The organism is Acinetobacter sp. WU_MDCI_Abxb74 (genome assembly GCF_025513915.1).
GTDB classification, from domain to species: Bacteria; Pseudomonadota; Gammaproteobacteria; order Pseudomonadales; family Moraxellaceae; genus Acinetobacter; species Acinetobacter calcoaceticus_C.
In genome coordinates this window covers 173,015-230,063 of the sequence record NZ_JAHPRP010000006.1, presented here as the reverse complement: position 1 = coordinate 230,063, position 57,049 = coordinate 173,015, and the positions used below count along the sequence as shown (strand labels likewise).

The 57,049-nt window shown below is 40.7% G+C and carries 44 protein-coding genes and 1 tRNA gene (1 of these 45 only partly in view); 21 read left to right on the top strand and 24 right to left on the bottom strand.

Annotated features, from left to right (window positions below):
* Window positions 1–165 precede the first annotated feature (165 nt).
* The 5 genes from KTH84_RS12390 to KTH84_RS12370 all read left to right on the top strand — a co-directional run bounded on the left by KTH84_RS12390 (window position 166) and on the right by KTH84_RS12370 (window position 5,615).
* Window positions 166–242 (top strand) — tRNA-Met (locus KTH84_RS12390).
* A 215-nt stretch (window positions 243–457) separates the two neighbouring features.
* Window positions 458–982, top strand: coding sequence for a ribosome maturation factor RimP (gene rimP / locus KTH84_RS12385; protein ID WP_092710299.1), 525 nt, complete (start codon window positions 458–460; stop codon window positions 980–982).
* A 37-nt stretch (window positions 983–1,019) separates the two neighbouring features.
* Window positions 1,020–2,504, top strand: coding sequence for a transcription termination factor NusA (gene nusA / locus KTH84_RS12380; RefSeq protein WP_003654584.1), 1,485 nt, complete (start codon window positions 1,020–1,022; stop codon window positions 2,502–2,504).
* 10 nt (window positions 2,505–2,514) lie between these two features.
* The gene (gene infB / locus KTH84_RS12375; RefSeq protein ID WP_042894510.1) at window positions 2,515–5,214 is read left to right on the top strand and encodes a translation initiation factor IF-2; all 2,700 of its coding nucleotides are present in this window, start codon (window positions 2,515–2,517) and stop codon (window positions 5,212–5,214) included.
* Window positions 5,214–5,615, top strand: coding sequence for a ribosome-binding factor A (locus KTH84_RS12370; protein WP_009393224.1), 402 nt, complete (start codon window positions 5,214–5,216; stop codon window positions 5,613–5,615). The genes infB and KTH84_RS12370 overlap by 1 nt, the downstream gene beginning before the upstream one ends.
* Before the next feature lie 61 nt (window positions 5,616–5,676).
* On the opposite strand, the gene KTH84_RS12365 is transcribed toward KTH84_RS12370, so the two are convergent.
* From KTH84_RS12365 to KTH84_RS12305, 13 genes are all read right to left on the bottom strand, one after another.
* Window positions 5,677–6,081 carry a Na+/H+ antiporter subunit G gene (locus KTH84_RS12365; protein WP_133975664.1) on the bottom strand — a complete coding sequence of 135 codons (405 nt, stop codon included), beginning with the start codon at window positions 6,079–6,081 and terminating at the stop codon, window positions 5,677–5,679.
* Window positions 6,082–6,093: 12 nt separating this feature from the next.
* Entirely contained in the window at window positions 6,094–6,369 is a 276-nt protein-coding gene (locus KTH84_RS12360; protein ID WP_133975662.1) for a monovalent cation/H+ antiporter subunit F, read from the bottom strand.
* Complete coding sequence (locus tag KTH84_RS12355; protein ID WP_042894523.1) at window positions 6,366–6,893, bottom strand: Na+/H+ antiporter subunit E; 528 nt, start codon at window positions 6,891–6,893, stop codon at window positions 6,366–6,368. The genes KTH84_RS12360 and KTH84_RS12355 overlap by 4 nt, the downstream gene beginning before the upstream one ends.
* A 2-nt stretch (window positions 6,894–6,895) precedes the next feature.
* Window positions 6,896–8,707 (bottom strand): monovalent cation/H+ antiporter subunit D, encoded by a 1,812-nt coding sequence (locus tag KTH84_RS12350; protein ID WP_262473340.1) that lies wholly within the window; start codon window positions 8,705–8,707, stop codon window positions 6,896–6,898.
* A complete protein-coding gene (locus KTH84_RS12345; RefSeq protein ID WP_003654595.1) occupies window positions 8,707–9,075 on the bottom strand; it encodes a Na+/H+ antiporter subunit C in 369 nt (122 codons plus the stop codon). The genes KTH84_RS12350 and KTH84_RS12345 overlap by 1 nt, the downstream gene beginning before the upstream one ends.
* On the bottom strand, window positions 9,072–11,924 hold the full coding sequence (locus tag KTH84_RS12340) for a monovalent cation/H+ antiporter subunit A (RefSeq protein WP_262473338.1): 2,853 nt from the start codon (window positions 11,922–11,924) through the stop codon (window positions 9,072–9,074). The genes KTH84_RS12345 and KTH84_RS12340 overlap by 4 nt, the downstream gene beginning before the upstream one ends.
* A gap of 314 nt (window positions 11,925–12,238) precedes the next feature.
* On the bottom strand, window positions 12,239–13,630 hold the full coding sequence (locus KTH84_RS12335) for an AAA family ATPase (RefSeq protein WP_262473336.1): 1,392 nt from the start codon (window positions 13,628–13,630) through the stop codon (window positions 12,239–12,241).
* Window positions 13,631–13,653: 23 nt separating this feature from the next.
* Complete coding sequence (locus tag KTH84_RS12330; protein WP_042894533.1) at window positions 13,654–15,156, bottom strand: UvrD-helicase domain-containing protein; 1,503 nt, start codon at window positions 15,154–15,156, stop codon at window positions 13,654–13,656.
* Between the two features lie 9 nt (window positions 15,157–15,165).
* Window positions 15,166–15,939, bottom strand: coding sequence for a bifunctional phosphoribosyl-AMP cyclohydrolase/phosphoribosyl-ATP diphosphatase HisIE (gene hisIE, locus KTH84_RS12325; protein ID WP_262473333.1), 774 nt, complete (start codon window positions 15,937–15,939; stop codon window positions 15,166–15,168).
* Between the two features lie 283 nt (window positions 15,940–16,222).
* Window positions 16,223–17,842, bottom strand: a complete 1,620-nt coding sequence (locus tag KTH84_RS12320; protein WP_262473331.1) for an ABC1 kinase family protein — start codon at window positions 17,840–17,842, stop codon at window positions 16,223–16,225.
* A 12-nt stretch (window positions 17,843–17,854) separates the two neighbouring features.
* Window positions 17,855–18,523, bottom strand: a complete 669-nt coding sequence (locus KTH84_RS12315) for an SCP2 domain-containing protein (protein WP_262473329.1) — start codon at window positions 18,521–18,523, stop codon at window positions 17,855–17,857.
* Between the two features lie 11 nt (window positions 18,524–18,534).
* Window positions 18,535–19,482, bottom strand: a complete 948-nt coding sequence (gene ubiE, locus KTH84_RS12310) for a bifunctional demethylmenaquinone methyltransferase/2-methoxy-6-polyprenyl-1,4-benzoquinol methylase UbiE (protein WP_016139421.1) — start codon at window positions 19,480–19,482, stop codon at window positions 18,535–18,537.
* 147 nt (window positions 19,483–19,629) lie between these two features.
* Complete coding sequence (locus KTH84_RS12305) at window positions 19,630–20,337, bottom strand: FFLEELY motif protein (protein WP_262473327.1); 708 nt, start codon at window positions 20,335–20,337, stop codon at window positions 19,630–19,632.
* A 209-nt stretch (window positions 20,338–20,546) separates the two neighbouring features.
* Between KTH84_RS12305 and KTH84_RS12300 the strand changes: the two genes are divergently transcribed.
* Window positions 20,547–21,965 carry a phosphate--AMP phosphotransferase gene (locus KTH84_RS12300; protein WP_262473325.1) on the top strand — a complete coding sequence of 473 codons (1,419 nt, stop codon included), beginning with the start codon at window positions 20,547–20,549 and terminating at the stop codon, window positions 21,963–21,965.
* Between the two features lie 22 nt (window positions 21,966–21,987).
* Here the strand turns inward: KTH84_RS12300 and KTH84_RS12295 are convergent, their stop codons facing one another.
* Window positions 21,988–22,494 carry a hypothetical protein gene (locus KTH84_RS12295; RefSeq protein WP_042894542.1) on the bottom strand — a complete coding sequence of 169 codons (507 nt, stop codon included), beginning with the start codon at window positions 22,492–22,494 and terminating at the stop codon, window positions 21,988–21,990.
* 169 nt (window positions 22,495–22,663) lie between these two features.
* Between KTH84_RS12295 and KTH84_RS12290 the strand changes: the two genes are divergently transcribed.
* The 3 genes from KTH84_RS12290 to recD all read left to right on the top strand — a co-directional run bounded on the left by KTH84_RS12290 (window position 22,664) and on the right by recD (window position 31,861).
* Window positions 22,664–26,299, top strand: coding sequence for an exodeoxyribonuclease V subunit gamma (locus KTH84_RS12290; RefSeq protein ID WP_262473322.1), 3,636 nt, complete (start codon window positions 22,664–22,666; stop codon window positions 26,297–26,299).
* Window positions 26,300–26,302: 3 nt separating this feature from the next.
* On the top strand, window positions 26,303–30,001 hold the full coding sequence (locus KTH84_RS12285; RefSeq protein ID WP_262473320.1) for a UvrD-helicase domain-containing protein: 3,699 nt from the start codon (window positions 26,303–26,305) through the stop codon (window positions 29,999–30,001).
* Between the two features lie 108 nt (window positions 30,002–30,109).
* Entirely contained in the window at window positions 30,110–31,861 is a 1,752-nt protein-coding gene (recD, locus tag KTH84_RS12280) for an exodeoxyribonuclease V subunit alpha (protein WP_262473318.1), read from the top strand.
* A gap of 693 nt (window positions 31,862–32,554) precedes the next feature.
* On the opposite strand, the gene KTH84_RS12275 is transcribed toward recD, so the two are convergent.
* Window positions 32,555–33,853 (bottom strand): serine hydrolase domain-containing protein, encoded by a 1,299-nt coding sequence (locus tag KTH84_RS12275; RefSeq protein ID WP_262473316.1) that lies wholly within the window; start codon window positions 33,851–33,853, stop codon window positions 32,555–32,557.
* Between the two features lie 210 nt (window positions 33,854–34,063).
* On the opposite strand from KTH84_RS12275, the gene rpsO reads away from it, so the two are divergent.
* The 3 genes from rpsO to KTH84_RS12260 all read left to right on the top strand — a co-directional run bounded on the left by rpsO (window position 34,064) and on the right by KTH84_RS12260 (window position 37,977).
* Window positions 34,064–34,333: a 30S ribosomal protein S15 gene (gene rpsO, locus KTH84_RS12270; RefSeq protein ID WP_042894554.1), complete on the top strand. Its 270-nt coding sequence runs from the start codon at window positions 34,064–34,066 to the stop codon at window positions 34,331–34,333.
* Between the two features lie 260 nt (window positions 34,334–34,593).
* Window positions 34,594–36,681 (top strand): polyribonucleotide nucleotidyltransferase, encoded by a 2,088-nt coding sequence (pnp, locus tag KTH84_RS12265; RefSeq protein ID WP_171253655.1) that lies wholly within the window; start codon window positions 34,594–34,596, stop codon window positions 36,679–36,681.
* Window positions 36,682–36,765: 84 nt separating this feature from the next.
* Entirely contained in the window at window positions 36,766–37,977 is a 1,212-nt protein-coding gene (locus KTH84_RS12260) for a magnesium transporter CorA family protein (protein ID WP_262473314.1), read from the top strand.
* Window positions 37,978–38,250: 273 nt separating this feature from the next.
* On the opposite strand, the gene KTH84_RS12255 is transcribed toward KTH84_RS12260, so the two are convergent.
* From KTH84_RS12255 to KTH84_RS12230, 6 genes are all read right to left on the bottom strand, one after another.
* Window positions 38,251–38,580, bottom strand: a complete 330-nt coding sequence (locus tag KTH84_RS12255) for a chaperone modulator CbpM (protein WP_133975632.1) — start codon at window positions 38,578–38,580, stop codon at window positions 38,251–38,253.
* 11 nt (window positions 38,581–38,591) lie between these two features.
* Window positions 38,592–39,548, bottom strand: coding sequence for a DnaJ C-terminal domain-containing protein (locus tag KTH84_RS12250; protein ID WP_202742697.1), 957 nt, complete (start codon window positions 39,546–39,548; stop codon window positions 38,592–38,594).
* A gap of 169 nt (window positions 39,549–39,717) precedes the next feature.
* Entirely contained in the window at window positions 39,718–40,329 is a 612-nt protein-coding gene (locus KTH84_RS12245) for a LysE family translocator (protein WP_262473311.1), read from the bottom strand.
* A 137-nt stretch (window positions 40,330–40,466) separates the two neighbouring features.
* A complete protein-coding gene (locus KTH84_RS12240) occupies window positions 40,467–41,342 on the bottom strand; it encodes an Hsp33 family molecular chaperone HslO (protein ID WP_042894567.1) in 876 nt (291 codons plus the stop codon).
* 166 nt (window positions 41,343–41,508) lie between these two features.
* Window positions 41,509–43,353: a monovalent cation:proton antiporter-2 (CPA2) family protein gene (locus KTH84_RS12235; RefSeq protein WP_262473309.1), complete on the bottom strand. Its 1,845-nt coding sequence runs from the start codon at window positions 43,351–43,353 to the stop codon at window positions 41,509–41,511.
* Between the two features lie 76 nt (window positions 43,354–43,429).
* Window positions 43,430–45,658, bottom strand: coding sequence for a primosomal protein N' (locus tag KTH84_RS12230; RefSeq protein WP_262473307.1), 2,229 nt, complete (start codon window positions 45,656–45,658; stop codon window positions 43,430–43,432).
* A 148-nt stretch (window positions 45,659–45,806) separates the two neighbouring features.
* Here KTH84_RS12230 and gspF point away from each other — a divergent pair, with 148 nt between their 5' ends.
* The 4 genes from gspF to KTH84_RS12210 all read left to right on the top strand — a co-directional run bounded on the left by gspF (window position 45,807) and on the right by KTH84_RS12210 (window position 48,692).
* The gene (gene gspF / locus KTH84_RS12225) at window positions 45,807–47,012 is read left to right on the top strand and encodes a type II secretion system inner membrane protein GspF (RefSeq protein ID WP_262473305.1); all 1,206 of its coding nucleotides are present in this window, start codon (window positions 45,807–45,809) and stop codon (window positions 47,010–47,012) included.
* A gap of 23 nt (window positions 47,013–47,035) precedes the next feature.
* Window positions 47,036–47,596, top strand: coding sequence for a type II secretion system major pseudopilin GspG (gspG, locus tag KTH84_RS12220; RefSeq protein WP_202742698.1), 561 nt, complete (start codon window positions 47,036–47,038; stop codon window positions 47,594–47,596).
* A 268-nt stretch (window positions 47,597–47,864) separates the two neighbouring features.
* Complete coding sequence (locus KTH84_RS12215) at window positions 47,865–48,209, top strand: hypothetical protein (RefSeq protein ID WP_202742539.1); 345 nt, start codon at window positions 47,865–47,867, stop codon at window positions 48,207–48,209.
* Between the two features lie 144 nt (window positions 48,210–48,353).
* Window positions 48,354–48,692, top strand: coding sequence for a tRNA-binding protein (locus KTH84_RS12210; RefSeq protein ID WP_133975618.1), 339 nt, complete (start codon window positions 48,354–48,356; stop codon window positions 48,690–48,692).
* 1 nt (window position 48,693) lies between these two features.
* On the opposite strand, the gene lnt is transcribed toward KTH84_RS12210, so the two are convergent.
* Window positions 48,694–50,253: an apolipoprotein N-acyltransferase gene (lnt, locus tag KTH84_RS12205; protein WP_262473302.1), complete on the bottom strand. Its 1,560-nt coding sequence runs from the start codon at window positions 50,251–50,253 to the stop codon at window positions 48,694–48,696.
* Window positions 50,250–51,089 (bottom strand): HlyC/CorC family transporter, encoded by an 840-nt coding sequence (locus tag KTH84_RS12200; protein WP_133975614.1) that lies wholly within the window; start codon window positions 51,087–51,089, stop codon window positions 50,250–50,252. The genes lnt and KTH84_RS12200 overlap by 4 nt, the downstream gene beginning before the upstream one ends.
* A 185-nt stretch (window positions 51,090–51,274) precedes the next feature.
* Here KTH84_RS12200 and tusA point away from each other — a divergent pair, with 185 nt between their 5' ends.
* A complete protein-coding gene (gene tusA / locus KTH84_RS12195) occupies window positions 51,275–51,532 on the top strand; it encodes a sulfurtransferase TusA (RefSeq protein WP_133975612.1) in 258 nt (85 codons plus the stop codon).
* Between the two features lie 166 nt (window positions 51,533–51,698).
* Here the strand turns inward: tusA and KTH84_RS12190 are convergent, their stop codons facing one another.
* Window positions 51,699–53,411, bottom strand: coding sequence for an electron transfer flavoprotein-ubiquinone oxidoreductase (locus tag KTH84_RS12190; RefSeq protein ID WP_262473299.1), 1,713 nt, complete (start codon window positions 53,409–53,411; stop codon window positions 51,699–51,701).
* A 186-nt stretch (window positions 53,412–53,597) separates the two neighbouring features.
* On the opposite strand from KTH84_RS12190, the gene KTH84_RS12185 reads away from it, so the two are divergent.
* The 4 genes from KTH84_RS12185 to hemH all read left to right on the top strand — a co-directional run.
* On the top strand, window positions 53,598–54,209 hold the full coding sequence (locus KTH84_RS12185) for a DUF1285 domain-containing protein (RefSeq protein ID WP_133975608.1): 612 nt from the start codon (window positions 53,598–53,600) through the stop codon (window positions 54,207–54,209).
* A 46-nt stretch (window positions 54,210–54,255) separates the two neighbouring features.
* The gene (murI, locus tag KTH84_RS12180; RefSeq protein ID WP_042894598.1) at window positions 54,256–55,122 is read left to right on the top strand and encodes a glutamate racemase; all 867 of its coding nucleotides are present in this window, start codon (window positions 54,256–54,258) and stop codon (window positions 55,120–55,122) included.
* Window positions 55,123–55,240: 118 nt separating this feature from the next.
* Entirely contained in the window at window positions 55,241–56,245 is a 1,005-nt protein-coding gene (locus KTH84_RS12175) for a DUF4062 domain-containing protein (protein WP_042894602.1), read from the top strand.
* Between the two features lie 73 nt (window positions 56,246–56,318).
* A protein-coding gene (gene hemH, locus KTH84_RS12170) for a ferrochelatase (protein ID WP_262473295.1) crosses the window boundary here: on the top strand, window positions 56,319–57,049 show its 5' portion. The gene runs 286 nt beyond the window's last position; the window shows 731 of its 1,017 coding nt (coding positions 1–731); it begins with the start codon at window positions 56,319–56,321; the stop codon falls past the right edge of the window.

Sequence of the window (57,049 nt, the reverse complement as noted above, 5' to 3'; positions counted from 1 at the left end):
GCGGGATGGAGCAGTCTGGTAGCTCGTCGGGCTCATAACCCGAAGGTCGTTGGTTCAAATCCAGCTCCCGCTACCAATTTGATTAAGGTGCAACTTAATCAGGCAAATATCTAGTAAGTTTACATTGACTTTATTTGATATTTGTATATAATTTTTGCACGTTGATGCGGGATGGAGCAGTCTGGTAGCTCGTCGGGCTCATAACCCGAAGGTCGTTGGTTCAAATCCAGCTCCCGCTACCAAGTTTCTTAAAAGAGGCTCACAAACAAGTGGGCCTTTTTGCACAGTGGACTATTGTTTTCTGTGCAAGACAGGGGCGATTAACGCCCTTTTTTATTGGTTATCGTATCGCTATCGTGTAGTTTCGACATCAATTGGTCAAATAGTCATGCTTCACTATAGTAGGTCTGTGTCGGTTAAAACAACCGATTGAATCGCACGAGAATGACGAGAGTAAATGAAATTATCAAATAAATCCCAAGCATTGCATGACTTAATTGTTCCTGCAGTACAAGCATGTGGTGTCGACCTTTGGGGAATCGAGTTTCTCCCACAAGGCAAACGTTCATTATTGCGTATTTATATCGACAAAGCGGTAAGTGAAGATGCTGAGCCTGTACTTGATGAAGATGGCGAAGTAGAACAAGGCCGTGGTATTGGTGTACAAGATTGTGTGCGTGTAACACAACAAGTTGGCGCAATGCTGGATGTTCATGATCCAATTTCAGGTGAGTATTCATTAGAAGTTTCTTCACCGGGTTGGGATCGTCCATTTTTTCAACTAGAACAGTTACAAGGCTACATTGGACAACAAATTGCTTTGCGTTTGATTGCAGCAGTAGAAAACCGTCGTAAATTTCAAGCAAAACTTATCTCAGTAGACCTTGAAAATGAAGAAATTCAGGTTGAAGTTGATGGGCAACACGTGCTTGAGATCGACAGCAACAATATCGATAAGGCAAACTTGATCTATCAAGATTAAATTTATTTAAATTTTATAAGAAATCGGTAGGTGACTTATGGGCCGCGAAATTCTTACCGTTGTTGAAACGGTTAGTAATGAAAAAGGTGTTAGTCGTGAAGCGATCTTCGAGGCTTTAGAACAAGCTCTAGTTGCTGCAACGAAGAAAAGATTTTACGAAGGTACGCATGCTGAAGAAGCTCAGCTTCGTGTAGAAATTGATCGTAAAACTGGTGATTACAGTACGTTCCGTCAATGGACTGTTGTGGCAGATGAAGATCATGAAATGCCAGCTTGCCAAGATGCGATTTCTGACCTTGACCCATCTAAATGGTCAATTGGTGATGTACGTGAACTCGAAGTAGAATCTATTGAGTTTGGTCGTATCGCTGCACAAATTGCAAAACAAGTTATTGTACAAAAAATTCGTGAAGCTGAGCGTGCTTTAGTTGCTGATGCATATGAGTCTAAAGTTGGTGAGTTGATTTACGGTGAAGTGAAAAAACAAACCAAAGATGGCTTTATTATCGATTTAGGCGACAACGCAGAAGCTTATCTTGCGCGCGAAGAAATGATTCCTAAAGAAATTCTTCGCCCTAAACAACGTATGAACGCTATTTTATACAATGTGAACCGTGAAGGTCGTGGCGCTCAGTTGTTGTTATCACGCGCTAAGCCTGAAATGTTAATTGCTTTAATGAAAAAAGAAATTCCTGAGATTTCTGAAGAAATTATTGAAATTAAAGCAGCGGCACGTCAACCGGGCGTTCGTGCTAAAATTGCAGTGAAAACAAATGACCATCGTATTGACCCTGTCGGTGCATGTATTGGTATGCGTGGTACGCGTATTCAAGCAGTACAACAAGAGTTAAACGGTGAACGTATTGATGTAGTGGTCTGGTCTGATGATCCAGCTCAGTACATTGCAAGTGCATTAGAACCAGCTGATGTTTCAGGCATCGTGCTTGATGAAGATGCAAGAAGTGCCGATATTATTTTTGCAACCAGCGATCAATTGGCTCGTGCGATTGGCTCACAAGGCCAGAACGTTCGCTTGGCTTCTGATTTAACTGGCTACAAACTCGACATGATGCTTGAAGAAGAGTATCGTGCTCGTCAGCAAAATGAAGCTCAGCAATATCTTGACATGTTTGTATCACGTCTCGATATTGAAGAAGATTTAGCAATGGCATTGGTGGAAATGGGCTTTACCTCTTTAGAAGAGATTGCTTATGTTCCAGCTGAAACTTTTGACGAAATTGAGCTTGATGCTGAATTGGTTGAGTTATTGCAAAGTCGTGCAAAAGAAGCAGCACTTACTGATGCTTTGAAACAGCAAGAAAATATTCAAGAACCGAGCGCAGACCTTCTAACTATGGAAGGCATGACTTCTGAGATCGCTTACTCGCTTGCCGCGCGCGGTATTATTACTGTCGACGATTTGGCAGATCAGGCTACTGATGATATCTCTGATATTGAAGGTCTTGATCATGAAAAAGCAGGTCAATTGATCATGAAAGCTCGCGAATCATGGTTTAACTAGGAGATGAAATATGACGGACAAGTCGATTAAAGAGTTAGCTCTCAGTGTAGAACGTCCTGTTGAGAAGCTCCTAGAACAGGCTCGTGAAGCAGGTTTGCCTCAACGTACAGCAGACGATATTATTACCACTGAACAACAGGATACTTTAGTCAATCATTTGAAAAAAGTGCATGGTCAGGAAAGTGGTAACACAGGAAAAATTGCGTTGAAACGTAAAACAACCAGTACCGCTAAAGTTGCAAGTACTTCAGGTAAAGCAAAAACAATTAACGTAGAAGTACGTAAAAAACAGGTTTTTGCTAAACCAAACCCTGAACAAATTGCAGCTGAAGCTAAAGCACGTGCAGAAGCTGAAGCTAAAACACGTGTAGAACAGCAAACGCGTGACACTGCACAGCAAAACGCGCGTCTTCAAACAGAGCAAAAAGCAAAAGCAACTTTAGATGCTATGCGTGCTGCTCATAAACAAGATAGCGCTGCGCAAACAGCTCCTAAAGCTGCTGTAGTCGTGAAAAGACGTGGTGGTGGTACAGTAAAACCTGCACCAAAACCAGCAGAAACATTAGAGCAAAAGAAAGCGCGTGAAGCACAAACAGCTCAGTTAAAAGCAACTGAAGAAGCTGCGCGTCGTAAAGCGGCTGAAGAAGCTCAGCAACGTACACTTGAACAAATGCGCAAAATGGCGTCTAAGTATTCAAATGACGAAGCTGCTACGACAATTCGTGTGATTGATGATTCTCCACTTGCTTCAGGTCTAGTTGGCCAAGCTTATGAAGATTCATTTAAGCAAGAAGACCGTGAAATTAAACGCGGTGGCGCAACCACTAACCCTCGTTCGGGTAAAAAAGGTGGCCGTCGTGGTCAAGAAGAGCAAAGCTTTGTTAACCATAACAAACGTGGTTTAAAATCAAGTCAGGCAAATAAGCATGGATTTGAAAAGCCAGTTAAAAAGCAAGTTTATGATGTAGAAATCGGTTCAAGCATTGTTGTTGCCGATCTTGCTCAAAAAATGGCGATTAAAGTACGTGAAGTTATCAAATCACTTATGAAAATGGGTGAGTTGGTTAATCAAGAACAAGCTATTGATCAAGATATAGCAGCACTTGTTGTTGAAGAAATGGGCCATAACCCTGTTTTAGTTTCTGATACACAAGCGGAAGATAATTTGCTTGAAGCGGCTGAAGAAGCACGTGGTGAGCAAACAACTCGTCCGCCAGTTGTTACTATTATGGGTCACGTTGACCATGGTAAAACATCATTGCTTGACCGTATCCGTCGTTCGAAAGTGGCGGCAGGTGAAGCAGGTGGTATTACCCAGCATATTGGTGCATATCACGTTGAAACAGACAAAGGAATCATTACATTCCTTGATACACCGGGACACGCTGCGTTTACTTCAATGCGTGCACGTGGTGCTAAAGCAACGGATATCGTTGTATTGGTTGTTGCGGCAGATGACGGTGTAATGCCACAAACTGCAGAAGCAATTGACCATGCGCGTGCAGCAGGTACTCCAATTATTGTTGCAATCAACAAAATGGATAAAGAGTCTGCTGATGTAGACCGTGTGTTAAACGAATTAACAACGAAACAAATCGTTCCAGAAGAATGGGGTGGTGATGTTCCGATTGCTAAGGTTTCTGCGCACAGTGGACAAGGTATTGATGAACTCCTTGATTTAATTCTTATTCAATCAGAATTGATGGAATTAAAAGCATCTGCTGAAGGTGCTGCACAAGGTGTTGTTATTGAAGCGCGTGTTGATAAAGGCCGTGGTGCAGTAACTTCTATTCTTGTTCAAAACGGTACATTAAACATTGGTGACCTTGTTCTTGCAGGTTCATCATATGGTCGTGTCCGTGCAATGTCTGATGAAAATGGTAAGCCTATTAAATCAGCAGGACCATCTATTCCAGTAGAAATTCTGGGTCTTCCAGATGCTCCAATGGCAGGTGATGAAGTTCTTGTTGTAAATGACGAGAAGAAAGCACGTGAAGTTGCTGATGCTCGTGCTGACCGTGAACGTCAAAAACGTATTGATCGTCAAAGCGCAATGCGTCTTGAAAATATCATGTCGTCAATGGGCAAAAAAGATGTTCCTACAGTGAACGTTGTTTTAAGAACTGACGTACGTGGTACTTTGGAAGCATTGAATGCAGCTTTACATGAATTATCTACTGATGAAGTAAAAGTTCGTGTAATTAGTTCAGGTGTTGGCGCGATTACTGAGTCTGATGTGATTCTTGCTGAATCTTCAGAAGCTGTATTGTTAGGCTTTAACGTTCGTGCTGATACGACTGCTCGTCAGAGAAGTGACCAAGACGGTATCGATATTCGTTACTACAGCATCATCTATGAATTGATTGATGATGTGAAAGATGCCATGAGTGGTAAACTTGCTCCTGAGCATCGTGAAACTATCTTGGGTGTTGCTGAAGTGCGTGAAGTATTCCACTCAAGTAAGTTTGGTGCAGCAGCAGGCTGTATGGTACTTGAAGGTGTATTGCATCGTAATAAACCGATTCGCGTATTACGTGATGACGTGGTTGTGTTCCAAGGTGAGCTTGAATCTCTTCGTCGCTATAAAGAAGTGGTTGAAGAAGTTCGTGCCGGTATGGAATGTGGTCTTGCGGTGAAAGGTTATAAAGACATCAAAGTGAAAGATAAAATTGAAGTCTATGATGTTCAATTGATTAAACGGAGTCTTTAATGGCGGGTAGCCAACGCTTAAAGCGCATGGCGGATTCAGTGCAACGCGAGTTGTCTGAGCTGATCCGTCAAGAGCTTAAAGATCCTCGCTTAGGTGGTCTAGTGACCATCTCTGCGGTGAAAGTCAGTGCAGACATGGGTTATGCTGAAGTTTATGTCACTGTAATGGGACGTGAGCTTGGTGATGAGCAAAGTGAAGCAGCAAATAAAGAAACTTTAGAGGTATTAAATAAAGCTTCTGGTTTCTTGCGTCATGAATTGAGTCGTCGTATCAAGACACGTATTACGCCAAGATTGCGTTTCCATTATGACAAAACGAATGCCTATGGTAACTATATGTTTGGTCTGATCGAGAAAGCGGTAAATGATTTACCGAAACGCGAATCAGATGACGAACAGTAATATAAATTAAAAATAAAAAAGCCACCTTCGGGTGGCTTTTTTATTGGTTGGCTTTTTTCCTTTATTCTTTAGGAGGATCCATAGGAGGTTTGTTTTGCGAGAAACGCTGTCCTATTTTATAACGATCCCAAGGCAAAGGGCGTTCAATTGCTTCAGGAACTTCCCCACTCAGTGAGCGCAAGCGTAAATGTAGCGCGGCTTGAGCAATTAAATTTGCTGAAACCGGTGCAGTAATAAAAGCTAAAAGTGTGATCAGTAACTCGGCAAAACCAAAGCGGCCTTGAAAAGCGAAAAAGATCATGGAAGCAATCAAGAAACTGCCTAATCCTAACGTACTCGATTTTGTCGGGGCATGTAAGCGCATGAATAAGTCAGGTAAGCGGACCATACCAATTGAGCCGACTAACATAAAGAAAGTGCCAAAGACCAGAAAGACCGAAACCATAATTTCCATTACGAACTGCATTTTGATCTCTCCTTAATCGATAACATGACCAGTTGTGAAGTAACGTGCTAAGGCTGCTGTAGATACGAAACCTAGCATAGCAACCAGTAGGGCTCCTTCAAATAAAGAGGTCGTCATCCAATAAATGCCTAAAACAACAATGAGGCAAATTGCATTTAAGAAGAGAGTGTCGAGTGCTAAAAGTCGGTCTACAATTGATGGTCCTATGACCAATCTGAAAAGGCAAAGTAGCATAGAGATTGTAATGGCAATCGAGCTAATACCTAGAGCATAGGGTAGGATGGTCATACACTTGCCTCCGTTTCTCTTTTTACATCAAAAATTTCCATGAGTGGAATTTCATAACGTTGTTTGATGTCTTGAATGTCAGATTCGGTATCATCCGTACTCAAGGCGTGAACCAGAATATCTCCACGTTCTTGATCAATACCCGCAGAAACTGTACCAGGCGTTGTCGTAATGATCATTGCCAGTAACGTATTGACCTGTTCGTGTTCCGTTTCTAGCGGCACACGATACCATTTAGGGTGTAAATTTTTGGTAGGTCCTAAAACGAGCTTTGCGACTTTAAAGTTGGAAATGACAATATCCCAAAGAACTACAAAGCATAATTTAACAGTTGGTTTCCAGTGAATATGCGGCGTTCGGGTAATAAACGGTTTGACTAAACGAGGAATAATTAAACCCAACAGCACCGCCGTCAAAAGATCACTAGCATCCAGACTATGTGACAGCATCAGCCAAAATAAGATGATAAGAATTGAAACAAATGGATGTGGAAACCAGCGTTCAAGCAAATGAGATAACTGCATTGTTATGGCTCCATAGGTTTCAATTGACTTTCATCAACAATGGTAGGCGTTTGTAGTTTGTCCTGTTGTTGAATTTGCCGATGTTTATATTCAGAAATATGTTCACCGTTGAAGGTATCTTTCGAAATAATATCTGGAACGAGGTAAGCATTATGATCTTCAACTTCACCCCCATATTTAGTTTCTGGTAGGTAACCGGGATCAAATGGTTGCACGCTGATAACTTCACCATTTTTATCTACTTTAAGGATCGTGCGTTGGTAAAGTGCATGGTCTTGAATTTGCTGCGCAGTACTGAATGTGTAATTCTGAATCGGTGCAGCAAATATGACATAAGCCATTAAGCCAGCAAGTAACACATAAATCACTTGATCATTACGTAGTGGTGCTCGCTCTGGTAAGGCCCGATAAACTATATACGCTGGATGGATTGGATCTTCTTCTGGAGGCGTTGCTCGCCAGAACAAGATAAAACCAACACGTGTTAGAGCAATAATACTTAATAGGCTTACAACAAGTACCACCCCAATAATCCAAGCTTGATAACTGGTTTCAACTGTTGCTTGTAAAATGAATACTTTTCCAAGAAAGCCACTAAAAGGGGGTAAGCCAGCCATCATCATCGCAATGGTGAAATAGGTAAATGCAGCAGCTTTTTCTTGTTTGATTCTTGGTGCAACTTTTAAATGATCTTTAAAATCTCCACGCTGTGAAGTTATCCATCCACAAAATAGATAAAAAGCTGCTCCAATCAGTGTACTGTGCACTAAATAATATAAAGCACCAGACCATGCCTGTGTATTCGACATAGCAATTGCTATGAGCAAGGTACCAATTGAAGAAAGTACCATAAACCCGACAAAGCGTCGTAAACGATCTGCTCCAATTGCAGCAATCACACCATACAGTGAAGTAATCAAACCAATAGGAAGTAACCAACTTTTTAAGATTTCTTGGCTAAGTACATCATCAAATACGGTTCCATTCACACGCAAAATCGAATATATACCGACCTTGGTCATAATAGTGAAAATTGCAGCTACTGGCGTACTAGCAACCGCATAAGTTTTTGGTAGCCAAAAACCTACAGGAAGCATAGCTGCTTTAATGCCAAACACGACAAATAAAAGTAAGGCACCGGCTACAGCTAATTTGTGTTGATCTGCTTCGAGTGTCGGAATAAGGCGTGAAACATCTGCCATATTGAGGCTACCCACACTGCCATAAATCATACCAAGGCCGATTAAGAATAGGGCAGAGGCTAGAAGATTGATAATGACATAGTGAACGCCAAGTTGAAAACGTGGTTTGCCTTGCCCATGTAAAAGCAAAACATACGAAGCCATTAATAAGATTTCAAAAAAGACGAAAAGGTTAAATAAATCGCCTGTTAAAAATGCTCCGCAGATACCCATTAACAAGAAATGCACCATGGCATGAAAATAGCGTCCACGGGTATCCCAATTTTCGCTTGCATACCATAAAACTGGGACGACTAATGCATAGGTCAGTACCAACATAAAAGCAGAAAGACGATCTAATACGAGCACAATACCAAACGGTGCTGACCATTCACTCAGTTGGTAAATGGTAATTTGGCCCGTGCTTGCAAAGCTCAAATATACAATTGCGGTAATTAATCCAGCAATTGCGGAAACAAGACTAATGCCACGACGCCATGGTTGTCGCCAGTCGTCTTTTAAAGCACCTGCTCCTGGGTTGCCTAGCAGTAATAATATAAAAGCAGTAAATGCCGGGATGAGAATACTAAAAATAGGCGCATGTTCTTGCCAGAAAGATAAAAAATCAAACATTACGGCTCATCCTCGCGTGGGTCGTATGTTGGAGAGATGTCTTCTTTAGCATCAACATGATCACTACCTGACTCATAACGGCTACGCAACGCCAGTTGTACAATAAAGGCGGTGGTTGCAAAACCGATCACAATGGCTGTTAACACCAGCGCTTGAGGAAGTGGATCGGTTATTTTTGTTGTTTCGGTTAAAATTGCGGGAGAGCTGATTTGTAATCGGCCCATAGCAAATAAAAATAGATTTACAGCATAGCCAATTACAGCTAATCCAAGCACGACAGGGAAAGTACGAGCACGTAAAATCAGATAAATACCTGTGGCAACAAGTAAACCAATAGCAGAAGCCAATAAGAATTCTAAACTGATCATGATGATTCCTCCCGATGTGGTACTACAGGACCAGCCATGCTTGAATGACGAGAGTCTCCCAATACCGAGATGAGCAACATCGTTGCACCAACCACGGTGATATAAACGCCTAAGTCAAAACTTGCAGCCGAAGCCAAATGTAATTTTCCTAGAATTGGTAATTCAACATATACGTGCGCGCTGGTGAGGAATGGGCGTAACCAGAACCATGCAGCTACACCAGTAAGCCCAGCAATTGTTAAACCTGAACCAATCCAGACTTCGTAAAGACGGCCTGATTTTGCTTTGAGTAATTGTTCAGTTTGGTCTTGACCTAGCGCAATATATTGGATGATTAACGCCATTGAGGTGATTAGACCTGCAATGAAGCCACCGCCGGGATAGTTATGTCCTCGCATAAAGATATAAACACTCACGACAAGTGCTAATGGCAATACCCAAGAGGCTGTAATACGGAACATGAGCGGAGATGGATTAAAACGGTAGGTGAGGCCTTGGGTCGTGGTAGTACCATGTACACGCATGCCATCCATGAGACAAAGTGAACCAATAGCAGCAATGCCTAGCACCGTAATTTCACCAAACGTATCGAAACCACGGAAGTCAACTAAAATGACATTTACAATATTTGAGCCGCCACCAAGTGGTAATGACTGTTGGGCAAAGAACCATGAAATCGAATTATGATCACGGGTTAAAATCAGCCACGTGATCCAGCCTATTCCTAAACCTCCAACAATAGCTAAAGCGGCATCTCTTAAACGTCTGGAACGAAGAGATTCATACGGCGTTAGCTGTGGAAGTAAAGATAAACTCATTAATAAAAGAACAGTGGTTACAACATCCACGGTAATTTGAGTCAATGCCAAATCTGGAGCTGACATGGTGACAAATACCATCGTTACAACCAGACCAATTGCACCACTAATAAGGACTGCTTTAATACGTTCATGGTGGAACCAAAGCATCATCCAGCAACCTGAGAATAAGGTTAACCAAAGAACTATAGCAATCCATGGGGCATGAGTGAGTTCACGTGTGCCTGTGGTGAGCCCTTGATTAAGTAGCGGCATGGTTACCATGATGATGCTAAAAGCAATGATCAAAAATAAGTAACTTTGCAATGAGCCATTTTCAGTTTTTTGTTTGATTTTTCGGCTTGTGAGCAACAGATGTTTTAAAAATAGGTCAAATAAAATACGGCCTTGTAATCTGCCTAAACGTGGGTCAAGGTCAATTTTACGAATTGTGCCATCTTTTGCTAAAGCAAAATAGAAGAGTGTGCCGCCCACTAAAGCAATAATACTCATCACAAGAGGAGCATTGAATCCATGCCAGATTGCAAGATGAGTTCCTACAAATTCTGGTTGCATTAAGCTTGCTCTCGTTACGCTATTTACTAGAGGCTCTACCAATAAAGAAGGTAAAACGCCGACTAGGATACATAGCACAGCAAGAAGAATAGCTGGCGCACGCATGCCAATCGGGGGTTCATGTGCATTTTTATTTGGAACGTGTTTACCAATTGGACCATCAAAAAACACGCCGTGCACTAAGCGGATTGAATAGCTCACTGCAAAAATACCAGCCAGAGTTGCAATAATACTGGCAAAAATAACTGCTGAACCTGAAAGGTTTGCCAATAGCTCGGTAAAGAACATTTCTTTAGAAATAAAGCCATTGGTGAGTGGTACACCTGCCATTGATGCAGCAGTGATCATGGTTAAAGTGGCAGTAAAAGGAAGTAGCTGCCAAATACCACTGAGTTTTCGAAGATCACGTGTGCCCGTTTCATGATCAATAATCCCTGCAAGCATAAAGAGCGCTGCTTTAAATGTTGCATGGTTAATAATATGAAAAATAGCAGCAGCCACTGCTAAAGGTGATCCTATCCCAAGTAAGCAAACAATCAGACCTAAATGACTAATTGTTGAATAAGCCAGTAAGCCTTTTAAATCTTCTTTGAAAATAGCAAAACAGGCGGCCATACAGAGAGTGAATAAGCCGACAAACGTCACAATATTGTGATAGAGCGCAGCGCCTATAAAAATAGGAAGTAAGCGGGCTAGCAGGAAAATTCCTGCCTTTACCATGGTTGCAGAGTGTAGATAGGCTGAAACAGGGGTGGGCGCAGCCATTGCATTTGGTAACCAGAAATGAAATGGGAACTGAGCACTTTTAGTGAAAGCGCCAAGTAAAATCAGCAGTAACATTGGAGTGAAAAGAGTATGAGCCTGAATGGCATCTTTCATTCCCATGATGTCATTAATTTCATAGGTCCCAGTGATTTGCCCTAATAGAACAAATCCCCCCAATAATGCCAAACCACCCATTCCTGTAATGGTGAGCGCCATTCGAGAGCCGCGCTGGGCAGCTTCATAATGACTCCAGTAACCCACTAACAAGAAAGATGAAATACTAGTGAGTTCCCAAAATACTAATAAAATAATTAAATTATTGGATAGAGAAATACCCAGCATTGCTGCCATAAACAGCATGAGTAAAGCATATAGTTTGCTTAAAGAATTTTTAGGACCGAGGTAATAATAGGCGTATATATAAATGAGTGTACCGATACCGGTAATAAGCAAAGAAAATAATAAGCCAAGCGCATCAAGCCTGAAGCTTAGATTAATTCCTAATTGAGGTAACCAATCCCAGCTTTGTTGAATGCTTGCACCACCAAGCACAGTTTTTGCTTGAGTCAGCAATAAACCGAAACTGGTTAAACTGACTCCGATTGCCCCTAAAGCCGTTACTCCACGCGAAAACCGTTGAAGCAATGAAACAAGGGTGGTGCCTAATATTAACGGTAATAAGATAATTATCGGTAGCACACTCGTATCCATATGTGATTTAGGCCGAGACCTAAAAGTGAAATTTTAATTTCAGAATAGATAGGAATTCAAAGAGATTTCCAAGGCTTGTATTCTGAAAGCCCAACCAAATTAGAAAAATAAAGCGAGAAACAAGTTGTATTGCGCAACTTGAAGAATAAAAACGCAAAATGAAATTTATTGTACACTAAAAAAGCAGTAAAAATCTGATGTTATTACATGTAGTAACAACATCTAATGATTTTAAAGCTTAAAAATCCTGCTTAAACTATATATTGTGCGAGGCTGAATTTCACTCTAAAAATAGAATAAATAGGTCGTAAAATTTAAGCTGAAGGTGTTTCTTCAGGCATGTCTCCAGCATGAATCATGCGTAATAATTCATTTTTTTGTTGTTCATTTAAACTCTGAATTTGCTGAAATAAAATATCAATTTGTGCTGGAGATGGCGTTGGGTCAACCAAGCTGAGTGCTTGCGTCTCTGTATGAGATACCAACGGTTCACTTCTTTGCAGCAAGGTATAGATGTCTTCAAGCTGTTGCTGAGTGGTATTTAGGTCAAGGTGGGTAACTTTACCATTTTCTAATTTTAAACATTGATAGGCTGAGGCATGTTCAAGTAACTCTTCACGACTTCCAGTTGCAATAATTTGTAAGCGTGGAAATGCCTGATGGAGCCGATTCAAGATTTCTGAACAATGAGTAGAGTCAAGCTGTGCATCAATTTGGTCAATCAACAAGATTCCTTCACCTTCGAGGCAAGGATTTAAACTTAATGGATTGAGTATACAGAGTCTGCGAGCGACATCACCTACCAAGGCGATCCATGTTTTTATGGTGCTCGAAAGCTGATGAAACGGTAAGGTCTGACCATCATAGTCAACCATGAGTTGAAGTCGGGGTTGATATTGTAAATATAAATCTTTGAACTCTGGCAAAACAAATTTTAATGCATTTTTGAGTGCGTACAGATTAGGTGATTGAAGTTGTGCGGGTTGTCCAGATAACTCTTTTTGAAGTTGATTTAAGAGTTCTGTCTGATCTTGTGGATCTGATTGCTTAGACCTAATCCGTTGTACCACATATGCAGCTTGGGCATTTTCGATATCGCTAATTTCTCGTAGCCATTCAAAAAAGCGAGTAAAGGTTGTAAATGGAAGCGGACTAATATCATAGGCAGAAATAGCTTGGGTAATACCCGGTAAATTTTTATTGAGTAAGTTAATATCATTTACAAATCGCTCGGCTGGGTAGTAAGCGACTAAAGGCAGACCTTGTAATGGATCTTTTTTTGTTATCTGTTGATACAGAGCCATAGCCTGATCAAGTTGTTGAGTTTCGACTTGACTAATGCCTAGGCCACTTGCATTTAAGGTTTTAAAAAGTTTCCAGCTACACAAAGAGGAATCGGTCTGCTGAGCAGAGGTGGCTTCTGGCAAATGGCCAATTTCTGGTGGAATTTGAAGGGTAATTTCGATTTTTGCTTGTAGGCGTGATTGAGTAATATCTTGATCAGACATGACTATGCCGGGGCTACGTAAATCTTTAAGACGTGCAGGGAGCCAAGTTAAAGCATGGTAAGTATGTTTAAGTAACATACTTTTTCCGGTTGCCTGCTCACCTAAAATTAAGGTAATAGGCTGTTTTTCATATTGAAACTGTATTTTAAGATCATGAAATAGAGCAATATGTTTAAATTGGATAGATTCAAGTTTCATAGGCTCACCTAAGTATGAGCGCTTCAACCAACCGATTGACGAAGACTTAAAGGCGCCCTTAGTTTTAATTGTTGTATCAGATCATAAAGATGATGGATATTTAGACTTACTTTAGCACGAGTACACGCAACGTAAAGTAATCTTAATTCTTCATCGGTAATCTTGTGTTCTAAACCATTAATTTTAAATTGATAGTCATCTTCAATATGAACGCGGTTCCATTCCAGCCCTTTAGCTTTATGGGCGGTAGAAATGACATAGTCAGCTTGCTCAATTGGAGTAATCTTTGCAAGTGCTTTTTTTAATGGGTCAGTCCCGTGATCATCAACCAATTTAACTAAAGGTTTAATGTCACTACCTTCATTGGTCTCACAATATTCATGGACATCATGCCATGAATTGAACCACGCTAATTCAGGAACATCAGTAACCCGTTTTCCTTGTTTTAACAAGCTTGCAGCATCTACAAAACGGTTTAGCTTTTGATGATCCGCTTGTAAACTCACTTTATCGCCGTGAACTAAACCTGCCAGTAAAAGTTCCATTGCACGAGCATTGGTGCGGCATAAAATTGCGTCACGCATCTTGGTGTGAGGTTTATTGACTACACTTGATTTCTGGTTCGGATTGCCAAGTAGGGGAACCGTCTCGTTTAAGCCACCCAGTAGTGAATTGGCAACATCGGCAATCGACTCACCAAAACGAAAAGAAGTGGTTAGGCGAGATTCAGGTAATGGTAATTGCTGCATGGCATTAATTGCGCCACGCCATGCATAAATCTGCTGATGAGCATCACCGACGTAAATCACCTGCGTATTTTTTTGGCGAAGCAAAATACCCAACATTAAAGGATCAGCATCTTGGGCTTCATCAAATAATACGTAGTCAGTAGGAATATTCGGTTCAGATAATGCCCAAAGTTTAAGATAAATATCGTGCCCAATTCCAGCTTGATGGTTCGGGTCAATCGACTCTAACCAACGTCGTTCAACAGCAGGGTATAGGTGCTTTTGTAATTCAGTAATATCGTCTGCATGTAGCCAGTTGGGTGCTTGAATATGGCGTGGTGCAGGATATTGAGAGCTCGTTGAACAGAAGTAGCTGACAGCATTGGCCACAAGACTTGCTAAGCGGCTTGGCATTAAGACATATTTCTCGTAACGCCCACCCATCATCCGTCGTAAAGTAATCGGCTCTAGTCGATACTCTTTAGCAATAAAGCTTGGGCTTAAGCGCGGCAGACGTAATTTATCAGTTACGCCGCGAGGGACACTACGAAAGGCAAGTGAGTGAAAAGTACGGCAGTCCACATTGCGATGAAATTTGTTTTGTGCTTCACCAGCAATTGCCTTGTTAAATGCTAAGTACATACCACGCCGCTCAGGCATGGCATCGCTAATCATTTGCAAAGTGGTGGTTTTACCTGTGCCAGCATAGGCAATCACTTTAAATGATTGCCCAAGACGTGCGTTGTCTATGGCAATCGCTTGCTCATAGGTAGCTTTAGGTTTTTCAATATTCGACACTGAGTGATTTTATACCTTGTTGCGGTTAGCTTTTTCAACTAAACCAGATAAGCCCTGACGACGAGCTAATTCATCAATAATAAGTTGTGGGTTAATATCGAAATAACCCAACATGACAATAGTATGGAACCACAAATCGGCTGTTTCATAAACAAGATCGTTTAAGTTAGCTTCTGAGTCCTGTACTGCAAAATCTTTAGCGGCAATAATAGCTTCTACGCTTTCTTCGCCCACTTTTTCTAAAATTTTATTGATGCCTTTTTTATAGAGGCTGGCAACATAAGAGGTATCTGCTTCAGCTTGCTTACGCTCTTGCATCAATTGCCCTAAGTGAGCAAGTACATCAACTTGCTCGGTAGTTTGTGCATGATCATGTGCTTCTATTTTTGCTTTTTCGCCATAAATTGCAGTAGGGTCTTTTAACTGTGTATCGACAATTTCCCAGCCCTGTGGGGTGAGTTTACGGTAGAAACAAGACTCACGACCCGTATGGCATGCAATACCACCGTGTTGTTCAATTTGTAGCACAATGACATCGGCATCGCAGTCTAGACGAATTTCATAAACTGTTTGGAAATGGCCTGATTCTTCACCCTTATGCCAGAGTTTTTGGCGAGAGCGAGAGAAGTAAACTGCCTGATTTTTTTCTGCTGTTAACGCGAGTGCTTCACGGTTCATCCACGCCACCATCAAAACACGTCCAGTTTGATGATGTTGAGCAATGGCAGGGATAAGACCTTGTTCGTTAAATTTTACTTCATCGAGCCATTGCGTGTTATTCATGAGGAATCACCAAAGAAATATGAACTATAAATTGATTTAAGTCAGATGCTAAAAAATAGCTTGTATAGTGTACGGCATGAACGTCACTTTGCGGAAAAATTCTTTGCGCTTTTTGTCTTTGTCAGCTTAATGAGCAGCTTATCTTTATTACTTGTCAGTACGTTATTTAAATATTTCGTGATGCTTAAAACCAGAGGATTAAGATGGCTAATGTCCAAAGGTTATTCTTTTATTTTAAAACATTTATATGCTAAATCTAAGAATAACCCTTGCTAAAGTTAACTTATTTCATGACCCGCCAAAGTACCAATAAACTACTCAGCACAATAAGAATAATCGAAACAAACCACGGACTAATAATCGCGATAGTTAATAAAATTACGATAATGCTTCCAAACATCCAACTGCGGCGTTGTTGATGTTCCATTTGCAAACGAAGTTGCTGAATTTCGCGTAACTGACGGTCTTGCCAAGCAGATTGATTTTTTAAACCATTTAAACTATCAATAATTAAGCTTGGGAAATCTTGAGCACCTAAAAGTAGGTCAGGGAGTTGCTGTCCTAACTCTTTTATATTTTTGACTGGGTTCATGTTGGCCTTGACCCATTCAGTCAAAATAGGTTTTGCCAATTTCCAGATATCGAGTTGAGGGTATAGGTCTGTTCCAAGCCCTTCGACATGCACTAAAGTTTTTAGCAACAGCATGAGTTGCGGTGGAATCTCTAAATGGAAGCGACGGGCAATATCCATCACTTGAATCAAGATGCCAGCAAAATCAAGTTGGTCCATTGGTTTAGATACCATTGGTCCAACGGTGCGACGCATTTCACGTGAGAGTGCATCTTGGTCTGTGCCCGGTGGAATCCAGCCAGCTTGGTGCACAATTTGAATGAGCTGCATAAAGTTGCTGTTCATTACAGCAAGCAACATGCGGGCAATCGTCATCTGGTCATGCTTAGACAACTCACCCATAATCGCACAGTCCAGTGCAATAAAGCGTGGATTGCTTGGGTTAATTGTTTCTACAAAGACATTACCGGGATGCATGTCGGCATGGAAAAAGTTATCGCGAAATACTTGCGTGAAGAAAATGGTTAATCCTTTTTCTGCAAGTTGCGCGCGGTCCATGCCTAGACGGTCAAAGGTCGCCGTATCTGAAATAGGAACACCTGTAATACGCTCTGCCACCATGACATCTTTGGTGTCCATGTAGACTTCAGGCACATACATCATGGTTGAGCCAGTAAAATAGTGGCGCATACGACGGGTATTGTCTGCTTCAATACTCAAGTCCAGCTCATTTAAAATAATCTGGCGGTAGTCTTGAATAATTTCAGTGAGATGTAAGGCACGAGCCGCCTCAAGACGACTTTCTAACGTATTGCCTAACCATGCCAAAATTTCAAAATCTTGCAAAATTTGATTGCGAATGTCTGGACGAGTCACTTTAATAACGACTTCACGACCATCATGTAAAGCAGCAGTATGAACTTGTGCAATTGACGCAGCAGCTAGTGGCTGGTCATCAAAGCGCGCAAACAAGGTATTTACGTCAGCTTTTAACGATTCTTGAATACGTTGTTTGGCAACCTCTACATCGAAAGGCTTTACCTGATCTTGCAGTAAGACCAATTGCGAGAGTACTTCGGGTGGAATTAAATCACGTCGAGTTGAAAGCAATTGTCCAAGCTTAATTGCAAGCGGTCCCATATCTTCCAAAGCTTCTTTTAGCTTTAAAGGGTTTTTCCGTTCACGACTAGACCAGGCAGCCGGATGCATTTTAATAATACTTAATGCATGTTGAGCTTTAACTGGTAATTCATCCGCAGGGAACAACGTATCGAGTCTATAGTGCGCTGCAATACGCCAAAGTTCGAGTAAACGCGAAACGTGCGGAATCATATAAAGTCTTACCTAGTCTTGAGAGGGTTGTAGTTGTGCGTTGTGTTGCTGCAATCTTGCTTCTAGACGGTCAATGTCTTGATTAAGCTTACGAGTGGCTTGGCTTAAATCGTCCATTTCCCAACGAGGGGCAAATAGACCGCTATCTTCTTTTAATGCATCTTCAGCAAAAAACAGATGGCTTTGAAGAGAGCGTTTTAAATGTTTGGGTGCAAGCTGAATCTTGCCAATTTCGTGGGCAAGTTGAGGACCAACCCATCTTGATAAATGCGCAGCTAAATCTGGTTCAGCTTGTTGCATGATTTTTTGAATATCCTGTAGCAAGTGATAATCACCTTGCAATGGGATATTGCCAATCTGATCTGGATCGCTGACCAATAGTTTGATCAGCTCAATGACATCTTTAACATGCAAAGTTGCTGTAGCTTCAGAAGTTTTGAATTGCGCATCAAAAGGGCGTTGTTCAAAAATAGAAGGTTTTTCACTGTGCCCTGTTGCGGTAGGTTCAAGACGTACTTTTTCTTGATCAAAGAATACATCGACAGAAAGTTGCGGACTGTCGATTACGACACGCAACATTTTGCCCTGTAACTGATTAAGCTGAATGCGTGTAACCGCATCCAGATCGATCAGATGATGAATGATACGTTCGACTGCACCGAGTGCCAGAATCGACCACATATCGTTATCCCTTACAATTTGAAGCCACGGTGAACGGCAACGATACCCGCAGTAAGGTTGTGATAGTCACAGTTCTGGAAGCCAGCATTTTCCATCATACCTTTTAAGGTGCGTTGGTCAGGATGCATACGGATAGATTCAGCCAAATATTTATAACTTTCTGAGTCATTGGCAACTAATTTACCCATAATCGGTAACGCAGTGAATGAATAGAGGTCATAAAGTTTTGAGAATGGCTCAAATACCGGCTTAGAAAATTCAAGAATAAGCAAACGACCACCTGGCTTTAACACACGGAACATAGAAGCAAGTGCTGCATCTTTATCAGTCACGTTACGTAAGCCAAAACTAATGGTGAGTAGATCAAAGCTGTTATCTGCAAAAGGTTCTAAAGTTTCTGCATTGGCAAGTACGAAGTCGACATTGGTACAGCCTGCATCAATTAGACGGTCACGGCCAACATTGAGCATTGACTCATTGATATCTGAAAGAACGACATGGCCTTGAGGACCAACTTCACGGCTAAATACTTTCGCCAAATCGCCTGTACCACCAGCAATGTCTAATACATGTTGGCCACGGCGTACACCCGACATATTAATTGCAAAGCGTTTCCAGAGGCGGTGAATACCAAATGACATCAAGTCATTCATCAAGTCATATTTGCTTGCAACAGAGTGGAATACTTCTGCAACTTTTTGAGCTTTATCTTCAGTTTTAACTGTCGAAAAACCAAAATGTGTAGTTTCACCTACGTTGCCAGTATTGCTAGCACCACGCGGTAAATTATATTTCGGCACAGACCCATTAACAGGTGTATCTGTTAAGGTTTGCTGTAAAGTTTGTTGTTGCCCTTGAGGGGTACCTTGCGGTAATGGTGAGCTTAGGAATGGGCTAACTTTGTCTGAACTTTGTGCCTGCTCAGTTGGAGATGTTGGCTTTTGGTTTTCGTTAGACATATTGTCTCTCCTAGACTCAAACTCAAGTGAAACGGAATAAGTTCTGCATAATGACAGATTTTATCTATTTTTACAGGCGTCATCATGCAAATATAATGAATAAAATCTCAACTTCGTAAGGTTGATTTTTTCTCTGTGCCGACCTTATCACACTCTAAACGGATTCGGATGCCCTGAATGTACATTTTCAATAATCTGGCGTTCTTTTTCAGTAAAAGTCTTGATAAAGGTCTCGGCTGATTTTAACGGTTTCATTGCGCTAAAACCATCTTGAATAAAATCATACATCAATTCAAAGTGATATTTTTGGGCAATCCCTTTACACATTTTAAAAGCTGTAAACATCATAAACGAGCGCATGTATTTATCGAGTGCTGCACCTAAATCATCAAGAAGAGCAAGTTGTTGATAACGAGCTTCGGCCTGATCAAGTTTGGTTAGGGTTAAGCGCATAATTTCATCGGTTAATACTGTATTAGCTGGATAATCCTCAAGAAGCTGTATCGCCACTTGTTCATCAAGCTGAGTGGCAAGCACAGCTAAACTTACCGATTTAGTTCCAGTTTTAATCGCATTCTCAGGCAATACTTTTTCGGCTTTATGTGCATATTTCAATAGACGTTCAATTTGCGCTGCCAGGGCATCAAACTCTGGACCACCATATAAACGATTTAAAAAATACTGTGCCATCAGTTTGTGTTCAGGCAAGTTGAAAAATTCATGATGTGTATCTTTCATCCGATCTTTTAGCCATGTTTGTACATCTTGCAAACGTTGGGCAAGCACCGGATTATCGTGATAATTAAATGTTTTATATTGTTGTAAAAGTTTATCAAAAGCAGCGAGTTTAGACATGTAAGACTCTAATATTGGGCTATTTACAAAAAATCATAAGAGGCATTGTAACCTTGTACTATGGCGAGAAGATGTAAAAAAAATGATTCATGCGTCAATTTTTAGATGGAATTTGGTCGCAATGACATAATTTGTATAGCAATTCATCATTTAAGCGCATAGGTTAAATGATATCGAAATTAAACAATAAATGATTAGAGCCGTGGACCATGAGTGAACAACAACCAAAATTTGAAATTCGAGATGAAGAGCAGCTTTCAGTCGATTTGATTGAAGCACAATATGCTTTAAAAGAAAGTCGGGGAAAGCCCAATGCTAAAAGCACGCTTATTTTAATGAGTGGTATTGAGCTAGCAGGGAAAGGGGAAGCGGTTAAGCAGCTTCGCGAGTGGCTAGATCCAAGATATTTACGAGTAAAAGCAGATGCGCCACGTGTGCTGACAGATACGGAAGCATTTTGGCAATCTTATTCAGAGTTTATTCCTACCGAAGGTCAAATTGTGGTGATGTTTGGCAATTGGTATAGCGATTTGCTCGTTACAGCCACTCATGTGTCTGAACCCTTAGATGAGGCACGATTTGATGCTTACGTTGAAAGTATGCGGGCATTTGAGCAAGATTTGAAAAATAATTATGTCGATGTGGTTAAAGTCTGGTTTGATCTTTCATGGAAATCACTGCAAAAACGTTTGGACAAGATCGATCCATCAGAGCAGCACTGGCATAAGCTCCACGGCCTAGACTGGCGTAATAAAAAACAATATGACACGTTGCAAAAGTTACGCCGCCGTTTTACCGACGATTGGTACATTATTGATGGCGAAGATGAAACACAACGCGACCAGTTTTTTGCTCAGTACCTTTTGCAACACATGCGTCAACTTCCTGACCATGAAACTGAAGTTAAAGGAAAATGGCAACAAGCCCAAATTCCAGAGAGTTTATTAAAGCCTTCTCAGGAGCAGTATGACAAAGCTGAATATAAAAAAGAGCTCAATAAACTAAGTAAAAAAATTGCTGATGCCATGCGTTTTGATAAACGAAATGTCGTGATTGCTTTTGAAGGCATGGATGCTGCAGGTAAAGGTGGTGCAATTAAACGAATTGTTAAAAACCTAGACCCGCGTGAATATGATATTCATTGTATCGGTGCACCTGAACGTTTTGAAGCCCGACATCCTTATTTATGGCGCTTTTGGAATCGCATTAATGAGGCCGAAAAAATCACGATCTTTGATCGGACATGGTATGGGCGCGTACTCGTTGAACGTGTTGAAAGTTTTGCTTCGCCTTTAGAGTGGCAGCGTGCCTATGACGAAATTAATCGTTTTGAAAAAGATTTATTTGATAGTCAAACGCTTGTGGTAAAAATTTGGCTGGCAATTAGCAAAGATGAACAAGAGCAGCGTTTTAAGGCCAGAGAAGAGACACCGCATAAACGTTTTAAAATTACCGCAGAGGATTGGCGTAATCGTGATAAATGGGATGATTATTTAAAAGCGGCTGCCGATATGTTTGAACGGACCAGTACTGACTACGCACCTTGGTATGTTGTGGCAACTGATGATAAATATACTGCACGTCTAGAAGTATTGAAGGCGGTTTTAAAACAGCTGAGAGCAGATTAAGCTCTCAGCTATAAGGTATTTACTAATTTACAATAGTGGTGCGGCTTTTTTGCTGAATACGTTTTGCAAGATTGTAACTGTCATTCAGATGAGTTTCTGCTATTTTTTTCATCATGAAATAGCCTAAACTTGCTGCTACAATTTGTCCGCCTAGCGGTATAAATTTAGTGACCTGTTTCGTTACGATTTTGCCCAAAAAGCCATTAAATGTTTTTTTAACAGTCGTGCGCGCCACTACAAAGCCTGAAAATTCAAAACCGCGTTTACGTAATTCATCCCAATGAATTGTTTTAGTTTTTGGGTCGTAAACACTCACGTGCTCAGGTGCTAAGCCAAAACGGGAATTGATATCTGGAATCAGGTGCGACAAAATTCCCAAATCTATCACCACGTCTAAAAAAGGAATCGGTACAATTGCCGCTCCTGCTGAGACGTAAGCTCTTTTTTTGATGAGGTCATGACACTCATCGCGAATTTGTTCCAGATTTAGGCTAGGATCAATATAGTCAGGAATGTTATCAATTTTCATAATGTTTACCTGTATGAGTTTCTTGATGGCGTTATTCAAACCAAGTGTAAGTGACACTTAAAGTTAAATTATGCTGTGTTTAAACCAACGTGACATAGTCAGATTCAGTTGTATAGTAATGAATGTTTATGATTTTGTGCATAAATTATGCAAGCAGGATATGAAATAAATGGGGATTCATGTTATTCAAAGTCAACGTATTAATGTGTTGTTGCAAGGGGTATTAGCGTCTACCTCCCAAGCTTCAACGCATCCATTACAGGTTTTGAAAACCCAGCATTTTATTGTTCCAAGTCCTGCGGTCGAGCAGTGGCTGATACAAAAACTTGCAGAACAGCAGGGCATGAGTGCCAATTACCAGTTTCACCAACGGGTACGCGGCTTCCAGTGGTATGCCTATCAGCAAGTCTTAACTGCGCATAAAGAGCAGGTTCGTAAAGCGAACATCCCACGTTTGATCTTTAAATGGCGGGTTCATCAGGCTTTGTATGAATTTATACAGCCTGACACAATTGGCATAGATACTTCACATCCTCTCCATTCTATTGTTCAGCGCATTTATGACAGCGCAGACAGGCTTGAGCAAGGCATAGATAAACAACTAAAAAAACAGAAAATGCTGTATTGGGTCGCTGAGCAGGTTGCCGATTTATTTAGCAACTATATGATTTATCGTGGACAGTGTCAGCGTGGTTGCGAGAATAGTTGTACATGTCCGGAAAACTGGTTGTCTGCTTGGGGGCAGGGGCGAACACTCGATATTGAAAAATATATTGTGCAAAAAGATGAAGAGGTTACTGCTTTTGCATTGCATCAAACTCAAGAGTTAGAACGTTGGCAGCGTTGGTTGTGGCAGCAGCATTTTCATGATGACTTTTTGCAGATGCAGCAAATTGATGAGTTATTTTGGCAAGAGTTAGAGCATCCGGACCGCGGTAAGCGCGCTATTTCAAGCTTACCTACTCAAGTGGTGATCTTTACCTTATTGGATTTACCACCAAGCCAGTTACAGTTCTTGCGCCGTTTAGGTCAATATATTGATGTGCTGATTTTGCACTATAACCCTTCACAAGAATATTGGGCTGATAGTGTCGATCCCTTATGGAAACAGCGCTATGACTTAGGGGTGAAAGAGCGGTTTATTGCAAAAAATCCAAAGGCAACTGATGCTGAAATTAGCGATTTCTTTAATAAATTTACACTCAACTTTAATGCTGAAGCACGTGAGTCTAGACATCCGCTTTTAACAAGATTGGGTAAGCAAGCCCGTGACCACTTCTCGCTATTATCAAATTTATCTACGGGTGAAGAGGGTAAGTGGATTGATGCTTTTGTGGATGATTTTCCTGAAAGTTTACTCGGTAAAGTTCAGTCAGATATTTTGCATTTAGTAGAACCTCAAGCTAAGCAATATGAGCTTGCTCCAGACGATGACTCTATTCAGATCCATGTTTGTCATTCGACTTTACGTCAGCTTGAAGTATTAAAAGAGCAATTAATCTGTTGGCTAGCCAAAGCACATGAGCAGCCGCGTCGTCCAAATGATATTTTGGTTTTGGTTCCTAATTTGGTTGACATAGAACCTTTAATTCGAAGTGTATTTCCCGCTACTGCCACTGAGCAGGGTGTGCATTTACCCGTGAAAATCGCAGGTGTTGCATCACTCGATGCACTTAATGCTTGGCGTGCCGTGATTGGACGTATTCAACTGATGCAGGGGCGTTTTAGCTTTGATGATTTTGCTGACTGGTTAAGCTTGCATGCGACCCAACAACGTTACGAACTTGAATATGCTCAGGTTGAGCGAATTTTAAATTTACTTGCCGATGCAGGGTTTAAACGCGGACTTGATGCAGAGCATCTCAAGCGCAGTTTGTGTGAAGGTGATGACGATTATCGATATAGCTTTAAATTTGCTTTAGAGCGTTTGGCGCTTGGTATTGCTGTGCCTGTACATGCCACATTTAATCAGGTATTGAGTTATGCCAAAGTTCAACCGGGTGATTTTGAGCTGATTGGTACACTCATTCAGATTTATCAAGATTTGAATGAGCGCCGTGATTGGTTAACCCTGCATGAACAGGGGCAAGTCTATACAGTTGAATATTGGCTTCAAGTGCTGGGTAAAGATATTGTTGAATTTGAGCAGGTGGGTATTGCTGCTTTAAAAGCTGTTCGGGAAGTTGTAAAAAAACAAGAGCGGATGTTGACGCTCGCAAGTTATTACGCCGAGACAGAAACAGGAACTTTGCGCAAAATTACGTTGCCACTGCCTTATATTATTGAAGAAATTCAGCGCACCTTAGAAAGCCAAAGTGCACAAGCGGAACCGACTGGGCAGATTACCTTTGCCCAAATTGGACATATTCGGCCGTTACCTTATCGTTTAATGGTGATGTTAAATCTTGATGCAGGGCAATTCCCAAACCGTGATACACACGTTCCATTTGATTTAATGGATGCATTACGCCAACAGTTAGGCGACCGCTCTCGTCTTGAAGATGATCAGGGTGCTTTTTTAGATGCTTTATTATTAGCCCAAGACAATTTATGGCTGTTTTATAACGGATTTGATGTGAATGACGGTGAGGTCCGAGAACCTTCCAGTATTCTTCAAGAGTTCCGTGAACACCTTGCCTTGATTGTGAAAGCTGAAGGTGATCTACCTGAAAATGTAGTCATTGAAGGGATTGAAATTCCATCCCAGTTAAAACAACTGTATCACCTCCATCATTTACAACCCTTCGATCCGAAAGGTTTTACTGTAGAAAAAAGTGTTGTTCGTTACCAAGATCACTGGTTTAAGGTGGCTTCACAAATTCAGCAAGTCTCAGGAAATCGTCAACCTTGGGCGAATACGACTTATCCGCTGCAAGCGCCTGACATGTTGGTTTTAGAGAGCCAGCAATGGATACAGGACGTGACGTTCCCCGCACGGTTATATTTGAAAACTTTAGGGGTAGAAAACTTAGGAAGTGTCGGACTGCTCGACCAAAATGAACCTTTATTGTTAGATGGTTTAGGACGTTATGCGATTCGACATTTTTTACAGCAATCAGATCAACAAGCACAACCTGAAGCTTTGCTTGATCAATTGCCAGTAAGCAAAGTTAAATACAGCGCATGGCAGCAAGGTGTTTTTGAACAAGAATGTTTACTTGAACGCCTTCATCATTATGCACCAGCAGTAAGTGAAACAACCCAGCGAGTTTGGCGCATTGCCAAACAGCTTCATATGAATATTACTGTTCCAAAGTCTGAAACTCAGGATTGGGTCAGTATGGAGCCGTCGAGTGCTCGGGCAAAAAGACGTGCGAAAGTCTGGTTGGAACATCTACTTTGGTTGGCCTATCTTAATGAGGGAAGTGCTGGCGCTGAAAAACGCCGTATTGTAGTTTTTAGCGATCAAACCGTTATTTGTAGTGGCGTAAGCTCTGAGCAAGCTCGGCAATATTTACAACCATGGTTTAAAATCTGGCGTTATGCTCAACAACAGCCATTAGTCTTACCAGCAGCCTTATTATTAAAACCACTAGAAAAAGCCAAAGCATATCAGTGGGAAACAGCAAATCAGGCAGAAAAAGCAAAACTGGATGAGAAGAGTTATGCTGAGCTGTTAAAATACTGGAATGAAACAGGGTCATTTACCACCATGGATATGACTCAAAATGAAGCTTGCAAGTTGCATCAAGACTGGAGCTTTATTTTACAAGAACAAGATGCACAAGCTTTGCTTCAACATGCTTGTGATGAGTTTGCATATGATCTGTACCATCCAGTTTTTCAATTTCAACATTCGGAGTAAGACATGAACTCAAGAGTACAGGTGTCTTATCAACCTATTATTGATATTGATTTTAGTGGATTGCACTTAATTGAAGCTTCGGCGGGTACGGGGAAAACTTATACTTTATCGAGCTTGATGGTTCGTATTTTTCTTGAAAAGTACTTGCCTCGACAAGTTATTGCGACCACGTTTACGCGTGCTGCCGCTGCCGAGTTAAAAAGTCGTATTCGCGCCCGTTTGGTCGAAACCTATCGTTATTTAGAGGCCAAGCGTAGTTTTACAGAACACGAATTAATTAAGCAGGCTGAGCAAGAGCCTGATTTGTTACTGCAACACATTTTAAAAAGCTTTGCGACGCGTATTGCTTATGCATGTGAACGTTTAAAACTGGTTATAGATCAGTTAGACGAGCTATTTGTTGGAACACTCGATAGCTTTAGTCAAAAGTTATTGCGTGAGTTTGCCTTTGAAAGTGGCAAAATTGAACGCGCTCAAATTACCGATGATGCCAAAACCTATAGCCGACAACTCATTCATGATGTTCTACGTGAATGGATACAGTCTCAGCCTCAAACTGTAATTGATGCGTTGTATCTGGCAGGTGAACTCAAGAGTGTTGATAGTTTTGTCAAGCTCGTCGAAGACTCACTTAATTTTAGTTCGGCTCATTTTAAACTTCCTGAAAAACCAACCATTCAATTTGAACAACTTGCGCAGCTCAAACAGTTGGCGACAGAAATTGACTTAAGCCTTTTAGAGCACTATTACCAGCTCGATGGTGAACACTATAAGCATGTGAGCGGTACAGTATTTCGAAACGGCGCTTTTAATAAACTATTTAGTGAATGTTTACCGCAGCTACTACAAGTTCTAATGCAAAGCGATAGTATTTTGGTTTTTGATGGATCGCTATCAGCACAGCGTGAGCTTATTTTTAAGTTTTTAGGTCAAATTGCAGACCAAAAAGTTTTTAAAAAATGTCCGGCCGAAATTTCAGATGGTTTCTATCAGCATCCCTGTATTCAGCAGATCCAGCAGCTGTTTGGTACGTTGAAAAACTATGCCGAGCAGTTCGACCAGCTTCATATTTATTTAAAAGCCTATTTATGTGTCGAAGTTAAAAAACGACTACCACAGGTTTTACAAAATAAAGGCGAAACGACCTTTTCTCAGCAAATTCGAACACTGTCTGACGCTTTAAAGGGTGAACAAGGGCAGCGTTTTGCTGTATTTGTTCAGGCGCGTTATCCCTTAATTTTGGTCGATGAATTTCAGGATACCAACCAAGATCAAGACGATATGTTGGCCAGCATTTGGCGCCATCCAGAGCGCTACAAAAAAGGCTGCATGATTATGGTGGGTGACCGTAAGCAAGCGATTTACGGTTTCCGCGGTGGGGATATGCTCACTTTCTTAAATGCCTATCAAGATATTCAAGCCAAACATGGTCGAGAATATAAATTGATTCATAACCATCGTTCTGTTGCAGATTTGGTTGAAGTGGTCGATGCCTTATTTCAACGACAAATTGACTTTGGCGAAGAAGTTCAATATGACTCAATTCGAGCAGGAACGCGGCCTCATCCTGCGCTGATTGAGCACAACAATCATAATCAGCATCCTTTGCGCTGGCTGATGCTCAAAGACAAAGAAACAGAGGCTCAGCAAGTTGCGTGGAAGATTCGCGATTTACTCAACCAGTCACATACTGGAGAACTATATTTTCAAAAAGATGCTCAGACTCAAGCCTTAAACGAAGATGATATTGCGGTATTGTCTCGTAATCATGATGGGCTGGATAAAGTTCAATTTGAGCTAGAGCGTTTAGGAATTCGGGTTAACCGACCATCGAAAAGAAGTGTTTTTGATTGCACAATTGCCCAAGACGTCGGTGCTTTGTTGACAGCCATACTTCATCCTTACGATGAGGCAAAAGTGAAGCGAGCTTTAATTAGCCGCCTGTTTGCCATGGATTTAAAACAGCTGTTGCAACTTGAGCAGACAGCAGAAGGTTTAAGCCAGTTCATGACTGGTTTTGATGGCATTAGAGAGTTGTGGTCCGCTCAGGGTTTTTTAGTGGCATGGCAACAATGCCTCATCCAGTTTGATATCTGGCAAAATTTGGTGGCTGCTCAAAGTAAAGATAATGAACGGGTTGTGGTGAACTTGCGTCATTTAACTGAAATTTTGAGTCAACACAGTGAGAAATACTCAGGGGCACAAAACCTCTATCATTGGTATCTCAAACAGTTGCGTTCTCCTCTTGACCGTGACTGGGAGCTAGAACGTAAATTGTCGAGTGAAGCTGGCGTTCAGCTCATGACAATTCACCAGTCAAAAGGGCTGGAATTTAAAATCGTTTTTTTGTTGGGTGCAGACAAGCCGTTTCGAGAAAATAATAAAACACTGAATTTTTCGACCCAAGATGTAACCCAGCCAGATTCAACTCAAACATTGACTCAACGTGTAGTTGCCATTGCTGACAAAATATATTTGAATGAAATTGAACTTAAGCAACACGAAGAGCGGGCACTCGCTGAACAGAATCGTCTTTGGTATGTCGCTTTAACGCGAGCAAGCCACCGCGTGTATGCACTTTTACAAGACGTCGATGGTAAATCGGTTTCAGGCTTAGCTTTCTGGAAAAATAGAACTGAGCCTTTTCAGCACCATTGCTGTACAGATGAAATGGTTTTGGAGCAGATTCCGCAGGCAATTCATTTAGCCAAACAAACCAGTATTATTGAACTACAAGCACAACGTTTTCCTGAGCAACGTTTTTATTCACGTGGTAAAACCAGTTTTAGCTACTTGGCACAGCATTTAAAACATAAGATTGGCACAGATTTATTGGCGAGTCAGAGCACTGACGTTGTATTGGCAGAAGATGAGTTGGACTTGGTCAACACTGTTGAAACAATCAGTGCTCAGCCGATTGACTGGATAAAGAATAATTTTCCGCGAGGAACGCTTGCTGGTAATTTCCTGCATGAAATTTTTGAGCATATCGATTTTCAATGTTCAGATGACTGGGTCATAGAAATACGTCGTCGTTTTAAAAATGACTATAGTAGTCTCTGGCTAGATTTATTCAGTAAATATAAAGAGAGCTTTCCAGAGGAAGAAGACACCGAGAATCTGCTTTATCAGTCAGTTGCACAGTGGTTGCAAGATGTTCTGCGAACGCCACTCTATCAGGGCTTCCGATTGAATCAACTTCAACCAGAACAGCATTTGTCTGAGTTTCCTTTTTATTTGGCATTGTCAGATCGAGTTTTAGCCATGACTCGTGTTCAACAGCTCTTTGCTGAGTATGGTTTGAATATGCCCGAATTACTTGAAGCTCGCTCAGCGCGTTACCTCAATGGTTCTATCGATTTGGTTTATTTTGATGGGCAGCGTTACCACATTGCCGATTATAAAAGTAATTATTTAGGTGATGATCTTGCCGATTATCGTAGCGATAGCATTGCTCAAAGTATGTCTTTGGCAAGTTACTGGCTACAGGCAGGTTTATATCTCGTTGCATTACATCGCTATTTGCAAGTCAAAATGCAGGATTACCAAATTGAGCAGCATTTAGGTGGGGCAACTTATCTTTATTTACGCGGCATGAATGGTGAAGCGGAGCAGGGGTATTATTACTGGCAACCTAGCATTGAGTTTATTCTACGTCTTGATGCCATTTTAGGGTATTTTGCTGAGGATAAAATCGCATGAAAAATGCTGATAAAGTATGTAATTTTAATATTAACAAATATTTGGCATGTGGATAAACCTGTCTACAACCATGTGGACAAGCGTGTGGAAAACTAGGTGGATAAGTGTGTGGACAATTTAAATAGCCCCGAACAAGCCGATTTAAGCTGGTTAACAACGTGGAGTAACTTCTTAAATCAGGCTCCATTTACTGAGCAATCACAAGTGCCAGAAGCCACTTCTTACTTGCAGCAGCTTATTGAAGCGAGCTTACAAGGCGATAGCTGTATCGATGTCAGTCCAGAGCAAATTGTAGCACTTGGTCAACTTGCTATATCAGCCGATCAAGCGACTTCAAAAGTTGCACCATGCGTCTACGATGAGCAGGGGTTGGCATTATACCGATATTGGCACTTAGAGCAACGCCTTGCAGAACAAATTTGTCGATTAAAGCAACAATTAATTCAACCAGTATCTTGCGAAGACTATATAAGCCTACTTACAGACCCGCATCAGCAGGCAGCTTTACAAATGGTTGCCCGGCAGAGCCTGTGTATTATTACGGGTGGGCCAGGTACAGGTAAGACTTATACACTGGCACGTATTATTGCTGTGCTTGGGCAGGCGATCCCACATATACGTGTTGCGATGGCTGCTCCAACAGGTAAAGCGGCACAGCGCATGCAAGAAGCGCTACAAAACTCATTTAACGACCCTAAATTGCTTGAGTCCGGATTAATGAGTGAAGAGCTCAGAAATCAGGGAACGCAAACGATTCATCGTTTATTGGGAATGGGGCATGGGCAGATTCCTCGCTTTCATCAAAAGCAACCGCTTCCTTACGATGTGATTGTGGTGGATGAAGCTTCCATGCTGGATTTAAATCTGGCAACACTTCTATTTGAGGCTGTGCCAGAGTCTTGTCGAATTATTTTATTAGGCGATGCAAATCAGCTTGCTTCCGTCGATGTAGGTGCTGTACTGGCTGATTTGCAACAAATACAGGCACTAACCGACAACAGAGTACAATTACAAACCAGTCGCCGTTTTGCTGAAGGGGCGTTGATTGGGCAAGTTGCTAAATTTATTCAGGCACAAACCTATCAACAAAATCATGAAGTGGTTTTGCAGCAGTTTGAAATTGATATTGTTCAGGTTTCTGAGTTAAAGCCTATTGTTTTACAAAATGAAATGCCAGATGTGGTTCAGCTTGAGTATTTACCTGAAGGGAATCATGCAGAAGTCGAAATTTATTATCAGAAGCTCATGCTAGGTTTCCAAGGATATGTAAAGAGCCTAAAAAATTATTTAAAAGAAGAACGCTCGATTGAACAGGTTCAAAACGTAGTAAAAGCATTTGATGACTACCGCATTTTAACCGCGGTCCGTCATGGTCCATTTGGATTACAGCAGTTAAACCAATATGCGCAGCGCTGGTTACAGCAGCAACTTTCAATAGTGACTGTGGGAGGGTGGTATGTGGGCCGTCCGGTGATGATGACTTATAACGACTATCAGCTTGGTATTTCAAATGGAGATATTGGTCTGTGTTTTGAGCATAGAACCCAGCCACAGCAATTTGAAGTATATTTTCCAAGTTTAAATAAATGGGTAGCGGCAAACCGACTACCTAAAAGTATCCAAAGTGCATTCGCTTTAACGATTCATAAGTCGCAAGGGTCTGAATTTACACATACTGCTGTCGTTCTGGATCAGGCTGCAAAGAATTTATTAAGCCAAGAGCTTATTTACACTGCGATTACACGCGCTAAAAAAGTAGTCAGTCTTTTAGTTCATCCAGAAGCTTTACGACAGGCATTTACAGTACGTACTACACGAAAAAGTGGTTTAGTTCAGAAAGTTAATCGGTTAGTTCGTTAAGTCAAACTTAATATTTTTACCCTTGTAAGAAAAAGCTTACATAGATTCGAGATATTTGCTGCTAGAGTACACCCCACGTTTTTGAGATTATAAACGCACAACGAGCTTGGCAAGGAATGTCGGGCAAAATCGCACAATAATAATAACTTAAGTCGAGAGACTGCGAACTTACAATGAAGTAGGTGTATAAAGAGGAAACTTACAGCCGCTAAGCCTTGTAGTTTTGGGAGAGACTACAGGGCTTTTTTATATTCTCGATTTTATTTACTTCTAAAAAAGTATCGGAAAAGTTTAGGTTCAAGCGCCTATTTAGTGTGATTTCTTTATAAAATTTATATCAATATATTTATCTGTAATATGATTTTTAAACAGCCATTTTTCCTGTGAATTGTTAAGTTATATGTTATACAGAACTGTACGTTAAAGGTTAAAAATGGTTATTTGCCAAATATTAGACAGACCTGTACGTTTTCGCTTACATGATGATAAGAAAAATACTACTTTTCTTCATAATTGGATGTGTCACAATACATCACATAAGGAAATAGAAACAAAAACAACGGAAGTGAGTTAAAACAACAAGAAGGATGTGACTAGCATCTCACCAACGATAATAAAAACAGAAATAACACGATAAACAAAAACTACAGCGCAAAAAACCCAAGCAGAAATGCTTGGGTTTTTTATTTGTTTTTACACTAAGTTAGTTTCATGTGAGTCACTCCCAAACAAAGATCGGCGCTGATCTCTAGGGATGCGTGGACATTGAGTTGAAATTTGATAAAGCATGTTGGCTAAAGCCGGGAGGTGTGTTCCCACTACAGATTTGCCTGTTGTTAACAACGACACACTAATATCTCTTTCAGGGTCAGCCCAACATAAAATATTGGAAAACCCTAAATGTCCAAAAGCTTGTCCCGTCATTGGACCAAATAAACCTACAGGGTTACTACCTAACATTGGACCTAAGGCATAGCGCATTGGAATTAATAAAGTACGATCAATGTTAACGCCTGTGGTCGGCAGTGTTGCCCTGAAAATCGTTTTCTCACTGAAGATTTGCTGACCACCATAGCTTCCTCCACTTAAAAGCATTTCAAAGAAGCGTCCAGCTTGTTCTGCGCTGGTATAGATATTTCCGGCAGGGCAAATTGTGTCCATGAAACGGTTGTCGTTAGTGACATCAACTGCAAGTTGCAACCCCCCACCTAATACATGGTTCAGATAGTGATCGGTGCCAAGGCGAGGGTGTAGACCCGTTGCACAGTTTAAAGCAACCTCTGAGCGGTATTCTGGTTTTAAACCATAATTGAAATAAGGCATTCCCATCGGTTTTTCGATAGTTTGATGCACAAATTCACGTAAATCTTGCCCAGTCACCCGTTCAATCACTTCTCCTAAAATATAACCCGCCGTAACAGCATGATAGGCAAGATGATTACCAGCAGGAGACACCGGTTTGGCAGCATATAAACGTTTTAAAATTTCATCTTTATCAAATAATAGTTCGGGCGTGACATCGCCATCAATATAGGGAATACCGCCACGGTGTGCTAATAAATGAAAGATGGTTGCACGGCGCTTACCGTTAACACCATATTCAGGAATATAGTAGCTTACAGGATCAAGCAAATTGATTTCGCCTTTTTCATCTAATAGATGAATTAGCATAGCGGTGATCATTTTTGATGCTGAAAACAGGCAAACAGGCGTATCTGGAGTTGCAATCAGGGCATTCTCTTGTAGTCCTGCCGGAGAGTTCCCTTGGGCATATCCAATGCTTCTGTTTAGCAAAATTTTACCTTGCCTGCGTAAGCAGAAGGTAATGAGTGGATAATTTCCAGTTTTATATAGTGCTTCTACACTGTTCCAGATTTTTTGAATCTGGCGTTCAGTCATTCCACCCTGTTCAGCAGCAACTTCATCTTGACGACGAATAACTTGCTCAATATTGTCCGGTACTGGACAAGTGTTGGTTGAAAAAATTTTCACACGTCCCTCGCGCTTCTTTCTTTTTATTCAAGGCTAGTGTGCAGGGTTAATATGCCCATGTCAGTGTCTAAAATGACAAGTTACTGAAAACTATTTTGCAATCCACCTATAGATACCTTAAAATAGACAACTTGCTGTAGTGATGCACGGCAGTCAGTTGCCTCAACTGATTCATATCGTTTACTTTTTTAAGCATCTCGGAGAAATCGAATGGCTTTAACTAATGCAGACCGCGCAGAGATCATTGCTAAATTTGCTCGCGCTGAAAATGACACTGGTTCACCAGAAGTACAAGTAGCTTTATTAAGTGCTCAAATCAATGATTTACAAGGCCACTTTAAAGCTCACAAACACGACCATCATAGCCGTCGTGGTTTGATTCGTATGGTTAACCAACGTCGTAAATTGCTTGACTATTTAAATGGTAAAGACCACGGTCGTTACGTTGCATTGATCGGTGCTTTAGGTTTACGTCGTTAATTCGATTTTTACTTTGTTTTCGCTATTTCGCATGTCGCAATGCTTTATCGCTGAAAAGAGAGTTTCACTTAATTTTAGGTTAAGTGATGTTTAGAGAAGGGGCGCTTGTGCGCTCCTTCTTTGCGTTTAATATTATTTAAAATTTTTGCCCTAGTGTGATGGCTTCTAAGCTTTGTCATTTATCTACCAATAGTTGTAGTCTGAATGCCAAACCTTAGGGGTCTCACTAGAATAAAATTAGGAAAATACAATACATGTCAATGTTTAATATCGTTCGTAAAGAATTCCAATATGGTCAACACACTGTTGTTTTAGAAACAGGTCGTGTTGCACGTCAAGCAAATACAGTTTTAGTTACAATGGGTGGCGTAACTGTTTTAGTTGCAGTTGTTGCTCAACCTAAAGCAAAAGCGGGTCAGGACTTCTTCCCGTTAACAGTTAACTATCAAGAAAAACAATATGCTGCGGGTCGTATCCCAGGTGGTTATGGTAAACGTGAAGGTCGTCAGTCTGAAGCTGAAACTTTAATTTCACGTCTTATTGACCGTCCAATTCGTCCATTGTTCCCAGAAGGTTTCTATAACGAAATTCAAGTAACAGCAACTGTTGTTTCTTCTGACAAAACTATGGATGCTGACATTGCTGCAATGATCGGTGCTTCAGCTGCAATGTCAATTGCAAGTGTTCCATTCCGTGGTCCAATCGCAGGCGCACGTGTTGGTTTAATCAACGGCGAATACATTCTTAACCCAACCCACGAACAATTGAAAGAAAGTGACCTTGACCTTGTTGTTGCGGGTACTGAATCTGCGGTACTAATGGTTGAATCTGAAGCGAAAGAACTTTCAGAAGACCAAATGTTAGGTGCTGTACTTTTCGGTCATGACGAAATGCAAATTGCTGTTCAAGCAATTAAAGAATTTGCTGCTGCTGCTGGTGCAGTTGAATCAACTTGGGTTGCTCCAAGCAAAAATGAAGCTCTTCTTGAGCAATTAAAAGCAGCTTTCGAAGCTAAAATTTCTGAAGCATATACGATTGCGGTTAAACAAGATCGTTATGCAGCACTTGATGCACTTTATGCAGAAGCTGTAGCTCAGTTCGTTCCTGAAAATGACGAAACTGGTATTGCTGACGAAGTAAACGAATTATTTGAAGACCTTAAATACCGTACAGTACGTGACAACATCTTGTCAGGTAAACCACGTATTGATGGTCGTGATACTAAAACTGTTCGTGGTATCGACGTTCAAGTTGGTGTATTAGACCGTGCTCACGGTTCTGCATTATTTACACGTGGTGAAACTCAAGCGTTAGTAACAACGACTTTGGGTAATACTCGTGATGCATTGATGGTTGATACATTGTCAGGTACGAAAACCGACAATTTCATGTTGCACTACAACTTCCCTGCATACTCTGTAGGTGAAACTGGTCGTGAATCTGGTCCTAAACGTCGTGAAATTGGTCATGGCCGTTTAGCACGTCGTGGTGTTCAAGCAGTTCTTCCTGCTGCTGACCGCTTCCCGTATGTTATTCGGATTGTATCTGACATTACTGAATCTAACGGTTCATCTTCAATGGCTTCTGTATGTGGTGCGTCATTATCACTTATGGATGCAGGTGTTCCACTTAAAGCACCAGTTGCTGGTATCGCAATGGGCTTAGTGAAAGAAGGTGAGCGTTTTGCAGTACTTTCTGACATCTTAGGTGATGAAGATCACTTAGGTGATATGGACTTTAAAGTAGCAGGTTCTGCAAACGGTATTACTGCACTTCAAATGGACATCAAGATCGAAGGTATTACTGAAGAAATTATGGAAGCTGCATTAAACCAAGCATTTGCTGGTCGTATGCACATCCTTAATGAAATGAATAAAGTCATTTCACGTGCTCGTCCTGAAATCAGTGCTCATGCACCGACATTTGAAGTCATTAACATCAATCCAGACAAGATCCGTGATGTTATTGGTAAAGGTGGTGCAACGATTCGTGCCATTACAGAAGAGACCAAGGCTGCGATTGATATCGAAGACAATGGTACAGTTCGTGTATTTGGTGAAACTAAAGCTGCTGCTCGTGCTGCGATTGCAAAAATTCAAGCACTTACTGCTGAAGTTGAACCAGGCAAAATCTATGATGGTAAAGTAATCCGTATTGTAGAATTCGGTGCGTTTGTAAACATCATGCCGGGTACTGATGGTCTTCTTCACATTTCGCAAATTTCAAATGAACGTATTGCGAATGTAACTGATGTTCTTACAGAAGGTCAGGAAGTGAAAGTACAAGTTGCTGATGTTGATAATCGTGGTCGTATTAAATTGACTATGAAAGATATTGAACAAGCATAATTGTTCTAGTGACATGAAAAAGTCCGCTTGATGCGGACTTTTTTTATGGCATGATGCAAGTAATACAAAACAGATCGTTGTGGTATGCAGGTTTATTACTTTTATCGCCATCAAAGCGACGGCTATGTCTTTTTAAGCCGTGAACAGCATAGTGAACATGTTCTGGAGTTTTTCTGGATTGATAGTGTCAGAACGGATGTGGTTAACCATAACGAAGAATGGCAACAAGAGATTCAAAAGCTTTCAGGCGTGGTTATTAATGAGTTCCATATGCGGGATATTGCCAATATTGAACATCCTTGTGCATTTGACACGCTTGAAGAGTATGACCTATTAATTTTTAAGAAACTGGTCACACCTGATGATGAAATTAAACAAGCAGAATCACAAGATAGTGTTTTTGGTTTAGCGACGACACCCATTAGTTTTATTTTGACACCTGATGTACTGATTAGTGTGCGCGAGCAGGGGAATAAGTCGATTGAAAACTATATTCAACGTCTAGAAAATATTTTATGTAGAACTTTAGAAGAACAGAATAAAACCCGTAAATTACCGAATTCACCCGTCGATTTATCGTTACGTCTTTTAAATAGTATGGTCGATGGCTATCTCGATATCCGCTCGCCATTGACGAGAAGAGTCGAGCATTGGCAACAACAATTGTTACAGGGTAATCGCCGTTTTAAACAGTGGCACCAGCTATTCCATGAAAATATGGCCTTTCAACAGGTCGAAAATTTATGCGAAGAACAAATCGAAACCTTGCAAGAATTTCGGGATGAAATTGTAGAAAATTACCATCATGTTGTTGGCGGGCACATTCGTAATTCTCAAGATATTTTACTGGTTCGTTTAAATGATTTAATGAGTCATGTTGAACGTATTCAGAAACATACGTTGCGTTTACGTAGTGCGATTCAGTCCGCAATTGATTTACATTTTTCTGCTATTGCGAATCAAACCAATGAAAACATGCGAATTCTTGCAATTATTACTGCTGTTTTCGCACCTCTCACCCTATTAACCGGTATTTATGGAATGAATTTTGAGTTTATTCCCGGGCTTAAATCACCAATCGGTTTCTGGATTATGCTAGGGGTTATGCTGATTAGCACTATTTTGTTGTTGTACTATTTTTATCGACAGCATTTGGTTGGGCGAGGCGAAAAAAGTGTTATTGATTTATTGGCGCAACAACATCGCCAAGATCGTATGAATCTATTCTGGTTTTTAGAATATGAGCCGATTAAGCAGACTGTTAAGGAGTTGGAGAAGATTACTCGGTTGAAATAGTTCTACAATTTTTATTCAAACTTGTTTCGAATTTGCTTCAGCTAAGGATCATCCACAACCTGAGCGAGAAAAAGCAAACATCGTTTGCTTCGAGTGCAAGACAAACGAAGTGCGTAGCTTACGTTCAAATATAACTTTGACCTTAGTACGCACTTCAATATCACTGGTTTTGGCCTTGCGTAGCTTCGCTACTCATGCCAAAACAAAAGTAACATAATTAGCTGACGGAATAGATATTGAATACTGATAGGACTCCGTCGTGACTATCTAATCTTAATGAAAATGCCTTAATTGTTTTCTTAATTGCTGTACTTCATCAATCAAATCTAACATCACGGCAACTGCTGCCAAACTCGCGTCAAAGTCACGTTGTAGCCGATAGGCTTTACGCGCACGAGCGACATCTTCACCCATAAACTGGTGTTTTTCAGGTGTGTTATTGACCGATAAAATATCATATTCAATTAGCTGAATGATCCAGTCAGGGCTTTGACCACAAGCTTGAGCAAATTGTTGTAGATCAAATGTAGATTGTTCGTCAACGACCTCAGCATTAAAGGTATGGCCGTCATATACAATTTCTCGATAATGAATGGTTGTCATAATCTTGCTCCCTAATGAGTTGAACGAGGTTCAAATGAAGCAAAGGCTTCTGCCAGTTGCTGATAGGCTTGTTTTTCTTTTTCAGAATGTGCAGGTGGAAATACAATATTTAAAATTAAGTATAAATGGCCAGGTGTTTTATTGGGTATTCCTTTGTCTTTTAAACGTAGCTGTTGTCCTTGTTTTGCATTTTTAGGTAAATTTACATGTAGTGGACCAGCGGGGGTTTTCAGTTCCACACCTTGACCTAAGGCTGCTTCCCATGGCGCTACATCTATAGTTAGGTATACATCACTTCCTTCGACATGTACACGGTCTGTATCCTTATATTGAATCTCAATATAGAGATCACCATTTGCACCGCCATTGATACCACTTTGTCCTTGTCCACTTAAACGTATTTGCTGACCTTCCTTCATGCCTTTTGGAATTTTGACTTGAAGGGTTTTACGTTGAACTTCAGGTTCACCGTAAGCATTAATGGTCGGAATTTGTAATGTAATTTGCTGGGTTGTTCCCTGATAGGCAATATCTAGATCAACTTCTATGCTGGCATACTGGTCTTCACCGCGATAACTACGCTGTTGTCTTTGGTGTTGCTGTTGTCCACCACCAAATCCTGCACCAAAACGACCAAATAAGTCCTCAAAACCGCTAAAGTCTGCTTGCTCACCACCTGTAAACCCTTGACGATAAAACTGTGCTCCATCAAAGCCACCTTGAGCAGCACCTTGACCAAAGTGATTGAAGCCTTGTGGATGGTCAAGCATCTGGTCATATTCAGCTTTTTTTTCAGCATGACTGAGTGTGTCGTAGGCGACATTAAGAGCCTGCATTTTTTCTTCAGCATCTTTTTCTTTGCTAATGTCAGGGTGATACTTACGAGCCAACTTTCGATAGGCTTTTTTAATTTCATCAGCAGAGGCGTCTCGTGTAACACCTAATTCTTCATAATAATTTTTAGTCATGATATTGGTGACGATCACAATGATATTTCTTTCATTATGAAATGATTCAGAAAGAATTCAATGACTCAGATTGTATAAGACTTGTTCGGTTTTAAATGAACAAAAATATTAAAATTGAAAAGAATATCAAATCAATATTTCTATATTTCATAGAATATTTTTATGTGGTCTAGATGAAAGTTTGGTATAAGCCATAAATTGCAATTAATAAAAGTAATAGGCCACAAAGCCCTAATATTTTTGGATATAAATGGCTATTAGAAAGTCTGCGGAAAAATACATAAACCAAAGATAAAGTTAAGAAGTCCAAAACGATCCATGTCAGCGTGAGTATCGTTAAGCTGAAATCTAGCTGTGGGGTAATAGAAACAAACTGCGGAAAGAAAGCCGAGAAAAAAATAATATCTTTAGGATTGGAGATTCCGACTAAAAATCCCTTTTTGAAGCCACCATTTTGTGCCGAAACTGTTTGTATAGCTTCAGGATGAGGTGCCTGAATCACTTCTTTAAGAATAGTGAAGCCTAAATATCCAATATAGAGACAGCCTAAAATACGAATAATATTGAGATAACTATCGTTAACACTCAGTACTCCTTTTAAAACCAGTACCGAAATGAAAATTAAAATAAGGGAAGCTAAATTTGTACCAAAAATGGTTTCAAGCGCTTTTTTATAACCCCCTTTAAGTCCAGCACTTGCAACTAAAATCATCACAGGGCCAGGGGTGGCAATCATAATAACTACACTAAAAATAAAGAGAAAATAATCAAAATAATTCATGGCGTTTTAAGCATCTTATTTATTAGGCTATAAAGTAGCTTTATATTATCTTATTTAAAATAAGATATTGAAAATTATCATCAAAAGTACAGACAAATAAAAAGGCGGTATATCCGCCTTTTTATAAAGCTTAAAGATTAACTCAAGTGTTCACCGAATAGCGCTAAAGCTTCTTCAGCGGTAAAGGTGTATTGAGTATTACAGAACTGGCAATCCATACGAATAGGGTTCTGGTCTTCTAATGTTTCATGAACAGCGTCTACACCAATTTGAATCAGCGCATTTGCACAGCGCTCTTTTGAACATGTACAGCCAAATTTGAGTGCTTCAATTTCTGGTAAACGAACTTCTTCTTCGTTATATAAACGATACAAGATTTCATTTGCATCTAAATTGGTGAGCTCTTCAGCTTTTAATGTTTCAGTTAACATGGTTAAGCGTGGCCATAAATCTTCATCGACCAAGTTTTGCTCTTCTTCATTATGACGTGGTAAAAGCTGAATCAGTAAACCACCAGAGCGTTTTGTCGTACTCGCTAACACAATGCGAGTTGGAATTTGTGCAGACAAATCGTAATACTGCATGAGGCAACCTGCTAAGGTTACTTGATCAAGTGGCACGATCCCTTGATAACGCTCGCCAAATTCCGGTTCAATATTAATAAATAAAAGAGGATTAACTAAAGCGCCGAGAACTGTGCTGCTGTCTGTGGCTTCAATGAAGCGTGGATCTGTTTCGTAATCAGCAAGAGCACGAACTTCTCCTAAATGGTTACATTCAGCCATTGCCCACTTAAAGGTACCGCTAGCCTGGATTTGCAAGCTGATACGACCTTTGATTTTTAGTGTACTTGCAAGTAATGCAGTCGCACTCAACATCTCACCTAGCAGAATTTTAACCGCAGGCATATAGTCACGTTGAGCTAAGATAGTTTGTAGTGCCTCTTCTAGATGAACTACTTCCCCACGGACTGGAAAGTTCTCAATATAAAAGCGTTGGCGTAAATCAGACATAATATTCTCCAGGGCCCTAAGCAGATTATAACAATTTCTTTTTAATCAAGCTTAGGGAATGCAGCGAAGCCGCAAGCCGAACAGGGGCAGCTTATTGATGCCCATTGTCCAATTATTTAGGCAATGTGAATAAGTCCTTAATATAGTCATTTTTTGAAATCTCAAGTTATTCTAGATGATCTCTTGTAATATCAATACGATTTGGCTGTAAATGACGCTTTAAATTCACATCGTGTTTTGACGTGGCCTGTTGTTGAGCATCACTTTCAAACAAGTGTTCAAGTTCGGCTAAAGCGTTACGATGCGTCTCAAATATCTTTTGTTCATCAGTATAAATACTTTGCTGTTGTATGAGCAATTTCTCATCATAGTCACGAAAGATTTCGATATTATTATAGGCTTGTTCATCAGAAATCCCGAGTTCGCGTAAGGCACGATAAGCCATTCCTAATGACGATAAATACGTCTCACGCCAAATATATTCAACACCTAAATCTCTTAAAAGATGTACATGATGGCGGTCACGAGCACGAGCCAATATCCTTAAGTTTGGATAATTTAATCTAAGATGGCGAGCGACATTCATTGAATCTTCAACATCATCAATCGCTAAAATAAATACTTTGGCTTTTTCAATACCAGCAGAGCGAAGTAATTCCGGTTGAGCCACGTCACCATAATAGAGTGATCCGCCGTAACGTCTTACAAAGTCGACTTGATGAAGATTGTTATCAATTGCAGTAAACCCAAGATGTTGTAGACGGGCAATACGTGCAATAATTTGTCCAAATCGGCCAAAACCAGCAATAATAATCGGGTTGTCCTGCTGAGGAATTTCATCGTACTCAGGTGGACGTTCTTTATTAAAAAGTGGAATGACCTTAGTCGCCATAAGCCAGTAAATCACTGGTGTGAGTACCATCGATAAAGTCACAATAAGAGTTACAGGCTCTAATATAGCTTGAGTTAAAATCTTTTCGCTTTTAGCTAAGCTTAAAATGACGAAAGCAAATTCACCGCCTTGAGCTAAGCATGTGCCTAAAAGCAAGCTGTTGTTCCAGCTATATTTTTTATAGCGGGCAATAGCGGTCAATATAAGCGTTTTGATGAGCAATAAGCCGACTGCTCCACCAATAATAAGCAAAGGCATATCAATGAGTAAAGACAGTTGAGTGGTCATGCCTACAGTCATAAAGAATAAGCCAAGTAGTAGGCCTTTAAACGGTGCAATACTGGCTTCAACTTCGTGACGAAATTCTGAATCTGCTAATAATACGCCTGTGAGGAAAGCGCCTAATGTGGTGCTAATACCTAACGTATCCATAAGCAAGACAACAGCAAGAATAATAAATAATCCTACCGCCGTAATGAGTTCAGTTGCTCCACTTTTGGCAACAAAACGGAAAAATGGACGCATCACATAACGACTAAACAGAAATAGGCCAGTGAATGTTGCGATAATAGCCGCAAAATAAGCGACGCCGTGATGGGTTGACTCTGTGCCTGCGAGTAATGGAATAATTGCAAGTAACGGAATAGCCGCAATATCTTGAAATAATAAAATTGAAAAAGACTGCTGACCATAGGTCGTGTTGAGTTGCTGTTTTTCAGTCAGAAGCTGTAATACAAAAGCTGTAGAAGACAGTGCAAGCGCAAAACCAATCACAAAACTCACAGCAATTTGCTGTTGAAATAGTAATAGTACGATCAGCATAAGAACGCCACCGCTAATAAGAACTTGCAGACTTCCCGTTACAAAAATAGAGTCACGCATTTCCCACAAACGCTGTGGTCTTAATTCTAAGCCGATCAGGAACATCAATAAAATGACACCGAATTCGGCAAGTTCCATAATTGCTTCAGGGTCATGGGCAATATTTAAAACACTAGGGCCCAGAAGTATCCCTGTAAATAAATAACCTAAAACTGTTGCAATCCCTAGGCGTTTGCCAAGAGGGACTAAAATCAGAGAAGCTCCAAGAAAGATAGTTGCTTGCAGTAGGAATGACATCCATTGCCTCGAATGTATTAGTCTCTTTTAAGTGTAAAGCCAAAAAGGCTTCTTCACACTATGATATTCAAATCATCTAATTAAATTCTTGCGGATCGACATCAATTGATAGTCTGAGTTGATGCTGCCTTGGTGCATGGACCAATTGAGACCACCACTGTCTTAAGTAAAAATGTAGACGAGCGCGGTCGGCAGATAAAATCACCATGTGTGCACGATAGCGTCCCGCTTTACGTTCCATAGGGGCTGGAATAGGTCCCCAAATATCAACAATCTCACCTGCAACTTGGCGAAGTTGCTCAGCAGCTTCATTTAAAAAATGCAAGGTATAGTCTCGATCTTTCGACTCTGCACGTATGAGTACGGCATAACGATAAGGCGGCAGTAAAGCAACTTTACGTTCAGCCAATGTTTGTTTGGCAACCGCGCGATAATCTTTTTCGATAAGCGTAGTAAGTAACGGATGATCTGGTCTTAGAGTTTGCAAATAAACATGGCCTTTATGTTCACCACGACCAGCACGGCCTGCTACTTGAACAATCAATTGTGCAGTACGTTCTGGGGCACGTATATCGACACTGAGTAAACCCGCATCAATATCTAAAATGGCAACTAAGGTCACATGGGGAAAATGATGTCCTTTTGCCAACATTTGCGTGCCGAGCAAAATTGTTGGCTTGTTTTGATGAATACGATCATAGATTTTTTGCCAGCTCCCGACTCGGCTGGTACTGTCACGATCAACCCGAATTACGTCATGCTCTGGAAATAATTCTTGTAAGTGTTCTTCGACCTTGGCTGTTCCTGCACCTAAAGTTTTTAAACTTTTATGCTGACATTCAGGGCAATGATCTGGCAGGCGATGAATGGTTCCGCAGTGATGACAATGTAAATAAGAATAAGGTTGGGTGTGCAGAGTAAAATGTGCATCACAATGTGGACAATTTGCTTGCCATCCACAGCTTTCGCAGACCAGCACAGGTGCATAGCCACGACGGTTTAAAAAGATTAAAACCTGTTCTTTTTTAGCTAATGTATTTTTAATTTGTTCAATTAGCGGCTGACTAATACCATGCTGTTTTTTGACAATTTTAAGGTCAATTAAATGCATTTTAGGCAAAAGTGCATGGCCTGCACGCTTGTTAAGTTGCAGTGAAGTTAATTTGCCCGTTTCGACTAAATAATAACTATCAATACTCGGTGTGGCCGAACCTAAAATAACAGGACAGCTTTGTAAGTGACCGCGATAAAGCGCGACATCACGCGCATGGTAACGGAAGCCTTCTTGTTGTTTATAAGACAGGTCATGTTCTTCATCTAAAATGATTAAGCCCAAACGTGGCAGCGGGGTATAGATGGCTGAGCGTGTCCCTAAAATAATAGATGCTTTGCCAGTCTGTGCCTGTTGCCATGCTTGCAAGCGTTTAGAGTCATTTAAGCCTGAATGTAACAGTGCAATATCACAATTAAAACGAGACTTAAAACGAGAAATGGTTTGGGGAGTTAAACCAATTTCTGGGACTAACACCAGTACTTGTTTGCCTTGCTTTAGCACCTCGTGCATGATGTGCAAATAAACTTCTGTTTTACCACTACCCGTTAAACCATCTAGCAAAAATGCTTGGTATTGGTGCTGTGCTTTAATAACCTGTTGGGTTGCTTGCTTTTGGTCTTCATTTAGCGTGAGCGGCATTTGTGCCAATTGCACGGGTGTTGGACTAAAATCATGAGGTTCAAGCGTACACTCAACCAACCCTTTCTTTTCTAGCGCTTTAAGTGTTGCAGTTTCTACACCACTTAAATTGAGAATGTTCTCTGTTGTTCCAGCAGGATGTAACTTTAAAATCTGATAAGCATCTTGTTGCTTCACCGAACGTTTAAGCAGTGCCTCAACATTGTCGCATGGAGTAATTTTCCAGAGATGGAACAAAACGTCCATCGGTTTGCCCTGACGCAGTATAGCCGGAAGGGCGGTTTGCATGACCTCGCCAACTGGAAATTGGTAATATTGTGCGGACCATGTCAATAAACTTAAAACTTGTTCATCTAAAATAGGTTCTTCATCTAAAAGTTCAGAAATGGCTTTAAGCTGAAATTTGCCTGTAAATGGCTCATGTGGATTCACTTTTTCAGTGATGATACCAATTAGGTTTTGTCGGCCAAATGAAATAGCGACGCGTGAGCCTACTTGAGCCCGTTCATATTGTGCTTCGGTGAGTGTATAGTCAAAAGTGTCGTACAGATGCACAGGTACGGCAATACGCACACGATAAACAACTGAATCAGGCTTTGGCGTTATGGTCATAGAGGCTCATTTCGTCAATTTTAAAAAACGGCATAGCGTCGTGAAGAGGACTTGGGTATTCTACACAGGCTATAGAATGAATATGAATGATTGCGTAGCATAGATGCAACAGCAGCGACTATTATTTTTGGAAAATTAGAACATTACCATGCCTGCATATCAATTTACTGCCATTGATGCTTCAGGGAAGCAGCAAAAAGGAGTGCTTGAGGGAGACTCAGCACGCCAGATTCGCCAACAATTACGCGATAAAGCATGGACCCCAATTAGCGTTGACCCTGTTGAACAAAAAGATAAACACCAGAATCAGGGATTATTTCAAAAAAAGTTTAGTGCCTATGACTTGGCACTCATGACCAGACAACTTTCTGTTTTGGTTGCAGCCGGAATTCCTCTAGAAGAAGCCTTGCGTGCGGTAAGTCGGCAAAGTGAAAAAGCGCATGTACAAAATCTCTTATCATCTGTTCGTTCAAGAGTCATGGAAGGACACTCATTAGCTCAAGGTATGCAGCAATCTGGACGTTTTCCGGACCTCTATATTGCAACAGTTGCTGCAGGTGAGCGTTCGGGGCATTTAGATCTGATTTTAGATCAGCTTTCGGACTACACCGAAAACCGTTTTGCTATGCAGAAGAAAGTTCAGGGAGCTATGATTTACCCGATCATTTTAATGCTGATGTCATTTGCTATTGTGATGGGCTTAATGACTTTTGTTGTGCCAGAAATTGTCAAAACTTTTGATCAAAATAAAGATGCACTACCGTGGATTACGGTCGCTTTAATGAAAGCCAGCGATTTTATTCGCCATGCATGGGTGTTTATTATCATTTTTGCAGTTGTGGGAATTGGGGCATTTATTCGGTTTTTGAAAACCACGGCTGGGCATTATGCTTTTGATCGATTAACACTCAAATTGCCATTATTCGGTAAACTGTCACGTGGTATTAATTCTGCACGATTTGCCAGTACCTTATCTATTTTGACCCGTTCAGGTGTGCCGCTGGTCGATGCATTAAAAATTGGCGCAGCAGTCACTAGTAACTGGGTCATACGCGATTCAATTGCCCAAGCTGCCGAGCGTGTTACAGAAGGTGGTAACTTGGGTACGCAGCTGGAGCGCAGTGGTTATTTCCCACCAATGATGGTACAAATGATTCGAAGTGGTGAGGCATCAGGTGAGCTTGACCGCATGTTGGAACGAGCATCGACCATGCAAGATCGTGAAGTTACGACCTTTATTTCAACCTTATTGGCATTACTTGAACCGCTTATGCTGGTTTTAATGGCAAGCATTGTACTGGTTATTGTAATCGCGGTTATGCTGCCAATCGTAAATATGAACAATATGATTTAATAACTTTGATATTAGAGATAATGATGAAAGTAAAAAATATTCAAAGCGAAACAGCGATGGAACAACTTAGTCAATCTGCGGTTTCAAATCAGTTTGAGCCGTGTTCTGATAAACATACCTCAAGCATAGCTTTCGGACTTGCGGCACGTTCGAGCCGTGTTCGAATGAAACGTGTCTCAGGCTTTACCCTCATTGAAGTGATGGTTGTGATTGTGATTTTAGGTGTTTTAGCAGCGCTAATCGTACCAAACGTCATGGGTCGTAGTGAAAAAGCTAAAATCGATACCACCCAAATTACATTAAAAGGTGTAGCTGGTGCTTTAGATCAGTACAAGCTCGATAACGGTCATTTCCCATCTATGCAAGAAGGCGGGTTAGACGCTTTGGTTAATCAGCCTGCTACAGCAAAAAACTGGATGCCGGGTGGATACGTGAAAGGTGGTTATCCTAAAGATAGTTGGAAAAATGATGTTCAATATGTCATTCCAGGTGCAGATGGCCGAGCTTTTGATTTGTACTCGTTTGGTGCAGATGGCAAAGAGGGCGGTGAAGGTAATGATGCAGATATTTATTACCAACCTTAATTAAAATGTAATGGAGATTATCAATCCGTTTAAAAATATAAACTGATAAATACGAATTGATAATCTTTCTTAATCACAAAAATATAGTAAGTTTATGAAAAATATAAAATAAAGTTAATAATTATATTTGAGACTTATAATAAGAATTATTCCCATATTTAATAGTTACAAGAAAGTTAAAATGTAGAGAAAAATAAGCTATATATTTAAATAAAAGATTTGCATAATAATTAAAAAGCACTTTATTACATTAAAACGGAGAGATTAAATGAAAGCATTTCTCATAGTAGATGAACTGACTCAGTTTCATTGGGCAATGCTTAAATCTGTCCTGTTGATCCTGAGCTTACTACCAATTGCGCATGTCTCATTAAATTTATGGCTCAATACAGAAGGGAGCAGCCAAATCATGATTGGTTTCTTCGCCCTCAGTATTGTGAGTGCATGGTTAATGGTCAGTTTTTTTACTGCTCTAAAAGCGAGCGTCTGGCAAACTAAACAAATATCTTCTAAATATGAGCAATTGCTTTTTAAAGTCTATCGCTATGTACCGATGGTCTTTTTATCAAGTTTGGTCGCTTATTTATCTTTGCAATTATCGATCACTTTTTAATTATAATTTGAACCAAATTTTTAAATAAAACGTAGACTGAATATCTACGTTTTATTATTTTAATTTAAGCAGGCTGTTGTACGAGCATTATTTGTACATATTATATGCTTCAAATCAAATATTTAAGGATACGAGAAAAAGTAAATGGAACAAATTGAGTGGAGTGATTTTACAAAGGTAGAGCTTCGAGTGGGTAAAATTATTGAAGCTGAAGTTTTTGAAAAGGCACGTAAACCTGCCTATATTTTGCATGTCGATTTTGGTGAAGAGTTAGGGATACGTAAATCGAGTGCACAGATTACTAAGCTTTATCAGCCACAAGATTTGATTGGTAAGTTAGTCGTTGCTGTGGTGAATTTCCCTAAAAAACAAATTGGACCTATTCAGTCAGAATGCTTAGTGACAGGGTTTCATAATGCAGATGGTGATGTAGCCCTTTGTATCCCAGAGTTCGACGTGCCTCTGGGTACAAAGTTATTGTAGTTTAGCGACGTGACTTAAATGAAACGTCAACTTTACGCGGGCGGTAGACCCAACCTAAAACCAGCAGTAATACTGCAAATCCTAGAACTGGATAATCACCTAAACGGTTATAAAGGGTTTGACCTTGCATAGCAGGTAAATCGCCTCTCAATACAAACTCTTTATCAAGCGGTGCTTGTTCAGTGATATGACCATTTTGATCAATAAACGCTGTTACACCTGTGTTAGTTGCGCGAATAAACCAGCGGCCATTTTCTTTAGCGCGCATCTGCACCATTTGTAAGTGTTGCCACGGCCCAGCAGTACCCGTAAACCAAGCGTCATTAGATACAGTCACTAAAAAGTCGCTGTTTTCTGCATTACGTCGAGTCAGGTTTGGATAAGCCACTTCATAACAAATCGCAGCAGCAAGTGCATGCCCTTTAATCATGAGCGGTTTCTGATTAATCTCGCCGCGTGAAAAACCACTCATGCTAATATCATTTTGCATGGCTGGTAGCACCCAAGAGAGTAAGCCTGAGAGTGGAATATATTCACCAAAAGGCACAAGACGCTGCTTTTTATATAGACCACTTGCATCGCTGCCAGAAGCCATAATACTGTTGTAATACAGTGGAGTACCGACTTTATGTGATTTGGTCACATCCCAGTAAGGAATTCCAGTTACCCATGCAGTGTGGTTCTTTTTAGCTTGTGCATCCATTGCATCTAAAAACGGTTCAATGTCAGTTTGGAAGAGTGGAATTGAAGATTCAGGCCATACAATTAAGTCGCGGCCCCATTCAGATTGACTCAATCCAGCATAAATTTCTAATGTTCTGATTTGATATTCAGTTAGCCATTTTAAATCTTGTGGAATGTTACCTTGAATGAGTGAAACACTAAGCGGTTTAGCAGCTTTAGGTTGTACAAACTGTATATATGAAGCTCCCCATGCACCCAAAACTAACAGGGCAGAAGGGATGATCCAGAAAAGACGTTTACGTAGAACCTCAACTAAAGCACAGGCTAAGATAATCACTACAAAGGAAATTGCATAGATACCGAATAAAGGTGCATAGCCATCAAGTAAACGCTCAGTAAAAGCGTAACCCACAAATAGCCATGGAAAACCTGTAAATACCCAAGTTTTAGCCCATTCAAAAACAATCCAGAGTGGTGCGAAAGTCAGTGGTGTTTCTGGGAAAAAACGTCGGTAAACCCAAGTTTGGAATGCGGTAAATAAGCCCATCACAAGGGCCATAATAACAATCATCCCCACACTTAAAAAAGCGTTGGTATCACCATAAACATGGATTGAAGTGTAGAGCCAGAAAGCCCCCACAAACCATAAACCAAATCCATAACTCCAACCAATAGCAAAGGCTTGTCTGGCAGAGCGCTTATATAAGGTTGCATAGAGTAGGGCTGGTGACAAAATTGCCAACCACCACCAATAATAAGGTGCCAGCGCAAAACTGAACACGGCACCTGAAAATAAAGCAATGAGCAAAGGAAAAATAAAAGGAAGCTGTTTTGGTTGTTGCGAAGAATCTAACAGCTTTTCAAAGTATGCTCTCATTGACGTACAGCTCGAATCAGATGAATAGTGCGGGCATCTGCTTCAACAATTGTAAATAACCAATTCCCAAGTTCAACCGTTTGACCTTGTAAATCACTGACCAATCCAATTTCTTGAAGCAATAAACCGCCGACAGTTTCTACTTCATCGTCAGAAAAATCAGCATCTAAAACAGTATTGAAATGTTCGATTGGTGTAAGTGCTTGAACCATCCATGCATTTGCTACCGTATGGTCATTGTCAGGAACAATGTACTGAGCATCTTCATCAGCCGTGTCATGTTCATCTTCGATTTCGCCAACGATCTCTTCAAGAATATCTTCAAGCGTAACAAGACCTGCTGTTGAACCATATTCATCAATCACAATAGCAATGTGAGTTTGAGTATGTTTTAACATGCGTAGTACCTGATCGGAACGGGCACTTTCAGGGACAAATAAGGGCTGACGCATAAGAATTCGAATATCAACTTTGGTATTCGGTTCAGTTAGAAACGGTAATAAATCTTTTGCGAGCAAAATTCCGACAACATTATCAGGCTGATCAGAAGAGAAGACTGGAAAGCGTGAGTGAGCAGACTCGACCAGTACATCAAGAATATCAAGTAACTGATCATCTTCTTGCAAACTGATCATTGCTGTTCGTGGTGTCATGACTTCACGAATTTTTGTAGCAGGAAGGTCAAGAACACCTTCAAGCATGGCAACAGTATCTGGTTCTAAAAAGCGGCGTGAATTTTGGACTAATTTTAATAATTCATCACGGGTTTCTGGTGCTGTGCCTAACCATTTTCGTAAGCCGCGCATTCCCCACGACGGACTTGGTTCCTCTTGCATGATCTTTCCTAAAGACTCAATCTATCAAATGAATACTTTGAATCATACCGAAGAAAGGATGCTTATGCATCTATAAAACAAGCTAAAAGACAAAACGCATATTGTTATGTAAATGCTAGTTACAGTTAATAGGTCAGTAATTTGTTTATGCTAAAATGTGAAAATTCTATTTGTTCGAGTTTGTTATGTCGGAACAATCCATTTCACCTACTGTCCAAATTAATACACGTGGTTTACGTTGTCCTGAACCTGTCATGATGTTGCATCAGGCGATTCGTAAAGCAAAATCAGGAGATGTTGTTGAAGTGTTAGCAACTGATCCTTCGACTTCGTGGGATATCCCAAAGTTTTGTATGCATTTAGGGCATGAATTATTGCTCAAAGAAGAAGTTCTGGATGAACAGAACCATAAAGAATACCGTTATCTGGTACAGAAAGGATAAGGTTGTTCTAGCTTTAAATGAATAAAAGCCCCGAATAATCGGGGCTTTTTATATTGCATGTTTGGATAGTTTGGACCACCACCACCTGAGGCAGGAAGAACAAAGCAGCGCTTTGTCCTGCCGTAAGTGCAAAAGCTATGATTTTGCAGAGAAGGTGGCTGTTCTATTACATGTTAGGGTAATTCGGACCACCGCCGCCTTCAGGCGTTACCCATGTGATGTTTTGAGATGGGTCTTTAATATCACAGGTCTTACAGTGAACACAGTTCGCTGCGTTAATCTGGAAGCGTTTAGAACCATCATTATCTTCCATAATTTCGTAAACACCAGCTGGGCAGTAGCGTTGTGCAGGCTCATCCCATTTCGGTAAGTTTACATTCACTGGAATTGAAGGATCAGTCAGCTTCAAGTGAGCTGGCTGGTTTTCTTCATGAACAGTGTTTGAAATAAACACAGAAGATAGGCGGTCAAAAGTTAACTTGCCATCTGGTTTTGGATAGTTTGGTTTGAAGCTGGTCGCATCAACAGTTTTCAATACAGCGAAGTCTTGCTTCAAGTCATGCAAAGTAAATGGAACTTTAAAGACATTCTGGTCGATAAAGTTAAATGCACCACCAATCCACTGACCAAACTTGTGCATTGCTGGACCAAAGTTACGAGAGTTATAAAGCTCTTCTTTTAACCAGCTGTTGTTGAATTTGTCAGTGTATGAAGTTAATTCTTTAGTGAATAAATCTTCGCCTTCGGTAACACGTGCAATGGCAAGGTCACCGCCTTTTTCTACACCGGCAGCAATGGCTTCAAATACAGCTTCACCACATAACATGCCTGATTTCATGGCAGTGTGAGAGCCTTTGATTTTTGCAAAGTTTAAGAAACCTGCATCATCACCAATCAAGCAACCGCCTGGGAAAGTCAATTTAGGTAATGAGTTGAAACCGCCTTTTACTACAGCACGTGCGCCGTAAGAAATACGTTTACCGCCTTCTAGAAACTGTTTAATCAGTGGATGAGTTTTCCAGCGCTGCATTTCCATAAATGGATACATGTGTGGATTTTCATATGACAAGTCCACGATCATACCCAAAGTGACTTGGTTGTTTTCAGCGTGGTATAACCACCAGCCACCAGAAGAAGCAGTTTCAGCCAATGGCCAGCCTGCACCGTGCATAACTAAGCCCGGTTTATGTTTCGCAGGGTCGATTTCCCAAAGCTCTTTAATCCCGATACCGTAGTGTTGAGGATCAACATTTTTATCGAGGTTGTATTTAGCAATCAGGCGTTTACCTAAGTGACCACGGCAACCTTCAGCAAAGAGGGTATATTTAGCGTGAAGTTCATAGCCCGGAGTAAAGTTATGCGTTGGCTCGCCATCTTTACCAATACCCATGTCGCCTGTTTGAATACCTTTTACAGTACCATCTTCATGGTAAAGCACTTCAGATGCAGCAAATCCTGGGAAGATAGATACTTCTAATTCTTCAGCTTTTTGGCCTAACCAGCGAACCACGTTACCTAAAGAGATAACATAGTTGCCATCGTTATGCATGGTTTTAGGAACCATCCAGTGAGGCACTTCTTTAGATGTGGTGTCTGATAACAAGAAGAAAGTTTTGTCTTCAGTTACAGGTACGTTAAGAGGCGCACCTTCTTCTTTCCAGTTCGGGAAAAGTTCGTTGATGGCACGTGGCTCAAGCACAGCACCAGACAAGATATGCGCACCTACTTCAGAGCCTTTTTCAACTACACAAACAGAAAGATCGGGTAAGTTTTTTTCAATCGCTAATTGACGGATCTTAATCGCAGCAGACAGACCTGCAGGTCCTGCACCTACGATGACAACGTCAAACTCCATCGATTCACGTTCGATGTGTTCCATGTAGGACTCCTCAATACTTAAAGGTGGCAACCGTCATATTCAGAAATTCGGTGCTGCCGTGAGTGTTTTAATCCATAGGCGCAAATATGCTATTGTGCCTTTTATCGTTTTGGCTAGTATAGTTTTAAACCATGATCTAGCCAATTGGCTGAGTCGTCATATTTTTTCGTCAGCAAGGCATAAACTATGGTAAATCAAAATAATTCCCCATCGGATATGGGAAAAATACCGTTATCTGATGATAAAAACTTAATGAACATTGCACAATACTTAAAAGGTGTACAGCAAAGTCACAAAAGGTCAATTCCACCTTTAGAGCAGTGGCATCCAAAGCATTGCGGCAAAATGGATTTGACGGTTAAAGCCAATGGAGAATGGTGGCACGAAGGTCAATTAATTAAGCGCCAAGCCCTATTAGATCTATTTACCAAAGTCCTATGGAAAGAAGAGGGTAAATTCTACCTGAAAACCCCCGTAGAACAAATTGAAATTGAGGTCGAAGATGAACCTTTATTAGTCAATCAGGTAGATCAAGTTGAAATTTCAGGTGAGCAGTTTTTACAACTGACCACGACGAATCAAGATGTGATTTTGGTCGATGCTGAACATCCAATTTTTATGCGTGAATATGACGGGGAATTGCGTCCTTATGTGCATGTGCGTTTTGGAATTAATGCCCTTATTCAACGCCAGTCTTTTTATCACTTAGTGAACTATGGAACACTGATTGAAAATGATAAAGGTGAAACCGTTTTAGAGTTAAAAAGTGGTAATTTGCTCTTGCAATTAGGCACTTGAGGTTTAAGCTTTAGGAAGTGAAATTTTCTGACACTTCAGTACAGCCATGACAGCCATACAACCCCTATTTACCGATCTAGAACCTATGCCTAACGCATCTGCTGATGCTCCAATTGGTATTTTTGACTCGGGAATTGGCGGAATATCGGTTGCAGCAGAAATTGCCAGATATTTGCCAAACGAACGCATTGTGTATTATGCCGATACAGCTTATGTTCCTTATGGCCCACGTTCCGATGAAGAAATTAGAGAACTTACTGCTCGTGCTGTTGACTGGTTATACCGTCAGGGTTGCAAAATTGCGGTGGTTGCCTGTAACACTGCTTCAGCATTTAGCCTTGACCATTTACGTGAGCATTATGGCGAACACTTTCCAATTGTTGGGTTAGTTCCAGCGTTAAAACCAGCAGTCTTACAAACCCGTTCTAAAGTGGTTGCCGTGTTGGCGACACCTGCTACTTTTCGTGGACAACTCATTAAAGATGTTGTTGAAAAGTTTGCTATTCCAGCAGGTGTTAAAGTGATGACTTTAACCAACCTCGAACTTGTTCCTTGTGTGGAAGCAGGGCAGCAAATGGGCGAGGCATGTTTAAATGCATTAAAAGAGGTTTTACAGCCTGCCGCTGACCAAGGAGCAGACTATTTAGTGCTCGGTTGCACTCATTATCCTTTCTTAAATGAAGCAATTCATCATCTTTTTGATAACCAATTCACACTGGTTGATTCTGGATTAGCAGTAGCCCGACAAACAGCCCGTATTTTAATAAAAAATGCGTTATTATGTGACCAAATAGGTCAGAATGTTGCACGTATTGAATGTTATGTCAGCGGCAATAATGCCGAGGCACTGCAACCTGTTTTACAAAATATGATTCCACAAGAGTTAACTTGGACACTTCATAATCTGAACTGATCTTTTGAGTATTATTTAGAAAATAGTGTTTTTTTAGATTTATTATTTTATTTGGGGCGGTTCATGATCTTGGCTGATATTAAGTCACGAACAGATCATGGGGCGAAAGGGTATTGTTATGCTCGATACGCGCTATCAGATTTTTATTTCAACGTCTGGCCGCGATATGCAGCCAGAGCGTATGGTTTTGTCTCAAACTTTGGTGGGGATGGGTTTCTTTGCCTGGGGATTAGAACATCGAACACCTTTAACCACTACACTTGCACGTCGACAGATTGATGAATGTGATTATGTAATCCTACTTTTAGGCAGTCAGTATGGAGAACAATCGATTTCTGGTGTGAGTTACCTGTCTTTAGAATATGAATATGCGTTAAGTCAGGCGAAACCGATTATTGTGTTCATGCATGAACAGCCTGAAAACCGTGAAATAGATTTACAAGAAATACATCCTCAACTTAAAGATAAATTTCTCGCATTTAGAAAAAAGTTATTACATGAAGCAGAGCATATTTTTTACTTTAAAACGCCACGTGAACTTGAGTTGGTCATTCGTTTAAATATACCGTTAATGGTTGAGCAACACATGGGACAAGGCTGGGTTCCTGCATATCAAGCTCATCAGTTAGAAGATGAAATTAAGCTATTAAAAAGTAAAATTTCGCAGTTAGAGCAGCGACTAATCGAGCCGTCAACACAGCTAAAAGAAGTTGCACCGCAAGATATTTTTGCATTTGAATATCAGATTCAAGCATTTCAGGATGGCAACTTTAAAGAGCTTAAACGACAGCGGCAAATGACGTGGTCTCAGTTGTTAAGCGTGCTGGCAAAGCGCTTTGAAACAGCGATGCCAGAAGAGAATTTTGCAGCTTGTCTCAATGAATATTTAAATCAGGCTGGCTTAGAAGATGCTCGTCAGGAATTACCTCGTGCACATGCGGTTGCTTGCGCACAGATTAATCACAAGGCACTGTTCCGAATTAAAAATCAAATGCAATCACAAGGCTGGATTGTTCCAACTCAAACTGAACAATCATATGGTCTATGGAAATTAACGACTAAAGCTCAAAAGATATTACTGAGCTATAAATGGAATCATCGGGGCATTCGATTAAAAGCTTAGAGCGATTCAATTTATATATGACAATGAAAACTGTTACATTAGTGTCATAAGATGAACTGAAAGGCATTTACACATGTCGTTTGAACAAAAACCGAAAGTTACTGTCATTTTAGCGAATTTAGGCACACCAGATGAGGCGACTGTGCCTGCAGTGCGCCGTTTTTTAAAACAGTTTTTATCTGATTCACGTGTGATTGAAATACCGAAACTGATCTGGTGGATTATTTTAAATCTGTTTGTTTTACCTTTTCGCCCGAAAAGAGTAGCGCATGCCTATGCTTCAGTATGGTCAACAGATTCGCCAATGCGTGAAATTGTGTTTGAGCAAACTAAACGTGTGCAAGCTTATTTAGAACGTGAAAATAAACAGTTTGATTTGACTGTGCTGCCTGCAATGACTTATGGGAATCCCGGCATTGATAAGGTTCTGGAAAAGTTAGCGGACAATCCACAAGAACATGTCATTTTATTACCTTTGTTTCCTCAATATTCTGCAACATCTACAGCGCCGTTATACGATGCGTTTGCCAAATGGATTCCTAAACAGCGGAATTTGCCGGGGCTGACGATTATTAAAGATTATTATCAACATCCCATGTTTATTCAGGCATTAGCCGAAAGTGTTTTAGTCTACCAAGAGCAGCATGGCAAACCTGAAAAACTGTTGATGTCTTTTCATGGTATACCACAGCCATATGCAGACAAAGGTGATCCTTATGCAGACCGTTGTCGCATCACAGCAAAGCTGGTGGCCGAAGCCTTACATTTAAAAGATGATGAATGGGCGATTAGCTTCCAGTCACG

Bases quoted from the DNA above. Each gene is read 5' to 3' on its own strand.
- rimP (WP_092710299.1), top strand. From the start codon at position 458: ATGAAATTATCAAATAAATCCCAAGCATTGCATGACTTAATTGTTCCT.
- nusA (WP_003654584.1), top strand. From the start codon at position 1,020: ATGGGCCGCGAAATTCTTACCGTTGTTGAAACGGTTAGTAATGAAAAA.
- infB (WP_042894510.1), top strand. From the start codon at position 2,515: ATGACGGACAAGTCGATTAAAGAGTTAGCTCTCAGTGTAGAACGTCCT.
- KTH84_RS12370 (WP_009393224.1), top strand. From the start codon at position 5,214: ATGGCGGGTAGCCAACGCTTAAAGCGCATGGCGGATTCAGTGCAACGC.
- KTH84_RS12365 (WP_133975664.1), bottom strand. From the start codon at position 6,081: ATGCAGTTCGTAATGGAAATTATGGTTTCGGTCTTTCTGGTCTTTGGC.
- KTH84_RS12360 (WP_133975662.1), bottom strand. From the start codon at position 6,369: ATGACCATCCTACCCTATGCTCTAGGTATTAGCTCGATTGCCATTACA.
- KTH84_RS12355 (WP_042894523.1), bottom strand. From the start codon at position 6,893: ATGCAGTTATCTCATTTGCTTGAACGCTGGTTTCCACATCCATTTGTT.
- KTH84_RS12350 (WP_262473340.1), bottom strand. From the start codon at position 8,707: ATGTTTGATTTTTTATCTTTCTGGCAAGAACATGCGCCTATTTTTAGT.
- KTH84_RS12345 (WP_003654595.1), bottom strand. From the start codon at position 9,075: ATGATCAGTTTAGAATTCTTATTGGCTTCTGCTATTGGTTTACTTGTT.
- KTH84_RS12340 (WP_262473338.1), bottom strand. From the start codon at position 11,924: ATGGATACGAGTGTGCTACCGATAATTATCTTATTACCGTTAATATTA.
- KTH84_RS12335 (WP_262473336.1), bottom strand. From the start codon at position 13,630: ATGAAACTTGAATCTATCCAATTTAAACATATTGCTCTATTTCATGAT.
- hisIE (WP_262473333.1), bottom strand. From the start codon at position 15,939: ATGAATAACACGCAATGGCTCGATGAAGTAAAATTTAACGAACAAGGT.
- KTH84_RS12320 (WP_262473331.1), bottom strand. From the start codon at position 17,842: ATGATTCCGCACGTTTCGCGTTTACTCGAACTTTGGCGTATTGCAGCG.
- KTH84_RS12315 (WP_262473329.1), bottom strand. From the start codon at position 18,523: ATGTGGTCGATTCTGGCACTCGGTGCAGTCGAACGTATCATTCATCAT.
- ubiE (WP_016139421.1), bottom strand. From the start codon at position 19,482: ATGTCTAACGAAAACCAAAAGCCAACATCTCCAACTGAGCAGGCACAA.
- KTH84_RS12305 (WP_262473327.1), bottom strand. From the start codon at position 20,337: ATGTCTAAACTCGCTGCTTTTGATAAACTTTTACAACAATATAAAACA.
- KTH84_RS12300 (WP_262473325.1), top strand. From the start codon at position 20,547: ATGAGTGAACAACAACCAAAATTTGAAATTCGAGATGAAGAGCAGCTT.
- KTH84_RS12295 (WP_042894542.1), bottom strand. From the start codon at position 22,494: ATGAAAATTGATAACATTCCTGACTATATTGATCCTAGCCTAAATCTG.
- KTH84_RS12290 (WP_262473322.1), top strand. From the start codon at position 22,664: ATGGGGATTCATGTTATTCAAAGTCAACGTATTAATGTGTTGTTGCAA.
- KTH84_RS12285 (WP_262473320.1), top strand. From the start codon at position 26,303: ATGAACTCAAGAGTACAGGTGTCTTATCAACCTATTATTGATATTGAT.
- rpsO (WP_042894554.1), top strand. From the start codon at position 34,064: ATGGCTTTAACTAATGCAGACCGCGCAGAGATCATTGCTAAATTTGCT.
- pnp (WP_171253655.1), top strand. From the start codon at position 34,594: ATGTTTAATATCGTTCGTAAAGAATTCCAATATGGTCAACACACTGTT.
- KTH84_RS12260 (WP_262473314.1), top strand. From the start codon at position 36,766: ATGCAGGTTTATTACTTTTATCGCCATCAAAGCGACGGCTATGTCTTT.
- KTH84_RS12255 (WP_133975632.1), bottom strand. From the start codon at position 38,580: ATGACAACCATTCATTATCGAGAAATTGTATATGACGGCCATACCTTT.
- KTH84_RS12250 (WP_202742697.1), bottom strand. From the start codon at position 39,548: ATGACTAAAAATTATTATGAAGAATTAGGTGTTACACGAGACGCCTCT.
- KTH84_RS12245 (WP_262473311.1), bottom strand. From the start codon at position 40,329: ATGAATTATTTTGATTATTTTCTCTTTATTTTTAGTGTAGTTATTATG.
- KTH84_RS12240 (WP_042894567.1), bottom strand. From the start codon at position 41,342: ATGTCTGATTTACGCCAACGCTTTTATATTGAGAACTTTCCAGTCCGT.
- KTH84_RS12235 (WP_262473309.1), bottom strand. From the start codon at position 43,353: ATGTCATTCCTACTGCAAGCAACTATCTTTCTTGGAGCTTCTCTGATT.
- KTH84_RS12230 (WP_262473307.1), bottom strand. From the start codon at position 45,658: ATGACCATAACGCCAAAGCCTGATTCAGTTGTTTATCGTGTGCGTATT.
- gspF (WP_262473305.1), top strand. From the start codon at position 45,807: ATGCCTGCATATCAATTTACTGCCATTGATGCTTCAGGGAAGCAGCAA.
- gspG (WP_202742698.1), top strand. From the start codon at position 47,036: ATGAAAGTAAAAAATATTCAAAGCGAAACAGCGATGGAACAACTTAGT.
- KTH84_RS12215 (WP_202742539.1), top strand. From the start codon at position 47,865: ATGAAAGCATTTCTCATAGTAGATGAACTGACTCAGTTTCATTGGGCA.
- KTH84_RS12210 (WP_133975618.1), top strand. From the start codon at position 48,354: ATGGAACAAATTGAGTGGAGTGATTTTACAAAGGTAGAGCTTCGAGTG.
- lnt (WP_262473302.1), bottom strand. From the start codon at position 50,253: ATGAGAGCATACTTTGAAAAGCTGTTAGATTCTTCGCAACAACCAAAA.
- KTH84_RS12200 (WP_133975614.1), bottom strand. From the start codon at position 51,089: ATGCAAGAGGAACCAAGTCCGTCGTGGGGAATGCGCGGCTTACGAAAA.
- tusA (WP_133975612.1), top strand. From the start codon at position 51,275: ATGTCGGAACAATCCATTTCACCTACTGTCCAAATTAATACACGTGGT.
- KTH84_RS12190 (WP_262473299.1), bottom strand. From the start codon at position 53,411: ATGGAACACATCGAACGTGAATCGATGGAGTTTGACGTTGTCATCGTA.
- KTH84_RS12185 (WP_133975608.1), top strand. From the start codon at position 53,598: ATGGTAAATCAAAATAATTCCCCATCGGATATGGGAAAAATACCGTTA.
- murI (WP_042894598.1), top strand. From the start codon at position 54,256: ATGACAGCCATACAACCCCTATTTACCGATCTAGAACCTATGCCTAAC.
- KTH84_RS12175 (WP_042894602.1), top strand. From the start codon at position 55,241: ATGCTCGATACGCGCTATCAGATTTTTATTTCAACGTCTGGCCGCGAT.